At 70.3% G+C, this 57,133-nt stretch carries 50 protein-coding genes, 1 tRNA gene and 2 pseudogenes (2 of these 53 only partly in view); 27 read left to right on the top strand and 26 right to left on the bottom strand.

The features are described 5' to 3' along the window. Nucleotides 1-632: the 3' portion of an IclR family transcriptional regulator gene (locus tag I004_RS0107735; RefSeq protein ID WP_028435003.1), read on the top strand. It extends 133 nt beyond the left edge of the window; only the last 632 of its 765 coding nucleotides appear in the window; its start codon lies off the left edge, out of view; its stop codon occupies nt 630-632. A gap of 75 nt (nt 633-707) precedes the next feature. Further along, nucleotides 708-1,589: an SMP-30/gluconolactonase/LRE family protein gene (locus tag I004_RS0107730; RefSeq protein ID WP_028435002.1), complete on the top strand. Its 882-nt coding sequence runs from the start codon at nt 708-710 to the stop codon at nt 1,587-1,589. 34 nt (nt 1,590-1,623) lie between these two features. On the opposite strand, the gene I004_RS0107725 is transcribed toward I004_RS0107730, so the two are convergent. Next, nucleotides 1,624-2,091 (bottom strand): MarR family transcriptional regulator, encoded by a 468-nt coding sequence (locus I004_RS0107725; RefSeq protein WP_037975369.1) that lies wholly within the window; start codon nt 2,089-2,091, stop codon nt 1,624-1,626. A gap of 91 nt (nt 2,092-2,182) precedes the next feature. Between I004_RS0107725 and I004_RS0107720 the strand changes: the two genes are divergently transcribed. After that, nucleotides 2,183-3,211 (top strand): MDR family NADP-dependent oxidoreductase, encoded by a 1,029-nt coding sequence (locus I004_RS0107720; RefSeq protein WP_028435000.1) that lies wholly within the window; start codon nt 2,183-2,185, stop codon nt 3,209-3,211. Between the two features lie 161 nt (nt 3,212-3,372). Next, a complete protein-coding gene (locus I004_RS0107715; RefSeq protein ID WP_028434999.1) occupies nt 3,373-3,801 on the top strand; it encodes an organic hydroperoxide resistance protein in 429 nt (142 codons plus the stop codon). Nucleotides 3,802-3,956: 155 nt separating this feature from the next. Here the strand turns inward: I004_RS0107715 and mmsB are convergent, their stop codons facing one another. The 7 genes and pseudogenes from mmsB to I004_RS0107680 all read right to left on the bottom strand — a co-directional run bounded on the left by mmsB (nt 3,957) and on the right by I004_RS0107680 (nt 12,439). Next, nucleotides 3,957-5,213, bottom strand: coding sequence for a multiple monosaccharide ABC transporter permease (gene mmsB / locus I004_RS0107710; RefSeq protein ID WP_028434998.1), 1,257 nt, complete (start codon nt 5,211-5,213; stop codon nt 3,957-3,959). Between the two features lie 10 nt (nt 5,214-5,223). Beyond that, nucleotides 5,224-6,762 (bottom strand): annotated as a pseudogene (gene mmsA, locus I004_RS0107705) (multiple monosaccharide ABC transporter ATP-binding protein); the annotation flags it as partial. Nucleotides 6,763-6,866: 104 nt separating this feature from the next. Beyond that, a complete protein-coding gene (gene chvE / locus I004_RS0107700) occupies nt 6,867-8,012 on the bottom strand; it encodes a multiple monosaccharide ABC transporter substrate-binding protein (RefSeq protein ID WP_051344826.1) in 1,146 nt (381 codons plus the stop codon). 3 nt (nt 8,013-8,015) lie between these two features. Beyond that, entirely contained in the window at nt 8,016-8,927 is a 912-nt protein-coding gene (locus tag I004_RS0107695) for a hypothetical protein (RefSeq protein ID WP_486579871.1), read from the bottom strand. 183 nt (nt 8,928-9,110) lie between these two features. Then, nucleotides 9,111-10,157 (bottom strand): alcohol dehydrogenase catalytic domain-containing protein, encoded by a 1,047-nt coding sequence (locus I004_RS0107690; RefSeq protein ID WP_051344825.1) that lies wholly within the window; start codon nt 10,155-10,157, stop codon nt 9,111-9,113. 2 nt (nt 10,158-10,159) lie between these two features. Next, on the bottom strand, nt 10,160-11,326 hold the full coding sequence (locus I004_RS0107685; protein ID WP_028434993.1) for a mandelate racemase/muconate lactonizing enzyme family protein: 1,167 nt from the start codon (nt 11,324-11,326) through the stop codon (nt 10,160-10,162). Nucleotides 11,327-11,485: 159 nt separating this feature from the next. After that, nucleotides 11,486-12,439 carry an SGNH/GDSL hydrolase family protein gene (locus I004_RS0107680; protein ID WP_078510919.1) on the bottom strand — a complete coding sequence of 318 codons (954 nt, stop codon included), beginning with the start codon at nt 12,437-12,439 and terminating at the stop codon, nt 11,486-11,488. 323 nt (nt 12,440-12,762) lie between these two features. Here I004_RS0107680 and I004_RS0107675 point away from each other — a divergent pair, with 323 nt between their 5' ends. Then, complete coding sequence (locus I004_RS0107675; RefSeq protein ID WP_028434991.1) at nt 12,763-13,257, top strand: DUF3145 domain-containing protein; 495 nt, start codon at nt 12,763-12,765, stop codon at nt 13,255-13,257. 34 nt (nt 13,258-13,291) lie between these two features. Then, on the top strand, nt 13,292-14,194 hold the full coding sequence (locus I004_RS0107670) for an NAD(P)-dependent oxidoreductase (RefSeq protein ID WP_028434990.1): 903 nt from the start codon (nt 13,292-13,294) through the stop codon (nt 14,192-14,194). Nucleotides 14,195-14,289: 95 nt separating this feature from the next. On the opposite strand, the gene fabF is transcribed toward I004_RS0107670, so the two are convergent. The 5 genes from fabF to I004_RS0107645 all read right to left on the bottom strand — a co-directional run bounded on the left by fabF (nt 14,290) and on the right by I004_RS0107645 (nt 19,285). Beyond that, nucleotides 14,290-15,561 (bottom strand): beta-ketoacyl-ACP synthase II, encoded by a 1,272-nt coding sequence (gene fabF / locus I004_RS0107665; RefSeq protein ID WP_486579843.1) that lies wholly within the window; start codon nt 15,559-15,561, stop codon nt 14,290-14,292. 100 nt (nt 15,562-15,661) lie between these two features. Further along, nucleotides 15,662-15,910, bottom strand: coding sequence for an acyl carrier protein (locus I004_RS0107660; protein WP_028434988.1), 249 nt, complete (start codon nt 15,908-15,910; stop codon nt 15,662-15,664). A 95-nt stretch (nt 15,911-16,005) separates the two neighbouring features. Next, nucleotides 16,006-17,010 (bottom strand): ketoacyl-ACP synthase III, encoded by a 1,005-nt coding sequence (locus I004_RS0107655; RefSeq protein ID WP_028434987.1) that lies wholly within the window; start codon nt 17,008-17,010, stop codon nt 16,006-16,008. Between the two features lie 20 nt (nt 17,011-17,030). Continuing rightward, entirely contained in the window at nt 17,031-17,963 is a 933-nt protein-coding gene (locus tag I004_RS0107650) for an ACP S-malonyltransferase (protein ID WP_028434986.1), read from the bottom strand. 101 nt (nt 17,964-18,064) lie between these two features. After that, entirely contained in the window at nt 18,065-19,285 is a 1,221-nt protein-coding gene (locus I004_RS0107645) for a helix-turn-helix domain-containing protein (protein WP_028434985.1), read from the bottom strand. An 81-nt stretch (nt 19,286-19,366) separates the two neighbouring features. Between I004_RS0107645 and I004_RS0107640 the strand changes: the two genes are divergently transcribed. Beyond that, complete coding sequence (locus I004_RS0107640; RefSeq protein WP_028434984.1) at nt 19,367-20,113, top strand: pirin family protein; 747 nt, start codon at nt 19,367-19,369, stop codon at nt 20,111-20,113. Between the two features lie 63 nt (nt 20,114-20,176). Here I004_RS0107640 and I004_RS0107635 read toward each other — a convergent pair whose 3' ends face one another. Further along, entirely contained in the window at nt 20,177-21,040 is an 864-nt protein-coding gene (locus tag I004_RS0107635; protein WP_028434983.1) for a serine hydrolase domain-containing protein, read from the bottom strand. 80 nt (nt 21,041-21,120) lie between these two features. Between I004_RS0107635 and I004_RS0107630 the strand changes: the two genes are divergently transcribed. Together I004_RS0107630 and I004_RS0107625 are read left to right on the top strand one after the other, a co-directional pair. After that, a complete protein-coding gene (locus tag I004_RS0107630; RefSeq protein ID WP_028434982.1) occupies nt 21,121-21,591 on the top strand; it encodes a MerR family transcriptional regulator in 471 nt (156 codons plus the stop codon). A gap of 11 nt (nt 21,592-21,602) precedes the next feature. Further along, nucleotides 21,603-22,643, top strand: a complete 1,041-nt coding sequence (locus I004_RS0107625; RefSeq protein WP_028434981.1) for an aldo/keto reductase — start codon at nt 21,603-21,605, stop codon at nt 22,641-22,643. Between the two features lie 75 nt (nt 22,644-22,718). Here the strand turns inward: I004_RS0107625 and I004_RS32835 are convergent, their stop codons facing one another. From I004_RS32835 to I004_RS32825, 6 genes are all read right to left on the bottom strand, one after another. After that, nucleotides 22,719-23,927: an alpha/beta hydrolase gene (locus I004_RS32835; protein WP_037975368.1), complete on the bottom strand. Its 1,209-nt coding sequence runs from the start codon at nt 23,925-23,927 to the stop codon at nt 22,719-22,721. Between the two features lie 159 nt (nt 23,928-24,086). After that, entirely contained in the window at nt 24,087-24,794 is a 708-nt protein-coding gene (locus I004_RS0107615) for a response regulator transcription factor (RefSeq protein WP_028434980.1), read from the bottom strand. After that, on the bottom strand, nt 24,791-26,251 hold the full coding sequence (locus I004_RS32830; RefSeq protein ID WP_106965289.1) for a sensor histidine kinase: 1,461 nt from the start codon (nt 26,249-26,251) through the stop codon (nt 24,791-24,793). Before I004_RS32830 ends, I004_RS0107615 begins: the two co-directional genes overlap by 4 nt. A 122-nt stretch (nt 26,252-26,373) precedes the next feature. Next, a complete protein-coding gene (locus I004_RS0107605; protein ID WP_078510917.1) occupies nt 26,374-27,276 on the bottom strand; it encodes a DUF4429 domain-containing protein in 903 nt (300 codons plus the stop codon). A 103-nt stretch (nt 27,277-27,379) separates the two neighbouring features. Beyond that, the gene (locus I004_RS0107600; protein ID WP_037975367.1) at nt 27,380-28,624 is read right to left on the bottom strand and encodes an alpha/beta hydrolase; all 1,245 of its coding nucleotides are present in this window, start codon (nt 28,622-28,624) and stop codon (nt 27,380-27,382) included. Nucleotides 28,625-28,855: 231 nt separating this feature from the next. Then, nucleotides 28,856-29,512: a TetR family transcriptional regulator gene (locus I004_RS32825; RefSeq protein WP_051344824.1), complete on the bottom strand. Its 657-nt coding sequence runs from the start codon at nt 29,510-29,512 to the stop codon at nt 28,856-28,858. A 201-nt stretch (nt 29,513-29,713) separates the two neighbouring features. On the opposite strand from I004_RS32825, the gene I004_RS0107590 reads away from it, so the two are divergent. Both I004_RS0107590 and I004_RS0107585 read left to right on the top strand, forming a co-directional pair. Further along, nucleotides 29,714-31,351, top strand: coding sequence for an MFS transporter (locus I004_RS0107590; RefSeq protein WP_028434977.1), 1,638 nt, complete (start codon nt 29,714-29,716; stop codon nt 31,349-31,351). A gap of 226 nt (nt 31,352-31,577) precedes the next feature. Further along, nucleotides 31,578-32,024, top strand: coding sequence for a peptidase inhibitor family I36 protein (locus I004_RS0107585; RefSeq protein WP_486579842.1), 447 nt, complete (start codon nt 31,578-31,580; stop codon nt 32,022-32,024). A 248-nt stretch (nt 32,025-32,272) separates the two neighbouring features. On the opposite strand, the gene aceE is transcribed toward I004_RS0107585, so the two are convergent. Continuing rightward, entirely contained in the window at nt 32,273-35,020 is a 2,748-nt protein-coding gene (gene aceE, locus I004_RS0107580) for a pyruvate dehydrogenase (acetyl-transferring), homodimeric type (protein WP_028434975.1), read from the bottom strand. Between the two features lie 409 nt (nt 35,021-35,429). Here aceE and I004_RS0107575 point away from each other — a divergent pair, with 409 nt between their 5' ends. The 6 genes from I004_RS0107575 (at nt 35,430) to I004_RS0107550 (ending at nt 40,073) form a co-directional block, all read left to right on the top strand. Beyond that, the gene (locus I004_RS0107575; RefSeq protein WP_028434974.1) at nt 35,430-35,870 is read left to right on the top strand and encodes a DUF3052 domain-containing protein; all 441 of its coding nucleotides are present in this window, start codon (nt 35,430-35,432) and stop codon (nt 35,868-35,870) included. Between the two features lie 257 nt (nt 35,871-36,127). Next, nucleotides 36,128-36,586 (top strand): peroxiredoxin, encoded by a 459-nt coding sequence (locus I004_RS0107570; RefSeq protein WP_028434973.1) that lies wholly within the window; start codon nt 36,128-36,130, stop codon nt 36,584-36,586. Between the two features lie 129 nt (nt 36,587-36,715). Further along, complete coding sequence (locus tag I004_RS0107565) at nt 36,716-37,291, top strand: TerD family protein (protein ID WP_028434972.1); 576 nt, start codon at nt 36,716-36,718, stop codon at nt 37,289-37,291. A 108-nt stretch (nt 37,292-37,399) separates the two neighbouring features. After that, a complete protein-coding gene (locus tag I004_RS0107560) occupies nt 37,400-37,978 on the top strand; it encodes a TerD family protein (RefSeq protein WP_028434971.1) in 579 nt (192 codons plus the stop codon). A gap of 39 nt (nt 37,979-38,017) precedes the next feature. Further along, on the top strand, nt 38,018-39,172 hold the full coding sequence (locus I004_RS0107555) for a DUF475 domain-containing protein (RefSeq protein WP_028434970.1): 1,155 nt from the start codon (nt 38,018-38,020) through the stop codon (nt 39,170-39,172). Nucleotides 39,173-39,314: 142 nt separating this feature from the next. Beyond that, entirely contained in the window at nt 39,315-40,073 is a 759-nt protein-coding gene (locus tag I004_RS0107550) for a Tellurium resistance (protein WP_028434969.1), read from the top strand. A 31-nt stretch (nt 40,074-40,104) separates the two neighbouring features. Here the strand turns inward: I004_RS0107550 and I004_RS0107545 are convergent, their stop codons facing one another. Next, a complete protein-coding gene (locus I004_RS0107545; RefSeq protein WP_028434968.1) occupies nt 40,105-41,031 on the bottom strand; it encodes a TerD family protein in 927 nt (308 codons plus the stop codon). Between the two features lie 243 nt (nt 41,032-41,274). Here I004_RS0107545 and I004_RS32820 point away from each other — a divergent pair, with 243 nt between their 5' ends. The 3 genes from I004_RS32820 to I004_RS32815 are packed head-to-tail and all read left to right on the top strand — an operon-like array spanning nt 41,275 to nt 45,928. Beyond that, complete coding sequence (locus I004_RS32820; RefSeq protein ID WP_051344823.1) at nt 41,275-42,486, top strand: HpcH/HpaI aldolase/citrate lyase family protein; 1,212 nt, start codon at nt 41,275-41,277, stop codon at nt 42,484-42,486. Next, entirely contained in the window at nt 42,483-45,035 is a 2,553-nt protein-coding gene (locus I004_RS0107535) for a phosphoribosyltransferase (RefSeq protein WP_037975366.1), read from the top strand. Before I004_RS32820 ends, I004_RS0107535 begins: the two co-directional genes overlap by 4 nt. Next, the gene (locus tag I004_RS32815; protein WP_051344822.1) at nt 45,032-45,928 is read left to right on the top strand and encodes an HAD family hydrolase; all 897 of its coding nucleotides are present in this window, start codon (nt 45,032-45,034) and stop codon (nt 45,926-45,928) included. The genes I004_RS0107535 and I004_RS32815 overlap by 4 nt, the downstream gene beginning before the upstream one ends. A 19-nt stretch (nt 45,929-45,947) precedes the next feature. Here I004_RS32815 and I004_RS32810 read toward each other — a convergent pair whose 3' ends face one another. Further along, complete coding sequence (locus I004_RS32810) at nt 45,948-46,541, bottom strand: rhodanese-like domain-containing protein (protein ID WP_037975365.1); 594 nt, start codon at nt 46,539-46,541, stop codon at nt 45,948-45,950. Nucleotides 46,542-46,810: 269 nt separating this feature from the next. Here I004_RS32810 and I004_RS40205 point away from each other — a divergent pair, with 269 nt between their 5' ends. Continuing rightward, the gene (locus I004_RS40205) at nt 46,811-49,471 is read left to right on the top strand and encodes an SAM-dependent methyltransferase (protein WP_486579841.1); all 2,661 of its coding nucleotides are present in this window, start codon (nt 46,811-46,813) and stop codon (nt 49,469-49,471) included. A 119-nt stretch (nt 49,472-49,590) separates the two neighbouring features. Beyond that, nucleotides 49,591-50,439 (top strand): pentapeptide repeat-containing protein, encoded by an 849-nt coding sequence (locus tag I004_RS0107515; RefSeq protein ID WP_028434966.1) that lies wholly within the window; start codon nt 49,591-49,593, stop codon nt 50,437-50,439. Nucleotides 50,440-50,473: 34 nt separating this feature from the next. Here I004_RS0107515 and I004_RS0107510 read toward each other — a convergent pair whose 3' ends face one another. Both I004_RS0107510 and I004_RS0107505 read right to left on the bottom strand, forming a co-directional pair. Further along, nucleotides 50,474-50,695, bottom strand: a complete 222-nt coding sequence (locus I004_RS0107510; RefSeq protein ID WP_028434965.1) for an FmdB family zinc ribbon protein — start codon at nt 50,693-50,695, stop codon at nt 50,474-50,476. 91 nt (nt 50,696-50,786) lie between these two features. Continuing rightward, nucleotides 50,787-52,043 (bottom strand): coiled-coil domain-containing protein, encoded by a 1,257-nt coding sequence (locus I004_RS0107505; RefSeq protein ID WP_199779355.1) that lies wholly within the window; start codon nt 52,041-52,043, stop codon nt 50,787-50,789. Between the two features lie 282 nt (nt 52,044-52,325). Here I004_RS0107505 and I004_RS0107500 point away from each other — a divergent pair. Next, a tRNA-Val gene (locus tag I004_RS0107500) sits at nt 52,326-52,397 on the top strand. Between the two features lie 343 nt (nt 52,398-52,740). Here I004_RS0107500 and I004_RS38040 read toward each other — a convergent pair. After that, nucleotides 52,741-52,938, bottom strand: a pseudogene (locus I004_RS38040) (IS5-like element ISDge16 family transposase); the annotation flags it as partial. Nucleotides 52,939-53,198: 260 nt separating this feature from the next. Here I004_RS38040 and I004_RS0107495 point away from each other — a divergent pair. The 4 genes in view from I004_RS0107495 to I004_RS0107480 are tightly spaced (each overlapping or abutting the next) and all read left to right on the top strand, a layout consistent with a single transcriptional unit that may run on beyond the window. After that, nucleotides 53,199-54,209 (top strand): LacI family DNA-binding transcriptional regulator, encoded by a 1,011-nt coding sequence (locus I004_RS0107495; RefSeq protein ID WP_028434963.1) that lies wholly within the window; start codon nt 53,199-53,201, stop codon nt 54,207-54,209. Then, nucleotides 54,209-55,174, top strand: coding sequence for a ribokinase (locus I004_RS0107490; RefSeq protein ID WP_051344820.1), 966 nt, complete (start codon nt 54,209-54,211; stop codon nt 55,172-55,174). Before I004_RS0107495 ends, I004_RS0107490 begins: the two co-directional genes overlap by 1 nt. Continuing rightward, nucleotides 55,171-55,701, top strand: coding sequence for a ribose 5-phosphate isomerase B (rpiB, locus tag I004_RS32800; protein WP_486579840.1), 531 nt, complete (start codon nt 55,171-55,173; stop codon nt 55,699-55,701). Before I004_RS0107490 ends, rpiB begins: the two co-directional genes overlap by 4 nt. Then, on the top strand, nt 55,698-57,133 hold the 5' portion of the coding sequence (locus I004_RS0107480) for an Nramp family divalent metal transporter (protein ID WP_028434961.1). It continues 16 nt past the right edge of the window; only the first 1,436 of its 1,452 coding nucleotides appear in the window; the start codon lies at nt 55,698-55,700; its stop codon lies off the right edge, out of view. Before rpiB ends, I004_RS0107480 begins: the two co-directional genes overlap by 4 nt.

Here is a 57,133-nt window from a genome sequence, read left to right as displayed (position 1 = left end):
TGACCACGCTCACCGCGCGCAGCTACCTGGAACAGCCACCGGACCAGCCCGGACGCTACCGCCTCGGCGTGCGCGGCTATCAGCTCGGCAGCCGCTACGCGGAACAGCTGGACCTGGCCGCCGAGGGGCAGCGGGTGGCGCGCAGCGTCGCCGACACGTGCGACGAGACCGTGCACGTGGCCATCCTCGAGGGCAGCGACGTCATCTACATCGCCAAGGTCGACAGCACGCACGCGGTGCGCATGGTCTCGGCCGCGGGCCGCCGGCTGCCCGCCCATTGCACGTCCGTGGGGAAGATGCTGCTCGCTTCGCTGCCCGACGAGGAGCTGGAGGCGACCCTGGCCGGCGGAGGCCCGCTCGTCTCCATGACGCCCGCCTCCATCACGTCTCCGCAGGAGCTGCGGAAGGCGCTGGCGGAGATCCGCGAGCGGGGCGTGGCCGTGGAGCAGCAGGAGTCCAACCCCGACGTGAGCTGTGTGGCGGCGCCCGTACGGGACTCGGGCGGGAAGGTCGTCGCCGCGCTGAGCATCTCGGTGCCGACGGTCCGCTGGAGCGAGGAGCGGCGGGGCGAGCTGGAGGGCCTCGCGGCCAAGGGTGCGGCGGAACTGTCGGGCCGTCTCGGGCATCGGTGACGGGCGTACGGAGAAGACATCCCGTACAGACGACACGGGCGTACGGAAGGCCGTACGGAAGAGGGAGTGAGCGGCGTGCCTGAGAGGCCGACGGCAGCGGTGGCGGTGGCGGTACGGACGCAGGCCTGGCTCGGTGAGGGGCCGACCTGGGACGGCGCACGGCGGCGCCTGGTGTGGGTGGACATCCTCAACTCCCGTGTGCATACCTTCGATCCGTCCGACGGTGCCAGCACCGTCATGTCCACCGAACAGCATGTGGGGGCCGCGAAGCCGAGGGCGGGCGGCGGTCTCGTCGTCAACCTCCGTGACGGCATAGGCCTTTACGGCCCGGACGGTGCGTTCTCGTGGCTGCACCGCGAGGTGGTGCCCGGGCGGCGCGGCAACGACGCGGCCGTCGCCCCGGACGGTGCGCTGTGGGCGGGCACCATGACGTACGGCGAACAGACGGGCGGCGGCGACCTCAAGCGCGTGACCGGGGACGGGGCAGCCGTGACGGTGCTGCCGGAGGTCACGGTGAGCAACGGCATCGGCTGGAGCCCCGACGGCTCGCTGATGTACTACAACGACACCCCCACGCGCCGCATCGACGTCTTCGACGTGCCCGCGGAACCTGGCGCTGCCGGGTCGGACGTCTCGGGGAGGCGTGCGTTCGCGGAGATCGAGGAGGGCGCCGGCTATCCCGACGGGCTGACTGTCGACGCCGACGGCTGCGTCTGGGTGGCGCTCTGGGACGGCGGTGCCGTCCGCCGCTATACGCCGGACGGCAGGCTGGACCTCACGGTCGAGGTGCCCGTCCTGCGCCCCACGGCCTGCGCCTTCGGCGGACCGGACCTGCGGGATCTGTATGTGACGACCGCGAGTGCCGGAGCGAATCCAGCGGCGAACCCCCTCGCGGGCTCGCTGCTGGTGCTGCCGGGGGCCGGGCAGGGGCTGCCGCAGCCGGCCTTCGAGGGCTGACCCGCAGGGTGAGGAACGGGATCCCTCCGCCGCGTCACTCCTCCCCGGGCTTCCTGTCGCCGAGCATGCGCTGCAACAGGTCGCGCAGCACGGTGCGTTCGTCCGGGGTCAGCCCGGCCAGCGGCTCATTGGCGAAGTCGAGGGCGGCGCGGAGCCTGTCGGCCATGTCGATGCCTTCCTCGGTGGCCGCGGCGAGCTTCACGCGGCGGTCCGCCGGGTCCGGGCGGCGCACGGCGAGACCGCGTGACTCGAGACGGTCCACGATCCCGGTCACGTTCGACGGTTCGCACTTGAGCTGACGCGCCACCTTGCGCATCGCCGTCGGTTCGCGGGCGAGCAGGGCGAGGACGCGGGCCTGGGCGCCGGTCAGCGAGTGGCCGGCAGCGGCCAGCTCGTACTCCTCGTGGTAACGCGCTACGACGGTGCCGATCAGTTCGACGACCTCGCGTGTCACGGGGTCGGTGTCGAATCTGCGCGTACCGGCGGATGTGTGGGGGGTCATGGCGGCAGTCTAGCGCTTTACTTGACAACATGAAATATCAAGGTGTTAGGTTGTTTCAGTCACTGAAACATATTCGTCGAGAGGCCCCCACATGAGCTCGCCCGAATCCCTCCCCGCGACAGGCCGCGAATGGCACCTCGTCTCCCGGCCGCAGGGCTGGCCCGTGCCCGGTGACTTCGCGCTGCGTGAGGGTCCCGTCGCGGCGCCCGCCGAGGGAGAGGTCCTGGTCCGGAACCTGCATCTCTCCGTCGACCCGTACATGCGCGGCCGGATGAACGACGTGAAGTCCTACGTCCCGCCCTTCAAGCTCGACGAGCCGATGACCGGCGGGGCGGTCGGCATCGTCATCGCCTCGAAGGCAGAGGGATTCGCCCCCGGCGACCATGTGCTGCACGACCTGGGCTGGCGGGAGTTCGCCACGCTGCGGGCCAAGTACGCCACCAAGGTCTCGGCCGAACTCGCCCCGCTGACCACCTACTTGGGTGTGCTGGGCATGCCCGGTCTCACGGCGTACGCGGGACTGCTGGAGGTGGCGTCGATGAAGAAGGGCGACGCCGTCTTCGTCTCGGGCGCCGCCGGGGCGGTCGGCAGCCAGGTCGGGCAGATCGCGAAGCTCAAGGGCGCGTCGAAGGTGATCGGCAGCGCCGGGTCGGACGAGAAGGTGCGCGTGCTCACGGAGGAGTACGGGTTCGACGCGGCGTTCAACTACAAGTCCGGCCCGGTGGCGGCCCAGTTGAAGGAGGCGGCTCCCTCCGGGATCGATGTCTACTTCGACAACGTCGGCGGTGAGCACCTGGAAGCCGCCATCAGCTCGCTCAACGTGCACGGCCGCGCGGCGATCTGCGGCATGATCGCGCAGTACAACGCCACCGAGCCCCCTGCCGCGCCGCGGAACCTCGCCATGGTCATCGGCAAGCGGCTGCGTCTGCAGGGGCTGCTGGTGATGGACCACCAGGACCTGATGCCGCAGTTCTTCGAGGAGGTCTCGGGCTGGATCCGCTCCGGCGAGCTGAAGTACCGCGAGACCGTCGTCGAGGGCGTGGAGAACGCCGTGGACGCCTTCCTCGGTCTGCTCAAGGGCGAGAACACCGGCAAGATGATCGTCACTCTCGCCGACTGATCCACCGACCGACCTGAGTACATGCGGAGCTGCCGGCCCATCCGGCGCTCCGGACGCACACACCTGCGCCGACGCCCCGCCGTGGCGGTGGTTAGGCTCGGGAACGGCCGGACGGTCCCGGGCGCGAGACCTCCGGCCACGCCACCGAAACAGGAGGATCCATGTCCATCCAGCCCATCGACGTCAAGTACACCGCCGTGGCCACGGCAGAGAACGGCCGCGACGGTCGCGTCGCCAGCGACGACGGCAAGCTCGACGTCGTGGTCAACCCGCCCAAGGAGCTGGGCGGCAGCGGTGAGGGCACCAACCCGGAGCAGCTGTTCGCCGCCGGCTACAGCGCATGCTTCCAGGGCGCCCTCGGCGTCGTGGCCCGCAAGGCGAAGGCAGACATATCCGGGTCGACGGTGACGGCCAAGGTCGGCTTCGGAAGCCTGCCCGAGGGCGGTTTCGGGCTCAAGGTCGCGCTCGAGGCGCACATACCGAACGTCGACGAGGCCACCGCCAAGGAGTTGCTGGAGAAGGCCCACCAGGTGTGCCCCTACTCCCACGCCACCCGCGGCAACATCGAGGTCATCCTCGGCGTCGCCTGACGCACTGCACTGCACTGCACTGCACAGCAACTGCGGGGCGGTGCACGCGCGTTCCGGCGCCACCCGCACCGCGTCCGAGGGCCGCACGGCACAGCCGTGCGGCCCTCGCGCTTGTTCGTCGACCGGCAGCCTTGTCGCCCGGCGGGGCCGGGCGTCTAGGAGCCGACCCTGCGCTTGTTCCACACGTCGAATCCGACGGCCGCCAGCAGTACCAGTCCCTTGATCACCTGCTGGTAGTCGGTGCCGATGCCGACGAGCGACATGCCGTTGTTGAGGACGCCGAGCACCAGACCGCCGATCACCGCGCCGAGCACGGTGCCCACGCCGCCGCTCATCGAGGCGCCGCCGATGAACGCCGCCGCGATGGCCTCCAGTTCGAAGTTGATGCCTGCCTGCGGCGTGCCCGCGTTGAGCCGTGCCGCGTACACACATCCCGCCAGAGCCGCCAGCACGCCCATGTTCACGAAGACGAGGAACGTGACGCGCTTGTCCTTCACTCCGGAGAGCTTGGCCGCCGCCTTGTTGCCGCCCAGCGCGTAGACGTGACGGCCGATGACGGCGTTGCGCATCACGAAGCCCAGCCCGATCAGCAGCACGCACATGATCAGTAGGACCACCGGCACACCGTGGTAGCTGGCCAGGGTCAGCGTGAAGGCCACGACGGCCGCCACGATCGCCGTGCACTTCAGCACCCACAGATTGAACGGCAGCACCTCCAGCTCGTACGCCAACTGCCGCCTCCTGTCGCGCCATTCCTGCACGAGCACGAAGGCGATGACGACGAGACCGATGACCAGCGTGGGGTTGTGGTACTGGATGTACGGGCCCATCTCGGGGATGAAGCCCTGGGCGATGTCCTGGAAGCCCTTCGGGAAGGGGGCGATCGACTGGCCTTCCAGCAGGATCTGCGTGCCACCGCGGAAGAGCAGCATGCCCGCCAGGGTCACGATGAACGACGGGATGCCGATGTATGCGATCCAGAAGCCCTGCCAGGCGCCGGCAGCGGCACCGATCAGCAGCGACAGGACCAGGGCGAGCACCCATGGCATGTCGTGTTTGACCATCATCACCGCGGCGGCCGCCCCGACGAAGGCGGCGAGCGAGCCGACGGACAGGTCGATATGGCCGGCGATGATGACGATCATCATGCCCATGGCCAGGATGAGGATGTAGCTGTTCTGCTGGACGATGTTGGAGACGTTGTTCGGCAGCAGCAGCGAGCCGTCGGTCCATATCTGGAACAGCACGACGATGAGCGCGAGTGCGAAGAGCATGCCGTACTGGCGCATGTTGTTGCGTACGGCGTCCATGAGCAGCATCCCCGCGGACGCCCCGCCGGAGCCGGAACCAGAACCGGAGGGTGGCTGCGGACTTCCGTCCGGGTGGGCTTGCGTATCTGTCGGTGTCGTCATGGGTCGGCCCTCAGCTCTTCTCACTCGTGCCGTCGGCAGGGGTGGTGGTGCTCGTGGGTGTGCTGGTGTCGAGGGATTCGGTCATGTGCCGCATCAGGAGTTCCTGCGTCGCTTCCTCACGCCTGACCTCGCCGGTGAGCCGCCCCGCCGACATCGTGTAGATCCGGTCGCACATGCCCAGCAGTTCGGGCAGTTCGGAGGAGATGAAGACCACCGCCTTGCCGTCGGCGGCGAGCTTGTCGATGACCGTGTAGATCTCGTACTTGGCGCCGACGTCGATCCCGCGCGTCGGCTCGTCGAGGATGAGCACGTCCGGTTCGGCGTGGATCCACTTGCTCAGGACGACCTTCTGCTGGTTGCCGCCGCTGAGCCGCTGCACCTGCTCATGGACCGTGGGTGCCTTGATGTTCATCGACCGGCGGTAGCGCTCGGAGACCCGCCGCTCCTCGTGCTCGTCGACGACGCCCCGCCGCGTGAGTCCGCCCAGCGAGGCGAGCGAGATGTTGCGGTTGATGTCGTCGATGAGGTTGAGCCCGTAGGTCTTGCGGTCCTCCGTCACGTACGCGATGCCGTGCGAGATCGCCTCCGGCACGGTGCGCGTGAGGACTTCACGGCCCTCCACGGACACGGTGCCGCCCTCGTACACGCCGTACGAGCGCCCGAAGACGTTCATCGCCAGCTCCGTGCGCCCCGCGCCCATCAGCCCGGCGATGCCGAGGATCTCGCCGCGCCGCACCTCCAGCGAGACGTCGTCGACGACCTTGCGCTGCTGGTCGATCGGATGCCGCACCGTCCAGCCGGACACGGCCATCGCGACCCGTCCCGCGTCCTCGCCCGTGTACGGGGTGCGCGGCGGGAAGCGCTGGTCCAGGTCGCGGCCGACCATGCCGCGGATGATGCGATCCTCGGAGATCTCCGGCTCGTCGCCCGGGTGTTCGCGCACCGTGAGCGTCTCGATGGTGCGGCCGTCGCGCAGGATGGTGACGGAGTCGGCGATCTGGCGGATCTCGTTCAGCTTGTGGGAGATGACGATGCAGGCGATGCCCTGCCCGCGCAGCTCCCCGATGAGCTCGAGGAGTTTGCGGCTGTCCTCGTCGTTGAGGGCGGCGGTCGGCTCGTCGAGGATGAGCAGCTTCACCTCCTTGGAGAGCGCCTTGGCGATCTCCACGAGCTGCTGCTTGCCGACGCCGATGTCGGCGATGCGGGTCTGCGGCTTGTCCGGCAGGCCGACCCGCTTCAGCAGTGCGTCGGCACGCCGCAGCGTCTCGCCCCAGCTGATGATGCCCCGAGTGGCGTGCTCGTTGCCGAGGAAGATGTTCTCGGCGAGGGAGAGGAAGGGCACCAGGGCGAGTTCCTGGTGGATGATGACGATGCCGCGCTGCTCGCTCGCCCGGATGTCCTTGAACGCGCAGGGCTCGCCGCCGAAGAGGATCTCGCCCTCGTAACTCCCGTGCGGATGAACGCCGCTGAGCACCTTCACCAGCGTCGACTTGCCCGCGCCGTTCTCGCCGCAGACGGCGTGGATCTCACCGGCCCGCACCGTCAGATTGACGTCGGACAGCGCCTTGACCCCGGGGAAGGTCTTGGTGATTCCGCGCATCTCCAGGACGGTGCCGCCGGTCCCCGCCGGCGCCGACTGCTCTGCCGGGGCCGTCACTTGAGCTGTCCCGCCGTGTAGTAGCCGTCGTCGACGAGGCGCTGGGTGCTGTCCTTGTCGATGCTCACGGGCTTCAGCAGGTACGAGGGCACGACCTTCTTGCCGTTGTCGTACGTCTTGGTGTCGTTGACCTCGGGCTTCTTGCCTGTCAGCACGGCGTCGCCCATCTGAACGGCCTGCTTGGCGAGTTTGCGGGTGTCCTTGTAGACCGTCTGCGTCTGCTGCCCGCGGATGATCGACTTCACGGATGCCAGCTCCGCGTCCTGCCCGGTCACCACGGGGAGGGGCTTGTCCCCGCCGCCGTAGCCGGCGCTCTTGAGGGCGGAGAGGATGCCGATCGAGATGCCGTCGTAGGGGGAGAGGACCGCGTCGATCTCCTCCGAGCCGTAGTTCTTCGACAGCAGGTCGTCCATCCGCTTCTGCGCGGTGCCGCCGTCCCAGCGCAGCGTCGTCGCCTGGTTCATCTTCGTCTGCTTGCTGCGGACGTGGAGCTGCCCCTTGTCGATGTACGGACGCAGCACCTTCATCGCGCCGTCCCAGAAGAACTTGGTGTTGTTGTCGTCCGGGGAGCCCGCGAAGAGCTCGACGTTGAACTCCTCGTCCTTCTTCTCGTCCAGCTTCAGTTTGTCGACGATGTAGCCGCCCTGGAGCTCGCCCACGCGCTCGTTGTCGAAGGAGGCGTAGTAGTCGACGTTCGGTGTTCCCAGGATGAGCCGGTCGTAGGAGATCACCGGAACGCCGGCCTCCTTGGCCCGGCGCAGCACGTCCGTGAGCGCCGAACCGTCGATGGCGGCGACGACGAGCAGCCGGTGCCCCTTGGCGATCATGTTCTCGATCTGGGCGACCTGGTTCTCGACCTTGTCGTCGCCGAACTGCAGGTCCGCCTTGTAGCCGGCGGCCTTGAACTGCCGGGCCATGTTCTTGCCGTCGGCTATCCACCGCTCCGAGGACTTGGTCGGCATGGCCAGTCCGACCGTGCCCCCCTTGCCCTTGTCCGGCTTGTAGCGGCTGCCGCCCTTCGCCTCCTGGCCGCAGCCGGCCAGCGAGGCGGTGAGCAGCGCGGCGGCTGCGAGGGCGGCCACCGGGGCGGTTCGCCGGCGCTGTCGTGGTGCTGGAATCGGGGTGCGTGTGCGGGTGCCCATGTGTCAGTTCCTCTCGGGGAGGGGGAAACGCTGGAGCGTGCCGGGCAGTCGTGAGCCGAGCGGTGACATTCCGCCGTCGGCTCCGAGGCGTGCGAGCAGATCGAGGGCGAGCCTGCCCCGGCGTACGCGTTCGCGCGCGCCGCGGAGGGTCAGATCGCGCAGATGCGCGCCGTACGGGTAGATGCCCGGCGCCTTGCTGAGGCCGAACTTGAGGTAGATGGGTGCGCCGCGCCGGATCAGCTCGGCCGCCTCGTACATCCGGACGTAGCCGCCGAGGTCGTCGGGCGCCTCCAGATAGAAGTCCATCGGGGCGGCACTGACTCGGCGTATCTCGGTGATGTGCGCGAGCGTCAGATCGGACGGGATGTTGAGCGAGTCCGCACCGAGACGCTCGTGCACGCTGTACGCGGCGGGGTTCACCGGGCCGATGAGTGCGGAGACCTTGAGGGTGGTGTCGGCGGGCAGTTCACCGCGGGCACGCAGCTGGTGGAGCGTCCACAGCACGCCCTCGTCGGCGACCAGCAGGCAACGCACGCCCAGTTCGGTCGCCCGCAGGGCGTCCTCGACGCAGCCGGCCACGGCGTCGTGGCCGCGGGCGCGCAGGCCGCCGCCGCCGGAATCCGTGCGGGTCGACGCTCCGACGTCCCATGTGCCGCGCGGACCGGTGAAGAGGCACAGCTCGATGTTCCGCCCGGCGCACGCGTCCACCATCTCCGTGATCTCCGCGTCGGTCAGCATCCATACGCCGCTGCCCTGGCTGATGCGGTGCACGGGCACGTCGAGGGAGGAAGCCTCCTCCAGCACGGCGGCCAGCGCCTCCGGCCCCTCGCAGGAGGGGACTTCGGTGCGCCAGGTGCCGCCGTCCGGGAAGGCGTGCGGTGAGGCGTCGGCCGGGTCGGGTTCGGGGGCGCCCATGCCCAGGATGTCCAGGGCGTCGGCGCCGGGACGGCGGGGTCCGGGGGGTCGGGTGGGCACGGTGCTCCTGACGGTCGGAAACTGGAAATGACGGTCGGGGACGGGGAGTTCGCATCCATATGGGGTTGTGTGGCGGTGGCGCGGTGGGTGTGCCGGTCCGAGGCGGTGGGCGTCGGGCGACGGTCAGGGCCTCAGCAGCACTTTTCCGACGGCCGGGTCGCCGCTGCCGACGAGGCCGATGGCCTCGCCGAAGGCGGTCAGGGGGAGTTCGTGCGTGATGAGCGGTGCGGGGTCGAGCAGTCCCGTGCCGAAGGCCCGTACGGCGTACGACCAGGCCGCGGACGGCGCGCCGAAGACCGATCGGACGGTCAGCTGGCTGACGGAGAGATGGACCGGGTCGATGCCCTGCGCTCCCGGCTCGAACATGCCGGTGAGCACGACGCGTCCGCCGCGCCGGGCGAGCTTGCAGGCGTCGTGGGCGGTGGTCGCCGCGCCGGCCGTCTCCACGACCAGGTCGAAGCCTTCGGTGCCGGTGCCGTCCGCCGCCCCGGGGGTACGGGCGTGCGTCGCGCCCATCGTCAGGGCCTGCTCCGCACGTTGCGCGCGGGGATCGACGACCAGCAGCCCGGCGGGGGAGTGCGCCGCGAGCAGCTGTACCGCGAGCAGTCCGAGTGTTCCCGTCCCGAGCACGGCCACCCGCTCGCCCGCGCGGGGTTCGGCCGCCAGCACAGCCGCCGCGACGACCGCGGCGGGCTCCAGCAGCGCGGCGGCACGCAGATCGGAGTCGTCGGGTAGGAGATGCAGCAGCCGCGCGGGCAGTACGAGCGAGTCGGCGAAGGCGCCGGGTTGGGTGAAGCCCGTCTCGTCGTAGCCGCTCATGCACAGGCTGGTCGCTCCCTCCCGGCAGCGGTCGCAGCGCAGACAGGCGCGGAACCCCTCGGCGACGACCTTCCGCCCCAGGAGCTCGGGGGAGGCGCCCTCGCCGACGGCCTCGACCGTCCCCGCCCACTCGTGGCCGGGCGTCACCGGGTAGCGGACGTAGCCTTCGGCGCGGGTGCCGTCGTAGACCTCCCGGTCGCTGGCGCAGATCCCGGCGGCATGCACGGCGACGCTCACCTCGCCAGGACCCGGCTGCGGCTGCGGTCCGGTGGCCAGCCGGTGCTGGCCGGGCCCGTCGATGACGACGGACCGTACGGACGGCGTGCCGCCTTCCTGGGGGCGACCGCTCACGCTCACTCGCCTCCTCCGGCAGCGGCCGGGTCCCGCTTCTCCCAGCCCTCGGCCCACAGGTCGAACCGGGCCTGCTGCTGGGGGAATTCGGCTGCCGCGTCGATGTCCAGCTCCACGCCCAGACCGGGAGCGGTGGGCAGCTGGAAGTAGCCGTCGACGACCTGCGGCGCTCCCTTGACGACCTTCTTGATCTCCGCGTCGGCGAAGTCGTTGAAGTGTTCCAGGATCTTGAAGTTCGGTGTGCAGCCCGCGACCTGAAGGGACGCCGAGGTCAGTACGGGCCCGCCCACGTTGTGCGGCGCGATCAGCATGTAATGCGTCTCGGCGGTGGCGGCGAGCTTCCGGGTCTCCAGGATCCCGCCGACGTGGCCGACGTCGGGCTGGATGATGTCGGCGGCCTGCGACTCGAAGAGCTCCCTGAACTCGATGCGGTCGTGGATGCGTTCGCCCGTCGCCACGGGCAGCTCCACCTTCTCCGCGACCTTGGCCAGCGCCTTGAGGTTCTCCGGCGGCACCGGCTCCTCCAGCCACGCCGGACGGAAGGGCGCCATCTCGTGGGCCAGCCGCACGGCCGTCGAGGGGCTGAACCGGCCGTGCATCTCCAGCATCAGCTCGGTCCCCGGCCCGATCGCGTCCCTTACGGCCTCGATGAGTGAGACCGCATAATGGGTGGCATCGTTGTCAAGCTCGAAATGCCCGGTGCCGAACGGGTCGATCTTCAGGGCCCGGTAGCCCCTCTCGACCACCGCCCGTGCGGCCTTGTGGTAGGCGTCCGGGGTGCGCTCGGTCGTGTACCAGCCGTTCGCGTACGCCTTCACCCGGTCCGTGACCCGGCCGCCCAGCAGTTGCCAGACCGGTACGCCCAGGGCCTTGCCCTTGATGTCCCAGCAGGCCATCTCGACGCAGGCGATGCCGGACATCACGATCTCCCCGGCCCGCCCGTAGTCGCCGTACTTCATCCGCCGCACCAGATCCTCCGCCGCGAACGGGTCGGAGCCGGCGATGTGGTTGGCCTCCGCCTCACGCAGATAGCCGACGAGAGCGTCGGTGTGCCCGAGCATCCTTGTCTCGCCGATTCCCGTGAGGCCTTCGTCGGTGTGGACCTGGACGTAGGTGAGGTTGCGCCAGGGAGTGCCGACGACATGGGTGGTTATTCCGGTGATGCGCACAGCGATCGGTCCTTCATGGTGCTGGACGTCGTTCGAGATTTCGACTCATGTTCGAAATGCTGTCTGCGCGAATCTATTGATGCACCGTGAGCGGCGTCAATGGGTGGTTCGGAGGTTCTTGTGGAGAGAGCGGGGAGGTACTGCCGCGCGAGGCGCGCGCTACCGCGGACGCTCTCCGTGCCGTGCGGTGATGCCCCGGTAGGCGAGTTCGGCAAGCTTGCGCTGCCCGGCCTTGCTGGGGTGGAACCAGTCCCACCGGCTCAGTTCGGCCTTGGTGAAGCGGTAGCGGAAGACCGCGCCCCCGTCGTAGCGGCAGCGCAGCATCTTCTCGCACTCCTCCTTCAGCGCGGAGTTGTACGCCATCACCCGCTCGTGCACCTCTTGGCGCCGCTCCTGGGCGGCGGGGGTTGTCGACATCGGGTCGCGCAGCATCGACTGGCAGATCCCCAGGCTCCAGACCCGCTCGCCCCATGGATCGCCGCGCCCCTCGGACCACAGCCGCTTGAGGTTCGGCACGCTGGCGACGTACACGTGCGCCTTCGGGCGTGACTCGTGCAGAGTGCGCAGCCCCGCACGGAAGTCGGCGCGGAAGTCCTCAACGGGAGTCATCTGCTCGACGGTGGGCCGGCACGCGTCGTTCGCGCCCGCCAGTACCGTCACCAGGTCGGGCCGCTTCCGCGCGGCGCGCTCCATCTGCTGGGGAAGATCGGACATCAGGGAACCGCTGACGGCGAAGTTCCAGCTGCGCCGCTGCGGACCGCCGTCGATGAGCCGTTCGGCGAGGCTCCGCACGGACGCGTCCGTACCGGTGACCCAGGACGCGCGGCTGCAGTCCGCAAGCAGTGAACAGGCGTCGAATCCCTGGGTGATCGAGTCGCCGACCGCCGCGATGGACTCCGGGTGCCGGTCCCAGGGAGGGGCGGGAGAGGGGCGCGTGGCGCCGGGAGGGCGCTCCCCGGTTGTGTCCCCACTTCCGATGCCCCACGCGCCGGCGAGGGCGAGACCTCCGGTGAGCAGGAGAGCCGCCGAGGCGAGCGCGACGGTCCGTCCACGACGTGTTATCCGCGCGCCGGTGCCCGGACCGCTGCCCGTGGCCCCGCGTCTCTCCGGCATCTTCCCCCTCGTTCCGCGCTGTCCTTGCGACGGTACGTCACCACTCGTCCACGGGTGCGCGATAGCTTGGGCCCGTGCTCTTCTGCGAGTTTCGCATCGGGCCGACGGGCCGGAGAGCGTGTTCGGCGACAGCAAAATATTACACCGCGTCACCTCATGTCCCCTTCGGGGAGAATTGGCGCCAATGGTGTTTACTATTCGTCACCACGGCGCTGATTGAGAAGTGCCCGGTGATGCAGGAGGTCAGGCGCCGGCCCGGCGCGTGACAGGCAGTAGTCGAGGCAGTCCGGTGAAGACGCCCTCGAACCGCACTGGAGGTTCCGGTGACGACACGTGGAGTTCTGTACGTGCACTCCGCGCCCCGCGCGCTGTGCCCGCACGTCGAATGGGCTGTGGCCGGCGTCCTCGGCGCCCGCGTCAATCTCGACTGGATCAGACAGCCGGCCTCCCCGGGCACCTGGCGTGCGGAGTTCTCCTGGCAGGGCGAGCCGGGCACGGCCTCCAAGCTCGCCTCCGCGCTCCGCGGCTGGCACCTGCTGCGTTTCGAGGTCACCGCCGAGCCCTGCACCACCGCCGAGGGCGAGCGCTACAGCTCCACACCCGAACTGGGGATCTTCCACGCGGTCACAGGGATGCACGGAGACATCCTCATTCCGGAGGACCGCCTGCGTGCGGCGGTGGGCCGCGCCTCACGTGGTGAGAGTGAACTCGAGGCGGAGATCGCCAAGTTGCTCGGCAAGCCGTGGGACGACGAGCTGGAACCTTTCCGCTATGCGGGCGAAGGTGCCCCGGTTCGCTGGCTCCACCAAGTGGTCTGAGCCCTTTCCGCCCGCTTGGCACTAGCCTTCCCACATGTCTGATCGGCTTTCCGTAGCTGTCCTCGGCACCGGGATCATGGGTGCCCCGATGGCCCGCAACCTGCGCGGTGCCGGACTCGATGTCCGCGTTTGGAACCGCACCAGAGCCAAGGCGGAGCCCCTGGCCGAAGCCGGGGCCCGCGTCGCCGACAGCCCCCGCGACGCCGTGGAAGGCGCCGACGTCGTGCTGACCATGCTGCACGACGGGCCCGTCACCGCCGAGACCGTACGTGCCGCGGCGCCCGGTCTGCGCCCCGGCACGGTGTGGCTGCAGTGCACGACCGCCGGCGTCGACGGACTTCCCCCGCTGACCCGGCTTGCCGGCGAGTACGGGCTCACCTTCGTCGACGCCCCCGTCCTCGGTACGCGGGGGCCCGCCGAGGCCGGGCAGCTCCTCGTTCTCGCGGCCGGGCCCGACGAGGCGCGGCGGGGGATCGAGCCCGTTCTGGACGCGATCGGCTCCCGCACGGTCTGGGTCGGCGAGGAGCCCGGCGCCGCGACCCGTCTCAAGCTCGTCTGCAACTCCTGGGTCCTGGCGGTGACGCACGGGACCGTGGAGGCGATGGCCCTCGCCGACGGACTGGGCGTCGACCCGCAGGACTTCCTCGACGCCGTCGAAGGCGGCACCCTCGACATGGGCTATCTGCGGATCAAGGCCGGAGCGATCCGCTCGCGGGACTTCACGCCGAGCTTCGCCGTCGCCACCGCCGAGAAGGATGCACGGCTCATCGTCGAGGCGGGCGAGGAGGCGGGCGTGCGTATGGACGTGGCCGCGGCGGGCGCGGAGCGCTTCCGCCGCGCGGCCGAACTCGGTTACGGGGAGAAGGACATGGCGGCCTCGTACTACGCGAGCTTCCCCTCTTCCGACGACGAGGGCGATCGGCCGGCAGCCACCTGACCGGACAGGAACGCATGAGGGGCAGCTCGCTGGGAGCTGCCCCTCATTTGTTGCCCGGCCATTGTCTGCCCGGCCGTCGTGTGCCGCGTACGGGATCAGACCGTACGGAAGGCCAGCACGACGTTGTGGCCGCCGAAGCCGAAGGAGTTGTTCAGCGCGGCGATCGTTCCCCCGGGCAGGGGGCGGGCCTCGCCACCGACGATGTCGGCGTCCGCCTCCGGGTCCAGGTTCTTGAGGTTGATCGTCGGAGGTGCCGTGCGGTGGTGCAGGGCGAGGATGGAGGCGACAGTCTCGATGCCGCCCGCACCGCCCAGCAGATGACCCGTCATCGACTTGGTGCCCGAGATGGCCATGTGGTCGGTGTCGTCGCCGAAGACCTTGCGCAGCGCCTTGAGTTCGGCGATGTCACCGAGGGGTGTCGAGGTGGCATGCGCGTTGATGTGCATGACCTCGGCGGGCTTGAGATCGGTCTGCTCCAGAAGGTTCTGCAGCGCGAGCGCGATGCCGTTGCCGCTGGGCTCCGGCTGCGTGATGTGGTGGCTGTCGGCCGAGATGCCCTGGCCGATGGCCTCCGCGTAGATCCGCGCGCCGCGCTTCTTCGCGTGCTCCGCCGACTCCAGCACGATGACGCCCGCGCCCTCGCCCATGACGAACCCGTTGCGGTCGGCGTCGTACGGGCGTGAGGCGCCCTCGGGGTCGTCGTTGTCCTTCGACATCGCCATCATGTTGCCGAACGCGGCGATGGGAAGGGGATGTATGGCGGCTTCCGTGCCGCCGGCGACGACCACGTCGGCACGGCCCGTGCGGATCATCTCCACCGCGTAGCCGATCGCCTCGGAGCCGGAGGCGCAGGCGCTGACCGGAGTGTGCACACCGGCGCGCGCGTTGACCTCCAGACCGACGTTGGCGCTCGGGCTGTTCGGCATCAGCATCGGCACCGTGTGCGGTGAGACGCGGCGTGCGCCCTTCTCCCGCAGGATGTCGTACTGGCCGAGCAGCGTGGTGACACCGCCGATGCCGGAGGCGACGACCGTACCGAGCCGGTCCGGCGAGATGCTGGTGTCCTCACCGGCCCTGGAGGTGAAGCCCGCGTCCGCCCACGCCTCGCGGGCCGCGATCAGCGCGAACTGCGCCGAGCGGTCCAGCTTGCGCGCCTGGGGACGCGGAATGATCTCCGTGGGCTCCACCGCGATCTCGGCGGCGATGCGGACGGGCAGGTCGTCCGCCCAGTCGTGGGTGAGAAGGGCGACGCCGGAACGTCCGGCGACCAGACCTTCCCAGGTCGATGCGCTGTCGCCACCCAGCGGTGTGGTTGCGCCGATACCGGTGACGACCACGGAGTGTTGGGTCGTACTCACTGGATTCATGTCTCCACTGGTTGAGGGTGAGCCTTGCGAACCACCTCGCCCGCGCCCCGGTACGGGTCCCGGGGACGCGGCGGATGGCGACGAACGCGCGGGCGTCGTCTCAGCTCTGGTGCTTGAGGATGTACTCGGTCGCGTCGCCCACGGTCTTGAGGTTCTTCACGTCGTCGTCCGGGATCTTGACGCTGAAGCGCTCCTCGGCGGCGACGACGACCTCGACCATGGACAGCGAGTCGACATCCAGGTCGTCGGTGAAGGACTTGTCCGGCTGGACGTCCTCGGTGGGAATCCCGGCGATCTCGTTCACGATCTCCGCGAGACCAGCAACGATCTCTTCCTGCGTGGCGGCCATCTCGGCGCTCCTTCGGTCTTCTGTGCTTACGAGTTGTCTTTTGCGAGGTCGCCACACATTGCCGCACGGCGCTGTACGGGCTGTGTGGATCTTGCCTAGGGGAGGGTAACTACCGTTGCCGCGTAGACGAGCCCTGCCCCGAAGCCGATGACGAGTGCGGTGTCACCGCTCTTCGCCTGTCCGGTCGCCAGGAGCCGCTCCATCGCGAGCGGGATCGAGGCGGCCGAGGTGTTGCCTGTCGTCTCCACGTCACGGGCGACCGTGACGTGCTCCGGCAGCTTGAGGGTCTTCACCATCGAGTCGATGATCCGCATGTTGGCCTGGTGCGGGATGAAGACGTCCAGGTCCTCCGAGGAGACCCCGGCGGCGTCGAGGGCCTGCTCGGCGACCTTCGCCATCTCGTAGACGGCCCAGCGGAAGACGGCCTGGCCCTCCTGGCGGATGGCGGGGAACTTCTCCACCTCACCCGCGCGGTAGGCGTCCCAGGGAACCGTCTGGCTGATGACGTCCGCCTTGTCACCCTCCGAACCCCAGATGCAGGGGCCGATCCCCGGCTCCGCGGCCGGACCGACGATGACGGCGCCCGCGCCGTCGCCGAAGAGGAACGCCGTGGAGCGGTCCGTCAGGTCGGTCAGGTCCGAGAGCCGTTCGGCGCCGACGACGAGCACGTACTCGGCGCTGCCGTCGGTGATCACGCCCTTGGCGAGTGCGAGCCCGTAGCCGAAGCCCGCGCAGCCCGCGTTGATGTCGAACGCGGCGGCCTTGCCCGCGCCCATGCGGTCGGCGATCTCGGTGGCGATCGACGGCGTCTGCTTGAAGTGCGAGACGGTCGAGATGATCACGGCACCCACCTGCTCCGGCGTGATGCCCGCGTCGGCGACGGCCTTGCCGGCCGCCTCCAGCGTCATCTCGGCGACCGTCTCGTCCGGGCCGGCCCAGTGGCGGGTCGCGATGCCCGAGCGCGAACGGATCCACTCGTCGGACGAGTCGATGTGCTTGAGGATCTCCTCGTTCGGCACGACCCGGGTGGGGCGGTAGCCCCCCACGCCGAGGATGCGCGAGTACGGGGAACCCTTGGTGGGATTGATCTTCGCGGTCATGCTCTCGAGCTCCTTGAGGCTCAGGCGGTCTGCGTGTGCTCGGCGATCAGCTCGCGCGCCGCGTCGAGATCATCAGGGGTTTTCAGCGCCAGGGTCCGCACGCCGGGGAGGCCACGCTTGGCCAGACCGGTGAGGGTGCCGCCGGGGCACACCTCGATGAGTGCCGTGACGCCCATCTTCTGGAAGGTCTCCATGCACAGGTCCCAACGCACCGGCGCGGAGATCTGGTTGACCAGACGCTGCACGACCTGCGGGCCGCCTTCGACGGCGGATCCGTCCAGGTTGGACACGTAGGGGAGGACGGGGTCGGAGACCTGCGTCCCCTCGACCGCGGTGGCCAGTACGTCGACGGCCGGTGCCATGTGGTGTGTGTGGAAGGCACCCGCCACCTTCAGCGGGATGACACGCGCCTTCTCGGGCTTGCTCTCCACGAGCGCCGCCAGTTGCTCGGCGGTGCCCGCGGCGACGATCTGGCCGCCGCCGTTGATGTTCGCCGGGGTGAGGCCGAGCTTCTCCAAGTGGGCGACGACCGCGTCGGGTTCGCCGCCGAGCACCGCCGACATGCCGGTGTCCGTGACGGCGGCGGCCTCGGCCATCGCGCTGCCACGCGCCCGTACGAGCGTCATGGCGTCGGCGGGCCGAAGCACACCGGCCATGGCGGCGGCCGCCAGCTCGCCGACGCTGTGGCCGGCCACCGCACCTGCGGCCTCGCCCACCGGACGGCCTTCGAGCAGGGCGTCCGCCGAGAGGAGGCTGGCGGCGACGAGGAGCGGCTGCGCCACGGCGGTGTCGCGGATCTCCTCCTCGCCGGCCTCCGTGCCGTAGTGGGCGAGATCCATGCCGATGGCGGCCGACCACTCCGCGAGCCTGTCGGCCACGCCGGGGAGTTCGAGCCAGGGAGTCAAGAGGCCAGGCTTCTGCGCGCCTTGGCCGGGAGCTACGAGTACGAGCACTCTTTCACTCTCCCTTGTGAGGTGCCCTCCGCGCCGGTGCGCAGCGGTACGAAGAACCGGGAGGCAAATTGTCGAGCCTCGACAAAGACGCCCTCTCCCGGTCAGGCTCCGTTCCCGAAGTCGCTGAGACGCCCCAGAATCAGCGCGACACGTAGTGTGAAGGCCGAGCGGACATCGGAGGGCGACCATCCGGTGACGTCAGTCACACGTCGCAGCCGGTAGCGCACGGTGTTGGGGTGTACGAACAACATCCGCGCGGCGCCCTCGAGACTGCTCGCCTGTTCCAGATAGACGCTCAGCGTCTCCAGGAGCGCGGAGCCCGCCTCCTCCAGCGGTCTGTAGATCTCCTCCACCAACAGCTCCCGCGCGGTGGGGTCGCCGGCCATCGCGCGCTCCGGCAGCAGGTCGTCCGCGAGCACCGGCCGCGGGGCGTCCTGCCATGCCGCGCAGGCGCGCAGCCCGGCCGCGGCGGCCTGTGCGGAGCGGGTCGCCGAGAGGAGGTCGCCGACGATCGGACCGGCCACCACGGGGCCAGGCGCGAACGGCCCGATCAGGGACTTCGCGGCGCGCAGCGGATCGTCGCTGCCACCTGCGACGACGACCAGACGGCTGCCCAGCACACCCGTGAGCACCTGGAGTTTCGCGTGCCGGGCGGCCCGCCTTATGGCCTCGACCGTCAGCTCGCTGTCCCCGTCGGGTGCCGTGCCGAGGACCACGGCGACGTGCTCAGGGGCGTTCCAGCCGAGTGCCGCGGCACGGGAGACGGCGCCCTCGTCGGCCTCGCCGGACAGGACGGCGTTGACGACCAGCGACTCCAGCCGCGCGTCCCACGCCCCGCGTGCCTCGGCGGCCTGTGCGTAGACCTGGGCGGTGGCGAAGGCGATCTCGCGTGCGTACACCAGGAGCGCCTCGCGCAGCACCGACTCGTCACCCGGAGCGGCGACCTCGTCGATCGCGGCCTCGACGACTTCGATCGTGGTACGCACCAGTTCGACGGTCTGGCGCAGCGTGATGGCCCGCGTCAGTTCGCGTGGCGCGGTGCCGAAGACATCCGTGCTGATGGCCTGCGACGTCTCGGGGTGCCGGAACCACTCGGTGAAGGCCGCGATGCCGGCCTGGGCGACGAGCCCGATCCAGGATCGGTTCTCCGGTGGCATGGCCCGGTACCACGGCAGCTGCTCGTCCATGCGCGTGATGGCCGCCGCGGCGAGCTTGCCGGAGGACTGCTCCAAGCGCCGCAGGGTCGCGCCGTGCGGGTGCTCGGCGTGCTCCGGGCGCTTGTCGGAAGGCGGGTTCGCGGGAGGATCTGTGGATTCGGGCACGTGCCCAGCCTGCCTCATCGGACCGTGGGCAGGGGGCCGGGGGCACTGCTGCGCTTCCGCGGAGCGGATTACGGTGGGCTCATGCTTCAGGTGTGGCGGGGGCCCGACCGGTATCGGGGCGGTGACGAGGCTGCGGGGATCGACACCCGGCACGCCTTCTCGTTCTCGGGTTTCTACGACCCCGACAACGTCGGGTTCGGGCAGCTCGTGGCCTGCAACGAGGAGCGGCTGGAACCGGGCGCCGGCTTCCCCGAACACCCGCACCGGGACGTCGAGATCGTGACCTGGGTGGTCGAGGGGGAGCTGGAGCACATCGACTCGACGGGCCGGACCTCGCGGGTCCGTGCCGGCGACGTACAGCGGATGGGCGCGGGGAGCGGCGTGCGCCACATCGAACGCAACGCGGGCTCCGGGCCGCTGTGTTTCGTGCAGATGTGGCTGGTCCCGGGCTCCTTCGGCAGCGGCACGGACGGGCAGAGCGGGCGCCGCGAGCCGGAGTACGAGGTGGTGCACGGCATCGCCGACGGGACGCCGTTCGCGGTCCCGCACACGGAGGCCGTGATGCATGTGCGGCGCCTGGCGGACGGTGAGCGCACGGCGGTTCCGGACGCGGCGTGGGTGTACGTGCACGTGGTACGAGGCGTGGCGGAGATCGGCTGGGGACCGGCCGACGGGGACGAGGCGACCCCGGGCGCGGCCGAGCGGGAGAGGCTGGCCGCCGGCGACGCCGCGCGCATCACGGACGCCCGTGACCTGGAGGCACGCGGCGCCGGGGGTCCCGTGGAGATGCTGATGTGGGAGATGCACGCGGAGCCCGGTTACGGCTGACATCACTAGCCGGCGGACGGTCGCGCCTGCCGCTTTGGTCGGCCGAGGACGGCCTGCTCGGCCTCAGCCCTGCGCGGCGCCGGAGCGCAGTTCCTCCAGGACCGCGTCCGTGAACGGCGGCCACGCGTCGATGGCCCACTGCCCGAAGTCGCGGTCGGTGAGGGCGACGCAGGCCGCTCCCGCGTCCGGGTCGACCCAGAGGAACGTGCCGGACTGCCCGAAGTGCCCGTATGTGCGCGGCGAGGACGAAGCGCCAGTCCAGTGCGGGGACTTGGAGTCCTTGATCTCGAAGCCGAGGCCCCAGTCGTTGGGCGTCTGGTGTCCGTATCCCGGCAGCACACCCTTGAGGCCCGGGAAGACGACCGAGGTCGCTTCGTCCAGGGTGGTGCGGCTCAGGAGACGCGGCGCGAGGAGTTCTGCGGCGAACCGGGTGAGGTCGTCGGCGGTGGAGACGCCGTCCTTGGCGGGGGAGCCGGGAAGCTCCGTCGACGTCATGGCCAGCGGCTCCAGGACCGCCTCGTGCAGATACTGCGGGAACGGTATCTCGGTGACCTTCGCGAGGTGATCGCCGAGCGCCTCGAAACCCGCGTTGGAGTAGATGCGGCGCGTGCCCGGCGCGGCCATCGGCTTGTCCTCCTCGAAGGCCAGCCCCGAGGTGTGCGCGAGAAGGTGCCGGACCGTCGAGCCGTCCGGCCCGGCCGGTTCGTCCAGTTCCACGGCCCCTTCTTCCACGGCGATGAGAACCGCGTAGGCGGCGAGGGGCTTGGTCACGGACGCGAGCGCGAAACGGTGACCCGTGCTGCCGTGAGCGGCGGTGACGGTGGGGGTCCCGGAGCCGGAGGCGGCGTCCGCGCCGGGCGCCGAAGAGACGACGGCGGCGGCAGCGGTCGGCACGGGCCAATTGTCGATCATCCGCAGGCTGTTCATGTGGCCGAGCGTACGTGACGCGATCCGTCCGGAATTTTGCGCTTGCTTGGAGTGCACTCCAGCTCCGTAGCGTTTCACTTATGACCGTGACGGAGACGGAGACAGCGGACGAAGCAGTCGAACCGGAAGTGTGCGCCGAGCGGGGGCGGCTGCCCCATCCCAGGCCGGACGGCAAGGACCGGTACACCATCAGCGAGGTCGCCGGGATCTGCGGGCTGAGCGCGCACACGCTGCGCTGGTACGAGCGGATCGGGCTGATGCCGCACGTGGACAGGTCCCACACGGGGCAGCGGCGCTTCACCAACAAGGACCTCGATTGGCTCGACCTCGTCGCCAAGCTGCGGCTGACGGGCATGCCGGTCGCGGACATGGTGCGGTACGCCGAACTCGTACGGGCCGGAGAGCAGACCTTCCCCGAGCGCTACGAGCTGCTGGTGGCCACGCGTGAGGACGTGCTGCGCCGAGTCGCCGAGCTGCGCGAGACCCTCGCGGTCCTCGATTACAAGATCGGCATCTACTCCGACGCCCGGCGGGCGCCGGAATCCGCCTGAGAGGGGCTGCAGTGACTTCGAATCCGAGCAACGACCAGAAGATCGCGACGACACGGCTCGGCGCGAACGGTCCCGACGTGGGCGTGCAGGGCCTCGGCTGCATGGGCATGAGCTTCGCCTACGGGCCCACCGAGGATCCCGACGAGGCGAGGGCCACGCTGGAGCGCGCGCTCGAACTGGGCGTCACCCTCTTCGACACGGCAAACGTCTACGGCCACCAGGAAGGCGACAACGAGAAGTTCATCGCGCCCTTCATCCAGTCGCACCGGGACGAGGTCGTCCTCGCGACGAAATACTCGCTGACGCGCGACCCCGAGGAGCCCACCAAGCGGGGCATCCGCAACGACCCTCCGTACATCAGGCGTTGCGCCGAGGACAGCCTGCGGCGGCTCGGCATCGAGGCGATCGACCTGTACTACATGCACCGGCGCGATGTGAATGTCCCGCTGGAGGAGTCCGTCGGTGCCATGGCCGAACTCGTGCAGGAAGGCAAGGTCAGGTACCTCGGGCTGAGCGAGGTGACGGCCGCCGAGCTGCGCACGGCACACGGCGTGCACCCCATCGCGGCGGTGCAGTCCGAGTGGTCGCTCTTCAGCCGTGATGTCGAGGCCGGGGTGGTGGGGACGGCCCGTGAACTTGGCGTCGCCTTCGTGCCGTACTCGCCTCTCGGGCGGGGCTTCCTCACCGGGTCCTTCGTGAATGCCGAGACGGAACTCACGAGCGACGACTTCCGTAACACGCAGCCCCGTTTCACCGGCGGCAACGCCGGCGCCAACGCGGCGCTGCTCGAACCCGTGCGGAAGATCGCCGAGTCGCGGGGTGCCACGCCGGGACAGATCGCGCTGGCCTGGGTGCAGCAGCAGGCCGCCCTGCGCGGGATGACGGTCGTCCCCATCCCCGGTACCCGCAAGCGGAGCAGGATCGAGGAGAACGCCGCGGCCACCCGCATCGAACTCTCCGGGGACGAGCTGGCGTTGCTGGAGCCCATCGCGGGTCAGGTGGCGGGCGACCGCTACGCGGACATGTCGTTCACCTCCGCCGGACGGGAATGACGGACGACGGCGCGGAGTCGGCAGGCCCTTCCGGGGACCGGCCGTCTCCGCGCCGTCCCGCCGTCGTCCCGTCGCTCAGAACGGTGTGAGGCCGCGCGTGCACGAGCCGGGCGGCATTCCCTCAGGTGACGAGCACTCGACGGCTTCGTACGAACCGAGCGTTATCGCGGCGAAGTTGGCCAGCGAGTCGGTGCCCGGCACGAGGTAGCCGGTGTGGCCGTCGGCGCGCGCGGAGGAGACGACGCGGGCGCCGAAGCTCTCCGAGACCGGGTCGCTGCCGTGCCCGAGGCCGAGGACCTCCACGTTCGGCACCCTGCCGATCCAGTCACCGGCGTCGCGGGCGGCCCAGACCCGCAGGGGAGTGCCGAGTTCGCCGACGGAGTCCGCGTGCATGCCGGGCGAACCGAAGACGATCAGGTCGGAGGCGTCGCGCCGCGTCAGTTCCCCGGCCGCCCTGCCGCACACGACGGAGCCGTAGCTGTGGCAGAGCACCGTGGGGACGGGCGCGCCCGTACGGGCGAGGCCCTGCAGGAAGCGCTCCAGCCGGGGTGCACCGGCGGTGGCGAGACGCGTGGTGGCCGCGTCCGGCCCCAGCCCGACGGGCGTCGTGTAGCCGGACCAGGCGATGACGGCCGTGCGCGTGCCGGGTTCCACGGACGCCATCCGGGCACGCAGGGACGCGGCCATGCCGGCCGGAGTCCCGTATCTGTTCGGGCCCTTGCTGTCGAACGTGGCCAGGTCGATGTCGGAGCCCGGCACGATCACCGCTGTGCGCTCGGCGCTGCCCAGATCGCCGTACACCTCGGCGACCTGGCCGCGCCCGCGCGGGTCGAAGGCGAGGATCTGGCGCCCGTGCCCGAGGAGCCGGGCGTAGCGGTCGGCCTTCGCCCGCGCCAGCCGGCGGTCCTGCGGCGTACGGGCGGAGTCGGCGGCACGTGCACGCTCACGCGCGGCCTCGGCACCGAGCGCGCGGCGGTTGGCCGCGTACCGCAGCTCCGCCGGTGCGCCGTCGAGATTGCCGGTCACGAGCGGGTGCCGCTGCAGGAGGGCCGCACGCTCCCGCGTTGCGAGATCTTCGAAGAAGGAGGCGATCCGCGCCGGCCGCGCCGCCGGGTCGGGGAGCGGGCGGCCGAGGGTCTCCTCGTCCGCGCGCCAGGAGGCCGTTCCCGGCGGCGGACCGGTGACGGCCTTCTGCGTCGACCCGGCGGCCCAGCCGGCGGTGGCCGCGACGACTGTCGCGGTGAGTGCGGCAGCTGTCAGGGCCCGCTTCAGGCGGCGCTTCATCCCCGTACCCCCTCCGGCGGCCGCCGGAGGGACCGGGGGCCTGTCGGGAGGAGAGTCGGACGAGGGTGTGCGGCCTCACGTCACACCGGGGAGCCAACTCCCGGGTGGTACCGGGGTATCGGCATGCCCTCCGCGAGGAGGAGACGGACCGCCGGAGCGTCAGCCCTCGCCCGGGGAGATCAGGCCCGACTCGTACGCGAAGATCACGGCCTGAGCCCGGTCGCGCAGCTGGAGCTTGGTGAAGATGCGGCTCACGTGTGTCTTGACGGTCTGTTCGGCGAGCACGAGGGCGTCGGCGATCTCGGTGTTGGACCGGCCACGTGCCAGCAGCTCCAGCACCTCCGTCTCACGGTCCGTCAATCCGTTGAGCCGCAGGCCGCGCGACGCGGACGGCGCCGGGCGCTGCCTGGCGAAGTCGGCGATGAGCCGCCGGGTGACCGAGGGGGCGAGCAGCGCCTCGCCCTCCGCCACGATCCGCACGGCCGCGATGAGATCGGCGGGCGGAGCGTCCTTGAGCAGGAATCCGCTGGCTCCCGCGCGCAGCGCCTCGTAGACGTAGTCGTCCACGTCGAAGGTGGTCAGCATCAGGACCTTGGGACGGTGGGCCTTTCCGTCCGCCGTGCAGGTGCCGCCCTTGGCGCCGTTGCCGGTGCCGAGCAGCTTCCTCGCGGCCTCCAGCCCGTCCATCTCCGGCATGCGCACATCCATGAGAACCACGTCGGGATGCGTGCGCCGGCACAGTTCGACGCCCTGCGCCCCGTCCGCGGCCTCGCCCACGACGTCGATGTCGGACTGCGCGGCGAGGAGCGCGGCGAAGCCCGCACGCACCATGGCCTGGTCGTCGACGATGATCACGCGGGTCGTCATGAGGGGTCGGGGTCCTTCCCGGTCGGTTGTGCCGGCAGCAGCGGTATGCGGGCGGCGACGCGGAACCCGCCGTCGGGAAGCGGCCCGGTGTCGAGCGAGCCGCCGATGAGCCGGACGCGTTCGCGCATGCCCACCAGGCCGTGTCCGGTGCCGGAGGTCTCCAGGGGCGGCGCTGGGGGGCCGGGTGCCGGGCCGTTGACGACCAGGACCGTCAGATGGGCGTGCGCGGAGTCCGGGGTGCGTTCGGTGCGCTTGCCGCCGCTGCCACCCCGGCCGTCCTCGACCGGTTCGCCGCGACCGCCGCTCGCTTCCGCCTCGCCACCGGTCACCGAGACGCGGGAGGTGGCCCCGGGCGCATGCCGTACGACGTTGGCGAGCGCTTCCTGCACGATCCGGTAGGCGGACAGCTGCACGGCCTGCGGCAGCCCGGACAGCCCTTCCTCCACGGACAGTTCGGTGGGCACGCCCGCCCGGACGGTCGCCTCCACGAGCTGACCCAGCCGGTCCAGGCCCGGCTGCGGTGCCCGCTCTCCCTGCGCCTCCTCGCTGCGCAGCACACCGAGCAGCCGCCGCATCTCCGACAGCGACTCGCGCGCGGTCTCGGCGATGGAGCCGAACTCCTCCCGCGCCTGCGGCGGCAGCCCGCTCAGCCGGTAGGGCGCGCTGTCGGCCTGCACGGTGATGACCGACATGTGGTGCGCGACGACGTCGTGCAGCTCACGCGCGATACGGGCCCGCTCCTCCAGCAGCGTGCGCCGGGCGCGTTCGGCCTCGCTGATCGTCTCCTGCTCCGCCAGACGCCGCTGCGCGTCCCCCCGCTCGCGCAGTGCCCCGCCGAGCAGCAGCACGATGCCGCTGAGCACCGTCATCAGGACGTTCGTGCCGTCGCTGCGCCCCTGCGCGAGGAAGCCGAGCGCGAGCGAGATCACGAGGGTGACGGTCCAGACGGCGATGAGCGTGCGGCGTCTCTCGCGCAGCGACAGCGCGAGGCACAGCACCAGATAGCCGATGATCTCCATGGGAGGCCATGGCCACGAGTTCTGCCCGGGCGGGGTGAAGAGCAGCAGCAGAGCCCCGGCCGTGTCCGCGACGATCACGACCCACCAGGCCTGGAGCGGCCGCGTGACGGCCAGGAGCAGGGGCCCGGCCTGCGCGAAGGCCAGCGAGACCGCCACAGCGCCCGGCAGTCCGTGGTCCTGCGAGAGCACGTTGGACGTGACCGGGATCAGCAGGGCGACCAGACCGATGAGGACCACGTACGCCCAGCGCCGCCCCCGCCCCTTGGATCCCGGAACGGGCGGACGCGCATCGGGGCCGGCCGGTGTCGTGAGGGCCGCCCAGAAATCGTGCAGCCCGCGCACGGCTGCCTGCGCGGGCAGGGAGAGCGGCTTCGCAGGCCCGCGTGACGGCTCGGTGGGCGAGGAGCCCGGTTGTCCCGGAGCGTCGGAGGCGTTCATCGCGCGATCAGAGTATGCGGTGGTCATGGGCCCGCACGTCATACGTGAGTACCGGGTGCACCCCGTACGTCAGTAGGGCGTGGCCCCCGGCGGCCGCGGAGCCACAACCGGCCGCCGCAGGCTCACAGTTCGGAGAGCAGGTCGGCCTTCTTCTTGGCGAACTCGTCCTCGGTCACGAGGCCGGCCTCGTGCAGCTCCCCGAGGTGACGTATGCGTTCGGCGATGTCCGCCGGATCGGCGCGGCCTGCGGAGCGCCCGGACCGGGACGGACGTGACGGCGGTGAGGTCTCGGGAAGGGGCGCCGGCTGGGCCGCCCGCACCGCCTCCAGCACCGAGGCCGCGAATGGCAGCGACTCGTGCACCAGCCCGTAGCCGATGCCGAAGACCACGGACGCCGGGTCCTTGTCGGGTTCCCGGTACTCCGGGGGCCGCCCGCCGCGCGGCGTCACGCGCAGATGGCCGCTCGCGATCTCCGGCGAACGCCATTCGACGCCCTCCAGCTCGCTCACCGGGAAGCTCTGGTCGCCCGCCTTCCACTTGCTGGACGAGGCACCGGTCCAGAACCAGCGGAAGAAGACCGTGCTGCCGTCGAAGGACGCCTTGCCGTCGTAGGCCTTGAAGCTGTGCGGAGGCGCGGGGGCGGCGACGAGATGGTGCTCGGAGGGCTTGTCGGCGTCCGCGCCCAGGACCGCGCGCAGCTCCGTGGCGTAGTAGTCGGCGAGCGTCTCGCGCTCGGCGGGCAGCACCAGCCGATACGGATCGCAGCCGTCCTTCAGCTGGCCGGCCGCGGCCTCGATCAGCGGGTCGGCGCCTGTGCGGGGCTCGGCACGCAGCACCACGGTGCCGCGCTTGCCACCCGGGGCGAGCTCGACGCTGCTCAGTGCCTCGTACGGGACGCGCCGCTCTCCGAGCACGTGGAAGAGCTTCGGTGTGCGGATCCCCCGTTCGAAGCGGATGAGCACGGAGTCGGCTTCGAACTCCCAGGCGGAGTGAATTCCAGCCAGTACGTCACCCATGCGGCCCATCGTATGCGCGAGGCGCCCGCTCGTCCCCCCACTCGACGCTACGCGCGTAATCGCCTTCATTTACGGGGCATATGCGCGCCTGTGCCGGGAATGCACCCCGCCGCTATGCGGTCTTGGTGGGGGCCCCGACGCAGCCGGGGTCACTGGTCGCACAGCTGACGGTGTCGTACGAACCTGTCGCGATCTCCGCGAAATTGTCGAGGCTCCCGGTGCCCGGCACGTAGTAGCCGGTGTGCCCGAAGGCACCGTTCGAGGAGAGCCTGCGGGCACCGAATCCGGGGGAGACGGGGTCGGCGCCGTGACCGAGGCCGCCGACCTCCATGTGGGGCACGTCGGCGATCCAGTCGTCCTTGTCGCGCACGGCCCAGACGTTGGCGTCGGTGCCGAGATCGTCGGCGTGGTCCACGCGCATTCCGGGGCTGCCGGAGACCGCGATGTCGGTGACGCGCGGTGGCAGCCCGTCCGCCGCGTCACCGCACACGACCGAGCCGTAGCTGTGGCAGAACAGCGCGATGTGCGGGCTGTGCAAGCTCTGCACGAAGTCGGTGAGCCGCTGCGCGCCCTCTTCGGCGAGGTTGCCGGAGGCGGCCTCGACGCCGAGACCCGTCGGTGCCGTGTAGTCGGCCCAGGCGATGGTCGCCGTGGATGCGCCCGGCGAGGCGGTGCGCTGCCGCTCCTGGAGCGCACGTGCCATGCCGGCGGGTGCGGAGTACGGGCGGTCGGACTTCTCGAACGTCAGGAGGTTGGTGTCCACGCCCGGAACGACGACCGACACCCGCTGCGCCCGGTCCAGATCGCCGAAGACCTCCGCCGCGCGGCCGCGTCCCGTCGGGTCGAAGGCGAGGATCTGGCGCGCCGGGTCGAGCATGGACTCGAAGCGCTCCATGCGGTGGCTCGCGGTCTGGCGCCCGTCGTCGGTCAGCCGCTGGTCGTTCATACGTTTGCGCTCGATGTCCCGCGCCTCGACCAGCGCCTTGTGGTTCGCGTCGTAGCGCAGCTGGACGGGGGCGCCGCCCAGGTTTCCCACGACGAGCGGGTAGCGGTCGGCCAAGCGCTCCTGCTGGCTTGTGCTCAGCGAACGGAAGAACCGGGCGACCGCTCCGGGCTTCTCGTCCGGGTCGGGCAGCTGGCGGCCGGCGATGGAGCCCTTCTTCCAGGCGAGCAGGCTCGCGGCGTAGGGGCCCGGCGTCCCGTCGTGCTCGCGGATCGCCGTCCACCCCGTTGTCGCCAGCAGGACCAGCACCACGGCCAGTGCGAGCACCGTGCGCCAGAAAGCAGTGCCCGGGGCTCCCGCGGACGGGAGGCCTGATCCGGACAGGGGGTTGCTGAGGGCCGGGAAGGAATTCACTGGACAGCAACCCTAGGAGACGGGGTCGAGTGCTCGTGTGCGCCGTGACCCATCTCACGTTTCGGCATGCCTGATTGGGTCAGTTTCGGACGGGCCTGTGGCTGTCGTGGTGTTGCGAGGTGTACGAGGTGGTTCTCGCCGGTGCGTTGCCGTCGGGCCGGGCCGCGAACCGGCCCGTGGCGCACATCAGTTGGATGTGGTCTCCCAGGCGCCTCGCGAGGTGACCCGGAGTCAGGACGACTCGGGGCGGACGGGGTCGCCGACGGGGTCGCCCCAATCATCCGAAAGGGCAGGTCCCAGCTGGTCGACGTACGACTCGACCATGTGCTGCGCCGCGGCCACCGTGAGGTCCCCGCCGAAGCTCCAGCGGCGGAAGGCGGCACGCATCACACCGGAGAACGCCGCCACGAGGACCCGCGGCCGGGGGTCGGTGTCCGGATCCACGCCCTCGCGCCGGGCGATCTCGGCGGCCAGCCGTTCCTCCATCTCCACGGCGTGGCGGAGTTCGACGGCCACGAGAGAGGGCGTGGTCTCGATGATCTGCCACATCCTCATGTACAGCGTGAGGGGGACGATCTCCTCGATGGCCTCGCCGATGCTTTCCCACGTCTCGTCGAGCGTGCTGCGCAGCACCTCGACGGGGGCGTCCCCGGGCGGCCGCGTGCGTACGGCCTCCACGTACCGCTCCGAGACGAGCGCCTGGAGGGAGAAGGCCACTTCCTCCTTGCTGGTGAAGTAGCGGAAGAAGGTGCGCTGGGAGACGTCCACGGCGGCCACGATCTCGTCGACGGTGGTCTCCTCGTAGCCCTGCTCGACGAAGAGCTCGCAGGCGGCACGGACGAGCGAGTCCCGGGTGCGCTGCTTCTTCCGCTCACGCAGACCGGTCACTTCGGCCACCTCCCAGTGGTTCGCCGTTGGTTCTCCAACGGCACAGCATGCACGGACCGGACGCTGTCGCGGCCGGGGTCGCGGACGTGGCTCTGCGGAATCCGCCGGGCCGCGGGTGGCCTGCCGGATGTGAGCAGCCTGACATCTACCGACGAATAATTTTGTTTGTCAATTGTCAGCGACTGTCATTAGCCTCGCATCATGAGCTCCCAGACCAGCACGCCCACGGGCCGGACCCCGGATCCGCCCGGCCCGCGTGAACCAGGCATACCAGGCGTATCAGGCGCACCGGAACCTCGCTCGGGTGTCCGCGGCCACCCGTGGCTGACCCTCGTGACCGTGGCGATCGGCATCACGATGGTCGCCCTCGACGGGACCATCGTCGCGATCGCCAACCCGGCCATCCAGAAGGACCTCGGCGCATCGCTCGCCGACGTCCAGTGGATCACCAACGGATATCTGCTCGCCCTCGCCGTCGCCCTGATCACCGCGGGCAAGCTCGGTGACAGGTTCGGTCACAGGCAGACCTTCCTGCTCGGAGTCGTCGGCTTCGCCGCGGCGTCCGGAGCGATCGGGCTGGGCGGCAGCGTCTCGCTGGTCGTCGCCTTCCGCGTGCTGCAGGGGCTCTTCGGAGCGCTGCTGATGCCCGCGGCGCTCGGCCTGCTGCGCGCCTCCTTCCCCGCCGAGAAGCTCAACGCGGCCATCGGGGTCTGGGGCGCGGTCATCGGCGCCTCGACCGCGGCCGGGCCCATCGTCGGCGGGCTCCTCGTCGAGAAGGTCAGCTGGGAATCGGTCTTCTTCATCAACATCCCGGTCGGTCTGGCCGCACTGCTGATGGGTCTGTTCATCCTCCGGGACCACCGGGCGGAGAAGGCCCCCCGTTCCTTCGACGTCCCGGGCATCGTGCTGCTGTCCGGCGCGATGTTCTGCCTGATCTGGGCACTGATCAAGGCGCCGACGTGGGGCTGGAGCGATGCGTCCACGCTGGGCTTCCTCGGCGGTTCGCTCGCCGCGTTCCTGATCTTCGGGCTCTGGGAGTCGAAGGCGAAGGAACCGCTGGTTCCGCTGAGCATGTTCCGCTCGATCCCGCTGACGGCCGGCACGGTGCTGATGGTGCTGATGGCCTTCGGATTCATGGGCGGCATCTTCTTCGTCACCTTCTACCTGCAGAACGTGCACGGCATGTCGCCCGTGGACAGCGGGATCCGGCTGCTGCCGCTCACGGCGATGATGATCATCGCCTCGCCCGTGGCCGGCGGGCTGATCTCCAAGGTCGGGCCGCGTGGTCCGCTCGTCGGCGCCATGCTGATCACCGCGGTCGCGATGTTCGGGCTCTCGACGCTGGACGCGGACAGCGGTGCCGCCGTCACCTCCCTGTGGTTCTCGCTGCTGGGCCTCGGCCTCGCGCCGGTGATGGTCGGCGCCACCGACGTCATCGTCGGGAACGCGCCGCTGGAGCACTCGGGCGTCGCGGGCGGACTCCAGCAGGCGGCGATGCAGGTGGGCGGAAGCCTCGGCACCGCGGTGCTGGGAGTCGTCATGGCCACCCGGGTCGACGACGCGCTGCCGGAGAAGTGGGCGGACGCCAAGCTGCCGCCCCTGCCGCCCGGCCAGGAGGACAAGCTCAAGGGCGCCGCCGAGGTCGGCGTCGCGCCTCCGGCACCGGCGGGCACCCCCGCGCAGATCGCCGAGGCGATGAAGGATGTCGTGCACGACTCGTTCATCTCGGGGATGGGGCTGGCCTTCATGTGCGCCGGCGTCGTGGCGGTGTTCGCCTCCGGGGTCGCCTTCTTCACCAAGCGCGGCACGAACGACGCGGGGCCGTCCGTGCACGTCTGACGGCGACAGGGCTGCGAACCTCGGGGCGGACGGTCGTGACCGTCCGCCCCGAGGTGTCTCCACGTCGCACGCACCGCGCTTGTGGATAACTCCACCACCGGTCCTGGTGAACCGGACGGGTTTCTCTTGGCCTTGCCCTGGCCCCCGTTCATGCTGGTCACGACGCCGGGTGCTCTGGCCCGGCCGGTACGGGGGAGTGGTCGGAATGCGCAGATACTGGCGAGGCATGTCCGGACGGGGCGAGCCCGCGATGCGGGGCGCGTACGGCAGGGGCCGGGGGGCGGGCCCTGGCCCCTGGATGGCGGCGCGAGGCGTGGCGGCCGGCGCGCTGGCACTGGGCGCCGTGGCCGCGGGGGCTGTGGCGGCGCCACCGCAGGCGCAGGCAGGGCCGAGGCTGGGTGACTGCGCGGCAGGTGAGCTCTGCCTGTGGCCGGATGCGCAGTTCCGGGGCGAGCGGCGTGAGTACGTGCTGAGGGAGATCTCCATCGGGAGCTGTCAGCGGCTTCCCGGGCATGCGGGGGCGGAGTCGTTCGCCAACCGCATGGGCCGCCCGGTCACCGTCTACGAGAGCGGTGAGTGCGCGGAGACGCGCGACTTCCACACCCATCCTTCGGGCTCATGGACGCCCGAAGGCGCTTACAGGGTGCGGGCGTTCAAGGTCTGGGAGCGCTGATGCGCCGCTGTCACAGCGCGGCGGTGCGAGCCGTGCGCGTGGTGCGGGTGCGGCGGTCGTTGTGGCGCGCACTGCGTACGAGCGTGGGGTGTCCGGGCCGAGTCGGCACGCCCCTCGGTGGCTGGTCCTTGTGCCGCGGCGCCGGACGCGCACAGCGCGACGGCCCGGTACAGCTGTGCCGTACCGAGCCGTCGCGCTCCGTTGCCGTACGTCCGGGGGCGATGACCCGGCCCGCAGACCCCGGGAAGCTAGGCGTCGCCGCCCGCCGCGCCCGGGTCCGCGGCCGCCACGTCCAGCAGCTGGTACCGGTCGAGGGCCTGCTTCAGGGCCGAGCGGTCGATCTTCCCCTCCCGTGCCAGCTCCGTCAGCACGGCCAGCACGATCGACTGCGCGTCGATGTGGAAGAAGCGCCTGGCCGCTCCCCGGGTGTCGGCGAAGCCGAAGCCGTCGGCGCCCAGGGACTGGTAGGTGCCGGGCACCCAGCGGGCGATCTGGTCCGGCACGGACCGCATCCAGTCCGAGACGGCCACCTTGGGTCCGTCGGCGCTCTGGAGCTTCCGCGTCACGTACGGGACGCGCTGTTCCTCCTCGGGGTGGAGCAGGTTGTGCTCCTCGGCATCCACCGCTTCACGGCGCAGCTCGTTCCAGGAGGTCGCCGACCAGACGTCCGCCTTGACGTTCCACTCCTCGGCCAGGATCTTCTGAGCCTCGAGGGCCCACGGCATGGCGACGCCCGAGGCGAGGATCTGCGCGGGGATCGTGCCCTTCGCACCCACGCTGTAGCGGTAGAGGCCCCGGATGATGCCCTCGGCGTCCACGTCCGCAGGCTCGGCGGGCTGCTTGATGGGCTCGTTGTAGACGGTGAGGTAGTAGAAGACGTCCTCGCCCTGCGGGTGCTCCGGCGTGGAGCCGTACATCCGCTGCAGCCCGTCCCTGACGATGTGCGCGATCTCGAAGCCGAAGGCCGGGTCGTAGGAGACGGCGGCCGGGTTGGTCGACGCCAGCAGCTGGGAATGGCCGTCCGCGTGCTGCAGGCCTTCGCCGGTCAGGGTCGTACGGCCCGCGGTCGCGCCCAATACGAAGCCCCGCGACATCTGGTCGGCCATCTGCCAGAACTGGTCGCCGGTCCGCTGGAACCCGAACATCGAGTAGAAGACGTAGATCGGGATCAGAGGCTCGCCGTGCGTCGCGTAGGCCGACCCCGCAGCGGTCGCGGCCGCCGTACAGCCGGCCTCCGTGATGCCGTCGTGCAGCATCTGGCCGCTCGGCGACTCCTTGTACGCCAGCAGCAGTTCGCGGTCGACGGACTCGTAGCTCTGCCCCAGCGGGTTGTAGATCTTGGCCGAGGGAAAGAAGGAGTCCATTCCGAAGGTGCGGTACTCGTCAGGCGCGATCGGAACGAACCGCTTCCCGATCTCCTTGTCCCGCATCAGGTCCTTCAGCAGCCGCACGAAGGCCATGGTGGTGGCGATCTGCTGCTGGCCGGATCCCTTCTTCACCGCCGCGTAGGCCTTGTCGCCGGGGAGCTTCAGCGGCTTGGAGCGGTTCACGCGCGTGGGCACGTACCCGCCCAGTTCCCTGCGGCGGTCGTGCATGTACTGGATCTCTTCCGAGTCCCTGCCCGGGTGGTAGTACGGCGGGGCGCCGGACTCCAGCTCCTTGTCGGGGATCGGCAGGCGCAGCCGGTCGCGGAAGCCCTTGAGATCGTCGATCGTCAGCTTCTTCATCTGGTGCGTGGCGTTGCGGCCCTCGAAGTTCGGCCCCAGCGTCCAGCCCTTGATGGTCTGCGCAAGGATCACCGTCGGCTGGCCCTGGTGCTCCTTGGCCGCCTTGTACGTCGCATACACCTTGCGGTGGTCATGGCCGCCGCGTCCCAGGTGCAGGAGCTGGTCGTCGGTCATGTTCTCGGCCATCGCCCGCAGCCGCTGGTCACCACCGAAGAAGTGATCACGGATGTAGGCGCCGCTCTCGGTGGCGTACGTCTGGAACTGGCCGTCGGGCGTGGTGTTGAGCTTGTTGACCAGCACACCGTCGCGGTCCTGGGCGAGCAGCGGGTCCCACGAGCGGTCCCAGACCAGCTTGATCACGTTCCAGCCGGCGCCGCGGAAGTACGACTCCAGCTCCTGGATAATCTTCCCGTTGCCGCGCACGGGGCCGTCGAGCCGCTGAAGGTTGCAGTTGATGACGAAGGTGAGATTGTCCAGCCCCTCGCGCGCGGCCAGAGAGAGCTGCCCCAGCGACTCGGGCTCGTCCATCTCCCCGTCGCCGAGGAACGCCCACACATGCGACTTGGAGGTGTCGGCGATGCCGCGCGCCTCCATGTAGCGGTTGATCCGGGCCTGATAGATCGCGCCGATGGGCCCGAGCCCCATCGAGACCGTGGGGAACTCCCAGAAGTCCGGCATGGACCGCGGGTGCGGATAGCTGGAGAGTCCGTTGGGCGCCTTGCTCTTCTCCTGCCGGAAGCCGTCCAGCTGCGCCTCGGAGAGCCGGTCGAGCAGGAACGCGCGCGCATAGATGCCGGGGGAGGCGTGGCCCTGGAAGAAGACCTGGTCGCCGCCGTCCCCCTCGTCCTTGCCGCGGAAGAAGTGGTTGAAGCCCACGTCGTAGAGGGAGGCGGAAGAGGCGAAGGTCGCGATGTGCCCGCCCACCCCGATGCCGGGGCGCTGCGCGCGGGAGACCATCACCGCGGCGTTCCAGCGGGTCGCGTTGAGGACCTTGCGCTCGATCTCCTCGTTACCCGGGAAGAAGGGCTCGTCCCGCGTGGCGATCGTGTTCACGTAGTCGGTGCTGCGCATCTCCGGTACGGCGACGCGCTTTTCGCGCGCCCGCTCGATCAGCCGGAGCATGAGATAGCGGGCCCGTCCCCGTCCGCGCTCGTCGACGGCGGCGTCGAGCGAGTCGAGCCATTCCTGGGTCTCCTCGGGATCGAAGTCCGGGACCTGGCTGGGAAGGCCGCCAATGATGATCGGGTTGCGATCGGATCCGGAAGCCACGCTGTTCCTTCGCTGGTCGTGATCTGTCTGCCTTGGTGTCGCGCCGACTCCATCGTCCACTGCCGCTGCGTCCGCGTCACCTCTACTGCGGGGTAACCCGGTTCCGTCTCATCAGCGCGCGAAGGGAAGGGTCAAATGGGGCGGCCGAATTGCCACCCTACGCCCGGCGTCGAAGAGTCGTGCGGCCGCTGGTGCACTCGGTGCGGAAGGTGGGAAACCGGTGTATATCTCTCCGGTCGATGTGGCGCGAATCACTGCTCATCGGGCATTGTGGGAGGACACGTAGGCGTTTGGGCGGGATGGATGGTGGGGTACTTGCGCGATCCGCCCTGCCCGTGTGGACTACGGCCATTGCCTCGCGTGCGCGCGGGGCGCAAGGCAGATTCCAGCAAGAGACAGGAGGCAATCCGTGAGCGCGACCGCGGACCACGCGGAGGAGCGGACCAACCCCGCCGCAAGGCTGGGTTTCCAGCCCGGACAGGTGGTCCAGGAGCTCGGGTACGACGACGACGCCGAGCAGGCACTCCGTGAGGGCATCGAGGCCATCACGGGTACGGAGCTCGTCGACGAGGACCACGACGACGTGGCCGATGCCGTGATGCTGTGGTTCCGCGAGGATGACGGCGACCTGACGGACGCGCTGGTGGATGCCACCACGATGATCGACGCGGGTTCTCCTGTCTGGCTGCTGACCCCCAAGACCGGCCGCGAAGGCTACGTCGAGCCGAGTGAGATCGGTGAGGCGGCGCAGACCGCCGGGCTCGCCCAGACCAGCACCGTCAACGCGGGCAAGGACTGGAGCGGAAGCCGTCTGGTCACGCCCAAGGCGGCTCGCACCGGCAAGCGGTAGCCCGGGGCCGCCTCGGACGCAGACCGAGGAAGCTGTCCCAGCAGCGAACCAGACACGATCGGGCCCCCGGCAGCTTCGCTGCCGGGGGCCCGACTCGCTCCAGGGGCGGAAGTGAAAGACTGCGCCGGCGTCCCGTGACGGCGAACCGCCGTTCCGTCAGGCGCTCCGCGGACGCCGCGGGAAGGCGCCGCCGTCTGCGGGTCCGCGACCACAGAACGTCTCCATCGACCGTCAGCACGGAAGGGGATCTTCATCCCATGGCAATCGAGGTCGGCACCAAGGCACCGGACTTCACACTGAAGAGTCAGCACGGCGAAGCGGTCTCGCTGTCCGACTTCCGGGGCAAGAAGAACGTCGTTCTGCTCTTCTACCCCTTCGCGTTCACGGGGGTGTGCACGGGCGAGCTGTGCGCGCTGCGTGACGAGCTCCCGTCGTTCGTCAACGACGACGTGCAGCTGCTCGCCGTCTCCAACGATTCGCCCTTCGCGCTGCGCGTCTTCGCCGACCAGGAGGGGCTGGAGTACCCGCTCCTGTCGGACTTCTGGCCGCACGGGGAGGCCTCCCGCGCCTACGGTGTCTTCGACGAGGAGAAGGGCTGCGCCGTGCGCGGAACCTTCGTGATCGACACCGAGGGCGTCGTCCGCTGGAACGTCGTCAACGCCATTCCCGAGGCGCGTGACCTGAACGAGTACGTCAAGGCGCTCAAAGCCCTCTGACCGAGGCCCTGGGAGCGTGGGGAACCGCTCACTAGGATCGATTCGTTGATCCGACAGCAACAGGAGCAAACCGCAACAGGAACGGGGGCACGTACACGGTGCTCCTTCGAACAGACACCTGGAGGACTCGTGGGAGTCAGCCTCAGCAAAGGCGGCAACGTCTCGCTGACCAAGGAGGCCCCGAATCTGACGGCCGTGATCGTAGGTCTGGGCTGGGACGCCCGTACGACCACGGGCTCGGACTTCGACCTCGATGCCAGCGCCCTGCTTGCGAACGGCGAGGGCAAGGTCGGCAACGACAAGAACTTCGTATTCTTCAACAACCTCAAGAGCCCCGACGGCTCCGTCGAGCACACCGGCGACAACCTCACCGGTGAGGGCGAGGGCGACGACGAGGTCATCAAGGTCAATCTGGCGGGTGTGCCGGCCGACGTGGAGAAGATCGTCTTCCCTGTCTCCATCTACGAGGCCGAGAGCCGCCAGCAGAGCTTCGGCCAGGTCCGCAACGCCTTCATCCGCGTCGTCAACCAGGCCGACAACAACGAGCTGGCGCGCTACGACCTGAGCGAGGACGCCTCCACGGAGACGGCCATGGTCTTCGGCGAGCTCTACAGGCACGGCGCGGAGTGGAAGTTCCGTGCCATCGGCCAGGGCTATGCGTCGGGACTGCGCGGCATCGCGCAGGACTTCGGGGTCAACGTCTGACGGATCCCGGCAGCCACCGGCGCCGCAGACTTCCGTGAACCGGAGGTGTGCGGCGCCTGGTGATGTCGGGACACTGGGGTGCATCAACACCGGGGAGAGGATCAGAACATGGGCGTGACGCTCGCCAAGGGGGGAAATGTCTCCCTCTCGAAGGCCGCACCGAACCTGACCCAGGTCCGGATCGGGCTCGGCTGGAAGGCCCGTTCCACCACCGGCGCCGCCTTCGACCTGGACGCCAGTGCTCTGCTGTGCGCGAACGGCCGGGTCCTCGGCGACGAGTACTTCGTCTTCTACAACAACCTCAAGAGCCCCGATGGCTCCGTCGAACACACAGGCGACGAGCTCGTCGGCGGCACCGACGGCGAGGACGACGAGACGGTTCTGGTGGACCTGCCGCTCGTTCCCGCCCATGTGGAGAAGATCGTCTTCCCTGTCTCCATCTACGACGCCGAGCCCCGCCAGCAGACGTTCGGGCAGGTCACCGACGCCTACATCCGCGTCCTGAACCAGGAGGACGGGCAGGAGCTGGCGCGTTACGACCTCACTGAGGACGCCTCCTCGGAAACCGCGATGATCTTCGGGGAGTTGTACCGGCGCGGGGGCGAGTGGAAGTTCCGGGCCGTTGGACAGGGGTACGCCTCAGGCTTGCGAGGCATCGCCCTAGACTTCGGGGTCAATGTTTCGTAAGCAAAGGTCATGTGTTCGTAAAGCGGATTGGGTAGCCCAGTGCTCTTGAAAACCTTCGGCTGGTCCTTCGGCGTCACGGCCGCGGGATTCGCCCTCGCCGCGTTGCTCTGGGGGTGGCAGGGTTTCGCCGTCGTGGCGATCCTCTCCGTCCTGGAGATCTCGCTGTCCTTCGACAACGCGGTCGTCAACGCCGGTGTGCTGAAAAAGCTCAACGCCTTCTGGCAGCGCATCTTCCTGACCATCGGCATCCTCATCGCCGTGTTCGGGATGAGGCTGGTCTTCCCGGTTGTCATCGTGGCCATCAGCGCCAAGATCGGGCCCATCGAGGCCGTCGATCTCGCGCTGGCGGACCCGGACAAGTACCAGCAGCTCGTGACGGACGCGCACCCGGCCATCGCGGCCTTCGGTGGCATGTTCCTCCTGATGATCTTCCTCGACTTCATCTTCGAGGAGCGGGAGTACAAGTGGCTCGCCTGGCTCGAGCGGCCCCTGGCCAAGCTCGGCAAGGTCGACATGCTCTCCGTGTGCATCGCCCTGATCGTGCTGCTGGTCTCCGCCATGACCTTCGCCGTCGAGGCGCACCAGCACGGCGGGGCTCACGCGGACAAGTCCGCCACGGTGCTGCTGTCCGGCGTCGCCGGTCTCATCACGTACCTGATCGTCGGCGGTCTCTCCAGCCACTTCGAGAACAGGCTGGAGGAAGAGGAGGAACGCGAGCACGAGGCCGAGGAGGAGGCCAAGAAGGAAGGCAAGGATCCGTCCCTCGTCGGAATAGCCGGCAAGGCAGCCTTCTTCATGTTCCTCTACCTCGAGGTGCTCGACGCCTCCTTCTCCTTCGACGGCGTCATCGGTGCCTTCGCGATCACCAACCACATCTTCTGGATGGCGCTCGGTCTCGGCATCGGCGCGATGTACGTACGGTCACTCACGGTCTATCTCGTCCGGCAGGGCACGCTCGACGACTACGTCTACCTGGAGCACGGCGCCCACTACGCGATCGGTGCGCTCGCGGCCATCCTGCTCGTCACGATCAAGTACGAGATCAACGAGGTGGTCACCGGCCTGATCGGTGTCGCGCTGATCGGCGCGTCCTTCTGGTCCTCGGTCCGGCGCAACCAGCGGGTCGCTCAGTCGAACGAGAGCGGCGGCGAGAAGGGCGAGGCCTCGGACGAGGAGGTCAGCTCCAAGGCGTGAGCCCCCTGTGATCCCGGAAGATGCGGCAGCTCGTACGCTCCGGGTGTCACGGTGGCCTGTTTGCGGAACGCTCTAACGGGGCGGCTCCGAGTCCCGACTCGGAGCCGCCCCGAGGCAGTTGGAGTTCGAGTGGGGGTGCGGGATGGTCTCCCTTTGGGAGAACTGGCGCAGCGGCGCCGGGATGCGTCGGCGCAGTGCGAAGTTCGACATGATGGGTGGCGGTTCGAGCTACGCGACCGAGCTGACCAAGCGTCACTCGTCGGTATCGCTCACCGAGCAGGGCGCCGACAACGGCAGCCTGCGGGTCAATCTGTCCTGGCGCATGCGGACTTCGGACTTCGACGGGAGAACCGGACGCCGCGGCTCGCTCCGGCATCCGTTCCAGGCACTGAAGCCGCAGGTCGTTCAGGCGCACACGCAGGGCGTCGTCAACGTCGACCTCGACCTCGCGTGCATGTACGAACTGGCCGACGGCAGCAAGGGAGTTGTGCAGCCGCTCGGCAACTTCCTCGGCGACTGGAACTCCCCGCCGTATGTGAAGCTCACGGGTGACGACCGCTTCGGCTCACCGTCCGGCGAGACGATCTATGTGAATCTCGACCACAAGGACGACATCAAGCGGCTGCTGTTCTTCGTCTACATCTACGACGGCACCCCCGCGTTCGACCGTACGCACGCGGTCCTCACGCTCTTCCCGAGCAACGGCCCGCGCGTCGAGGTGAGCCTCGACCAACGGGCCCCGCAGGCACGCTCGTGTGCCGTCCTGCTCATGGAGCACGAGAAGGACCAGCTGATGGTCCGCCGCCAAGTGCGCTACGTCTACGGCTTCCAGTCCGAGCTGGACCGGCTCTACGGCTGGGGCCTGCAGTGGGGCCGCGGATACAAGGCCGGCAGGACCTGACTCCGGCCCGGGCCGAGGGCGGCCGCCCCTCTCAGTTGTTCTGGAACTGGGGGCCCTGGGGCGGCAGCGTGAAGTCCGGGTCCGGCTGCGGGTAGCCGTAGGCGGGCTGCGGATATCCGTACGCGGGCCGGGTGGCGGGCGGCTGCTGGGGCTGCTGCGGGTAGGCGTAGCCCTGCGTGGGCGCCGCGGGCCCCGGCCCGGCCGCCGCGATGGGCGACGGCGCGGTGGGTGCGTGACCGGCGGCCGCCGGCCCCGGGGAGGGAGCAGCGAGGGGGAAGTCCTCGGGCTCCTGACGCTGCGGGGTCGCGAAGGCCGGCACGGTCGCGTCGTCCGTGGGAGCGGACGTCTGGGGCGGGACCGACGGTGCGGGCGGCGCGGCGGCAGCCGGCTCCGGCCGGGAACCGGGCTCCGGCTCCTCGACGGTGATCCCGTACTCGGTGGCCAGTCCGACCAGCCCCGTGTCGTAACCCTGGCCCAGCGCACGGAACTTCCAGTCCGTGCCGCGTCTGTACAGCTCGCCGCAGATCATCGCCGTCTCGGCGCCCGTCTCCGGCTCGATGTCGAACTGCAGCACCGGCTCGCCCTCGGCGGCCTGCCCGGTGCCTGCGTACACCAGCAGCCGCAGCTGCCGTACGTCGCGGAAGGTACCGCCGTCCGTCGAGGCGGCCAGCAGAACCCGGTCAACCCGGGGAGCGAGGGCACCCAGGTCGGCCTCGACCGAGTCGCGCATCCCGCCGTGCTCCTGCGTCTTGGCCACGTGGCTGACAGCGCCGGACGGGTGCCGCGGCTGGTTGTAGAACACGAAGTCCTCGTCGGAGTCGACGCGCCCGCTCTCGTCCAGCAGCAGCGCCGACACATCCACGTCGGGCACACCGGACCCGGCGAACCAGCACAGGACGGCGCGCACCGCCACAGTCTCCAGCTGAACGTTTGAGCCCTTCACCATGGCGTGCGTCATGGGCTCATCCTGCCTTCCGTCCGTGCGTCAGGACAACGCGGGAGGCCGGTGGTGGGCCGGTGTGTACCGGGTGGTAACACATTTTTCATCATCGATTGGAACCAATGGGCCCCTCCCATACGTACGATGAGCGGCTGCTTCTCGCCGCCGGACGGCACATGCGGTGGCGGGACGGGCTGCGCACGATCGACAGCGACCGCGTCGGCCCTGCCGGATGCCGCGCGAAGGAAATCGGGGTCATGCATGCGGCATTTCGGTCAACTCCCACCTGAGGTGCGGGGCGCGCTGTTCCAGCACGAACCCGCCGAGTTCACGGCGGAATCATCGGGGCGCAGGCTCGCCGCCGCGCTCGGCGGCACCCTCTACTGTCCGGCCACGCGCACGAGCCTCGCCGCCGACGTGGTCAAGCAGGCCCGGCGCGGCGTGGTGTCCATGGTGCTGTGCCTGGAGGACTCCATCAGCGACGCGGAGGTCGCGGCGGCCGAGGACAACCTGGTGCGGCAGTTCGAGCAACTCGCGGACGGGGACGCCGGTCTGCGGGAGCGGGACGTCCCGCTGCTGTTCATACGGGTCCGGGAGCCGGAGCAGATCATCGATCTCGTGGCGCGCATGGGCGCCGCGGCCGGACTGCTCTCGGGGTTCGTGCTGCCCAAGTTCACCGAGGAGCGCGGCATCCCGTTCCTGGAGGCGCTGGTGGAGGCCGAAGCCGCGGTGGGCCGGAGGCTGTTCGCGATGCCCGTACTGGAGTCCCCGGGCCTCATGCACCTGGAGTCCCGTGGCGGGACGCTCGCCGGCATCGCCCGGGCCGTCGACAAGTACCGGGAGCGGGTGCTCGCGCTGCGACTGGGCGTGACCGACTTCTGCTCCGCGTACGGGCTGCGCCGCACGCCGGAGATGACCGCCTACGACGTGCAGCTCGTCGCCTCCGTCATCGGTGACGTGGTCAACGTGCTGGGTCGTGTGGACGGCAGCGGCTACACGGTCACGGGACCGGTGTGGGAGTACTTCCGCCTCCAGGAGAGGATGTTCAAGCCCCAGCTGAGGCAGAGCATCTTCACCGGGCGCGCGGAGGAGCTGCGTACCGCGCTCATCGATCACGACATGGACGGACTGCTGCGCGAGATCGAACTGGACCGGGCCAACGGCCTGCTCGGCAAGACCTGCATCCACCCCTCGCATGTGCTGCCGGTGCACGCGCTGTCCGTGGTGAGCCTGGAGGAGTACAGCGACGCCACCGACATCCTGCGGCCGGAACGCAGCGGCGGTGGTGTCGTGCGGTCCGCCTACACGAACAAGATGAACGAGGTGAAGCCGCACCGGGCGTGGGCCGAGCGGACGCTCCTGCGCGCGGAGTTGTTCGGGGTGGCGCGCGAGGGCGTCGGCTTCGTCGACCTCCTCGTGGCGGGCGCGCGGGCCGACGGCGAGCCGGCGGAAGAGGGACGGGCGAAGGGATGAGCGAGGCTGTGAGCGGTGCGGTGTGGTCCGGCGAATGGGTCGCCGAGCGGCTGGAGGTGAGGCTGAGCGGCGAGGGCCTGCGGGACCTGATGGGCCTGGCACTGCGCCGCAACCCCAAGCGCGCGCACCTCCTCGTCTCGCGCGTCCTGGGCAAGCACGTGCCGGAGCGGCCCGGAACCGTGCGCGGGGTCGGCCTGCGGCTGGGACGGGACGTACGGACGCTGCTGGGCGACGCCCTCGCCGACCGTGCCGTGGTGCTCGGCTACGCGGAGACGGCCACGGGCCTCGGGCACTGCGTCGCCGACGGCATCGGTGGCGTCACGTACCTGCACTCGACGCGGCGGGCCGTGAGGGGAGTGGCCACCGCCGGCGGGTTCGAGGAGGAGCACAGCCACGCCACGTCCCATCTGCTGCTCCCGGAGGACCCCGGGCTGCTCGGCGGGGACGGGCCGCTCGTGCTCGTCGACGACGAGTTCTCCACGGGCCGCACCATTCGCAACACCGTCGCCGCGCTGCACAGGCGTCATCCGCGGGAGCGGTACGTCGTCGTGGCGCTGACCGATATGCGCTCCGCCGACGACGCGGCCGCACTGGAGAAGTTCGCGGCCGAACTCGGCGCGCGTGTGGACGTGGTCGCGCTGGCACGTGGGCGGGTCTCGCTCCCGCACGACGTGCTGGAGCGCGGGCAGCGGCTGGTGGCGGAGGCCGAAGCGCAGGCAGAGGCAACGGCCGTGTCGGTGGAGCCGCGGGCCGGGGCGGACGCCTCTGCCGCGCGCGTGCCGGGGCCGCGCCGTGTGAGCCCGGCGACCCCGGTGGACCTCGGCTGGCCGCTGCGCCTGCCCGACGGCGGACGGCACGGCTTCACGGCCGCCCACAGCGCACGCCTGGACGCGGCACTGCCCGGCATGGCCGCACGGCTGGCCTCCGCACTGGCGGAGACGGGCACCGTCGACGCCGTGCAGGACGCGGCCCGGGACGACCGGCCGGCCCCGCGCGTACTGGTGCTGGGCTGCGAAGAGTTGATGTACGCGCCGCTGCGCCTCGCCGTCGCCCTGGAGGAGCGGCTGGAAGGGAAGGCGGAGGTGCGCTTCTCCACCACGACGCGTTCGCCCGTGCTCGCCGTGGACGACCCGGCCTACGCGGTCCGCACGTGCCTCTCCTTCCCGGAACACGAAGAGACCGACGGGGACAAGGGCGAGGGGGCCGGTGAGCCCGGCGCCGCGACGCGCTATGCGTACAACGTCGCGCCCGGAGGCGACCCCGGGCGCCGCTTCGACGCCGTCGTCGTCGTGACGGACTCGGCCTCCGACACCGCGGCCCTGCACGCGCCCGGCGGACTGCTGAACCGGCTGCGCGAGCACACGGACAGCGTGCTGCTCACGGTCGTCCCGGCCTACCGTCCGCTGCCCGCACCGCTGCGCGGCCCGCACTTCTCCTCGTACGCACCCGACGAGGTCGGCTGGCTGCTGCAGGACCTGTCCGAGACGCAGCTGGAAGCCCCGACCGAGGAGCGCGAGGAGGCGATCCAGAGCGGCGGGGCGCACTACGCGGAGTCGCTGCCCGTCGAATACCAGCCGAGCCCGGAGTACGAGCGGCTCTTCCACAGCGCGCTGGAGGCATCCGCGGGCCGCGTCGCGCGCGCGGTCGGCACCGTCACGGAGACCGTGCTCGCCGAACGGGCGCCGCGAGGAACCGGCCGCCCGGTGCTGGTCTCGCTCGCCCGCGCGGGCACGCCCGTCGGCGTACTGATGCGGCGCTGGGCACAGCGGGCCCACGGCCTGGACCTGCCGCACTACGCGGTGTCCATCGTTCGCGGGCGCGGCATCGACGCCAACGCCCTGCGCTGGATCGCCTCGCACCACGACCCCGCCGACGTCGTCTTCGTCGACGGCTGGACGGGCAAGGGCGCGATCACCCGCGAACTCGCCGAAGCTGTCGCGCAGTTCGAGGAGTTCGACCCGGAGATCGCCGTGCTCGCCGACCCCGGGGGCTGTGTGCGCACCTACGGCACGCGCGAGGACTTCCTCATACCGTCCGCCTGCCTCAACTCCACCGTCTCCGGGCTGATATCGCGCACGGTGCTCCGCGCGGACCTGGTCGGCGCGGACGACTACCACGGCGCCAAGTGCTACCGGGAACTTGCCGGTTCGGACGTCTCCGGCCTCTTCCTGGACACGGTCACTGCCCGCTTCGACGACGTCGCCGAAGCGGCGGCCGAGGACGCGGCGGCGATGCGGTCCGCCGAGCGGGCCCCGACGTGGGCCGGCTGGAGCGCGGTCGAGCGGATCAGCCGGGAGTACGGCATCGACGACGTCAACCTCGTCAAGCCGGGGGTCGGCGAGACGACGCGCGTGCTGCTGCGCCGCGTCCCGTGGCGGGTTCTGACGCGACGCGGCGCGGGCTCCGACCTGGACCATGTGCGTCTGCTCGCCGAGCAGCGGGGCGTTCCCGTCGAGGAGACGGACGGACTGCCCTACAGCTGCGTGGGCCTGATCCACCCGCGCTACACGCGCGGGGCCACCGGCTCGGACGGGAGGGCCGCCGGATGACCGCCCCCACCCCACCCGGGACGGCGCGGGATCTCCCGCTCGTCGCCGGCGACCTCGACCGCACGCTGATCTACTCGGCGGCGGCCCTCGGCCTGACCGTGCCGGACAGCGAGGCTCCGCGGCTGCTGTGCGTCGAGGTGTACGAGGGCAAGCCCCTGTCGTACATGACCGAGACGGCCGCCGGACTGCTGGCGGAGCTGATGGACCGGTGCGTCTTCGTGCCCGCCACCACCAGGACCCGCGAACAGTACCGGCGTGTGCGGCTTCCCGGCGGACCCGCGCGCTACGCGGTGTGCGCCAACGGCGGTCATCTGCTCGTCGACGGCGAGGCGGACCCGGAGTGGAACGCTCAGGTGCGCCGCAGCCTCGCCGCCTGTGCCCCGCTGGACGAGGTGCGCGCGCACCTTCGCGAGACGTCCGCCGGCGGCGACTGGGTGCTCAAGCACCGTGTCGCGGACGACTTGTTCGCGTACCTCGTCGTCGACCGCCGACGGCTGCCGCAGACATGGGTGAAGGAGCTGGCCGCCTGGGCGGAGCCCCGCGGATGGACGGTGTCCCTTCAGGGCCGCAAGATCTACGCCGTGCCGGGACCGCTGACGAAGAGCGCGGCCGTCGCCGAGGTCGCACGGCGCACCGCGGCGACGCGTACCTGCGCCGCGGGCGACTCACTGCTCGACGCCGACCTGCTCCTCGCCGCCGGCCGGGGCTGGTTCCCGGGACACGGTGAACTGGCCGACAGCGGCTGGAGCGCCCCCCACGTCACGGCGCTGGACGAGCGCGGCGTCGCGGCTGGGGAGCGGATCGTCCGTGAGATGCACGAGGCGGCCGGTGCGGCGCGGGGGCACGGCGAAACCGGGCGGCGAGCGCACAGGCGTGGCAGCCGCGCAGGCTGAGTCCGTACCGGTGCCCCGGTCAGCTCGTGCCGGCGGTCCGCGCGGTCAGCCTGCTGAGCGTGGCATCCAGGCCCCCGTCGCCGGACTGGCGGCGGTTGAACGGGAGCTTCGAGAGCACCGCGGCCATGCCGCACGTGTTGCTCAGCGCGGAGAAGACCAGGCCGCCCCCGATCAGGAACGAAAGGATCCGGGCACCGGGAACCGCCAGGTCGAGCAGGATGCCGAGCACCACCAGCGAACCGGCGACCAGCCTGACCTGACGTTCCATCGGCCACACGGCGCGGGCGCCCGCAGGACGGTCCAGCGCGTGACCGCCACCGGACCAGGCCTGGGTCCCGCCCTCGAGCGACGCTGCCGTGATCCCCTCGTCCGCGAGGCGGCCGGACGCGACCCCGGACCGGGTTCCGGAAGCGCAGACGACGACGAGTTCGCCCTTCTCGGACGCTGTGCGCAGCGAGGGCAGCGCCTCGCCGAGACGGTCCAGCGGGATGTTGAACGCACCGGGGATGTGCCCGGAGCCGTACTCGCCGGGGGTGCGGACGTCGATGACGGTGGCGCTGTTCAGTCGCGGAGCGAACTCGTCGATGGTGAGGGGAGCGGTCGGCGTGGTCACAGTGGATCCTTCCGGTTCGGCCTTGATCGTGACCCTTCAGATCTGATCGCCTCAGCAGCACTGGGGAGCGGTCTATTCCGGATACGGCGGCCGAACCGCATCGCCTCCGGGTGATAATTCACCCATTTGTGGCATAGGTCGCGTATCGCAGGGTGGGGGCCTGCCCGTCGGAGGGGACGGAGCCCCCCTGGCCCACCGTCCCCGCTCCCGCCCGCCGCGCCGCATCACCCCGAGGTGCGCCGGACGGTGCCCGGGTCGACGCTGGAGCCATGTTGACGCTGGGCCGTCTGACCGCGGGTGCACCGCCGCTGCTGCAGTGGGCCAGCAGGGGAGACGCGCCCGGTGACCCCGGCAGGGCGGTGGAGAGGATCACGCGCTGCGGGCCCGACGGCCCCCCGGTCGGTGAGCGCACGGAGCGGGTGCTGCTCGTGACGTCCGCGGACAGCACCCTGGAGTGGGTGCGGCTCCGCGCGGAGAACGCGGCCGGAGTGGTGGTCTGCGGCGAGTTCGACGACCTCGACGAGGTGCCTGACTGCGGACTCGTTCCCGTCCTGACCCCGCTGGTCCCCGGCGGACCGGTGCGGGTCGCCGAGGCGCTCATGGGCGCCCAGATCGCGGCCCTCCAGGCCGAGGTCCGGCAGGTGGAGACCTACACCGATGTGGCCGCTCACGCGATGGCCGAGGGCAGAGGGCCTCAGGCGGTGCTCGACTGGGTCTCGCGGGAGGCCCGCGCGCAGGTGGAGGTGGTCGACGGCTACCGGGAGCAGGACTGGCCCGCGGAAGTCTCCAGGCAGACGGCCCTGCTGCGCGAGCTCGTACGGGGCCGGGAGCACGGCCCGGTGCGCGGGGTCGGGGACGGGCGGTACGTCGAGGTGTGGCCGGTCGGAGTCGGGCCGCCGCACAGGCTGCTGATCGCCTCCCGCGACGAACCTTGGGGAGGACGCGGCCTGTTCGGCCTGGAACAGGTGGCCGTGATGGTGGCCGGGCTGCTGCGCGAGGAGGAGGTGACGGAGCGCGAGCACCGCCTGCACGCGGCCGTGCAAGCGGCACGGACCTCTGCCTTCCAGTACCTGATGGTCGGCGACGTGACGTCAGCGGGCCGGGCGGTGGAGCCGCTGGCCCCCGGCCTGATGGCCGCCGGCGTGGTGCAGGTCGCGGTGGTGGAGAAGGCGCCGGGGGAGGAGCGGGAAGCGGTCGCGGAGGAGGTCGAGGAGGCTCTGCAGTGGGGACGTGCGCTGACCGTGCTCTGCCCCGTCGACGAGACCCAGCTCATCGTCATCTGGGACGGCGCCCAGGCCCCGGTGCAGACCGTGCTGGAGCCGGTCGCTGAAGCCGAACCCGACCGTGCCGTGGGAGTCAGCGGCCGCGGACCGCTGGAGCACGCCGCGCGCCTGTACGGAGCGGCGGCGGTCAGCGTGGAGGCGGCCCGGCGCACCCCCGGCGGGGTGGCCGTGCACGACGGACGGCCGCCCCTCGCGGAGCTGCTGGACAGCTCCGCCCGCGCCTGGGCCCGGGAGCTGCTCGCGCCGCTCGAGTGGAATCTCGCCGCGGCGGAACGGCAGCGGCTGCTGGAGGTGTGCAGCGCCGGAATCGCCATGGGGGCGCACGGCGCCGGGCGGCTCCTCGGCCTGCACCGCGAGACCGTGACCGCGCGGCTGGACGAGCTGACGGCACGCGTGAACCTGGACCGCTCACTGCTCGGGGACCGGGCGAAGCTGGACCTGGCGATGCGGCTGGCGGACCTGCCGCCGCCGGTGCCGGGCGTCGCGCCCGCAGGCGGCGTCCGCCGAGTGCTCGACCACGAGGGTGCCTCGAACTGGGGCCACGGCGTGCTGTCCGGACTGCCGCCACGGTTGCTCTCCGCGCTGGTGGCCTGGGTCGAGCACGAACTTGACCCCGAGGCGACGGCAGAGGAACTGGGCATCTCCAGCAGCACACTCGGCGGGTGGCTGCGTGAGGCCGGGACGTTCACTCATCTCCCGCTGCGCAAGGACAGGCCCGGCGCCGTACACGAACTGCTCTGGGCCCTGTACACGACGGGACGCATCCCCCCGTCCACCGTCACCGGCAGCGAGGGGGAGGCACGGCCGGCCGGTCCCGACGGGAGAGGGCAAGGCGCCGTCGCCGGCGTCGGCCAGCCCCGCACCGACACGCCCCATCCCGCCCGTCTCTACGACTACTTCCTGGGCGGCCGCACCAACTACGCCGCCGACCGGATCGCCGCCCAGCAGACCGTGGAAGCCACTCCCACCATTGCCGTCATGGCCCGCGAGAACCGCGCCTTCATGCTCCGTGCCGTGCGTCATCTCGCCGGGCAGGAGGGCATGCGTCAGTTCCTCGACCTGGGCGCCGGCATCCCGACGGAGCCGAACCTGCACCAGGTCGCCCAGGCCGAGGCCCCCAGCGCGCGCATCGTCTACGTGGACGACGATCCCGTCGTCCACGCCCACGCCCAGGCCCTGCTGGCGGGCAGCCCGCTCGGCCGCACCGCGTTCCTGCGAGCCGACGCCGCGGACCCGTCCGGCATCCTCGCGTCCTCCGAGGTCCTCGAAAGCCTCGACCTGGACCAGCCGGTCGCGCTCTCCCTCGTGGCGCTGCTGCCCTTCGTCACCGACGACGAGGCCGCGCACGAGATGATCCGCGGCTTCACCGGTGCGCTGGTTCCGGGGAGCTTTCTGACGCTCTCCCACCTCACCGGGGATTTCGATCCCGAGGGGATGGAGGTGGTGTGCCGGCAGCACGAGAAGCTGGCCGGCATCCGCATCAAGGCCCGCTCGCACGGCGAAGTGGCGGCGCTCCTGGACGGGTTGGAGCTCGTGAACCCCGGAATCGTCCTGGTCCACCGGTGGCGCTCGGACCGCTCCGAGGAAGACCTGGCCGGCGACGACGTACGGATCGGCTCGTACGGCGCGGTCGCCCGCATTCCGTAGAACGACGGACGCGGGCGCAACCTCGGAGGGGCGGTCACCGAACGGGCGGAAAAACCGATACCTCCGGTGGAAGGGTGAATGGCAGGATCGAACGCCCGCACCCAGCGCAGGAGGCTGCAGTGACTCCAGCCCGGCCCCGGCATCTGCGGGCCGACTGCGCGAACTGCTTCGGCCTGTGCTGCGTCGCGCTGCCCTTCGCCGCGTCCGCGGACTTCGCGTTCGACAAGGACGCCGGCCGGCCCTGTCCCAACCTTCGCCGCGACTTCCGCTGCGGCATTCACGACCGGCTGCGTGAGCGGGGCTTCTCCGGCTGCACCGTCTACGACTGCTTCGGCGCGGGCCAGCAGGTCTCGCAGTACACCTTCGGCGGACGGGACTGGCGGCGCGAACCCGCCACGGCACAGCGGATGTTCGAGGTGTTCCCGGTGATGCGGCAGCTGCACGAGCTGCTGCTGTATCTGACGGAGGCCGTCGCGCACCCCGCCGCCCGGCCCCTCCGCGGCGAACTGCGCCGAGCCCTGGACGACATGACACGTCTGACCGGTGGCACAGCGGACGAACTCGCTGCCACGGACGTGCATTTGCACCGGGAACGGGTCAACCAACTGCTGCTGCGCGCCAGCGAACTCGTAAGATCCGGGCCGCACGGCCTCGGCAGCAGTCACATGAGGGACCACAGGGGCGCCGACCTCACCGGAGCCCGGCTCGCCGGCGCGGATCTCCGAGGGGCGTCACTGCGAGGAGCCCGGCTGATCGCCGCAGACCTCCGTCGGGCCGACCTGCGTACGGCAGATCTGACGGGAGCCGATCTGAGGGACGCCGACCTGAGCCGAGCGGACCTCACCGGAGCCCTGTTCCTCACCCAGCAGCAGCTCGACGCGGCGAAGGGCAGCCCGGCGACGCGGATTCCGGAGGGATTCGACAGGCCCGCGCACTGGAAGCAGCGTTCTCCCAGACGGAGGGCCTGAGCCCTCCTGCGCGGACCTGCTTTGCCGTCGGGTGTCAGCCGCAGCAACCGCCGCCGCAGCAGCCGCCGCCCGCAGGCGCGGCGCTCGCGGCGGGCGCCGACGCGGCGGACGTGCCGGCCACGGCGACCGTCGACAGGAGCTTCACGGTGTCCCCGTGCCCCTGAGGGCAGGCGGCCGGGGCACCGGATTCCGTCATGGGCCGGGCCAGTTCGAACTGCGTGTCGCACTCGCGGCAGCGGTACTCGTATCGGGGCATGCAGGAATGCTATCCGGCACACGGCAGTGGCGGCGCGCCCCCCGGAGGCGCAGCGGCGGACCTCACATGGGAAGCCGGCCGACCGCAGGCGTCAGTGCCCGGCCGCTCTCTGTTCCCGGATCTGTTCGACGACCCGCTGCACTGTCTCCTTCACGGCGTCCAGCTCGGTGAGGAGGTGCCAGTAGTCGGGATGGCGTCCCGTCAGCGCGGCCACGGCACGGTCGACGCGTGCGACGGCATCGTCCAGAGGCCCCGCGTGGGACGGATCCGGGGTGCTGCGGCCGGCCATCGCCAGCCGCTGGGCGTCGCGGATCGCGAAACGCGTGCGCTCGACCTCCTTCGTGTGGTCGAAGGAGACTTCGTTGAGCCGCTGCAGACGGTCCCCGGCTGCCTTGATCGATTCGTCGGCCGAGTTCAGCAGCGCCCGCACTGTCGACAGCTGCGACGTCGCGTCCGCCCAGCGCTGCTCGTCCCGCGCCTTGCGGCCCTCCGCCAGCTTCTCCTCCGCCTGCCGCACGGAGCGGGCCGCCTGGTCGGGGACCTGCTGCAGGTCCTGCCAGCACGCCGCGCTGAAGCGCCGCCGCAGCTCGCTGAGAACCGGCTCCACCTGGCCCGCGCGGGTGTGCAGGGCCTGCGCGCGCGTACGGAGCGAGGCGAGTCGCTTGTCGATCTCCGCCGCACGCTCAGGCAGACGAGCCGCCTCGCCGCGTACGGCCTCGGCCTCGCGCAGGACCCGGTCGGCACGCCGCAGCGTCTCCTGCACACCGTGCTGACCAGCGCCTTCGTTGAGTTTGGTCAGATCGGGCGAGAGCGCCGCGAGCCGGCCCGCGAGGTCGTCGGCCTTGAGCCCGGAGTCGCGGGTCGCGTCCAGCGCGTTCGACGCGGCGAGCAGGCCCTGCTTGGCTCGCTCGACGGCGGGAGCGAGGCGCGCCAGCTGCGTCTCGGCCTGCGACAGCAGCGGCCCCAGGCTCTCCCCGAACCGCTGCAGTTCACCCCTGACGCGCTCCAGGTCCTGCCGCACCTTGCCCAGCTCGGCCCGCGCGCGGGCGGCGGCGCCCGAATCGAGGTCGTCCCGGTCCAGGTCGTGAGCGTCCACGACGGAGATGTACTCCTGGCTGACCTGATCGATCCGGGAGCCGAAGTCCGCGAAGTCCGCCACCGCCTTGCGGGCAGCCGGGGAGTCGTCGACGGCGTTCAGCGTCTCGATGGAGATCCGCAGATCACGCTGTGCGGTGTCCAGCTCGTAGAAGGCCGCCGCGGCGTCGTCCTTGGCGGCTTGCGCATCGGCACGCTGGTGCTCCGCACGGGCGCCGCCCCAGCCCCAGCGGCGTGTACCGCCGCCGTTCATAGCCGCCACCGAACCTCTCCCCGCGTCCCCACGTGCCGCATCAGTGATCGCCGGTCATTCTCCCACCCTGTGCCAACGAACACACGAGCCAGTTCGTTCAACGATACGTGCAAAAGGCACCGAACAGATCGCGGACGGACCGCGCTCCCGACGCGAACCGGACCGCGCTCCCGACGCGAACCGGACCGTGCTCCCGGCGGAAGGCCGTGCGGCCGAGGGGGCAGCGTCAACAAGGGTTTGCGCCCTCGGGCGCGGGACAAGGTAGTCTGTGGCCTCGTTCTCGGGCGCATAGCTCAGCGGTAGAGCGCTTGCCTTACAAGCAAGATGTCACTGGTTCGATCCCAGTTGTGCCCACCGGGTAGACACCCCCTCTGATCAGCATTCGAAGGGCCGTCCACGTCGTTGCGTGGACGGCCCTTCGAGCGCTTGTCGCCGGTCGGGGAACCGAACAGGGAGCCAGTGCCGCTCGGTGCTACGTCACGGCGGCTCCCCTCGCCGTCTCCTTCGGCGAAGATGGCGTCCAGGACTTCGGCCCCCTCGGTTATCACAGGACGCACCTCCTCCGTACGAACTCCCACCGAGAGGGAGAGCACGACATACGTGTGTGTACGGGTTCCCTTGTCGGAGCCGAGAATGGCCTTCGCCTGTTCCAACGTGAGGGACTTACTCGGACGACCGGAGCGACCCTCCGGTGTGGTCACCAACTGCGCCACGTTGCGCAGCACCTTGTGCCTGCGATGCGGAGTCCGGCGAGGTAGATGGTTGCGGTCTTCTCGTAGCGGGTGGCGATGCCGCGCCACTGTTTCAAGCGGGTGATGGTCCGTTCCACGGCGGTGCGCTGTTTTTCTCGGTCGAAGGCCGGTGGTCTTCCGCCTTTGCTGCCACGTCGAAGTCGGTGTGCGCATCCACTGCTTTGATGCGCCGGCTATTCCCAGCCACCACCGCTTAGGTGCGTCGACGGCATGCCCGACGTTCATCGGGCCGTTACGTCGCGAATGCGCTGCCGGCTGCGGTGACGTGGCAGCTCACAGCCGGTCCGCGGATACGTACCGAAGTCTTGACGCCCCTTCGTACCCGGGCCTAGTTTCAGCCCATGCAAACGTTTGACCATGATTACCGGCATTCCCGTGCAAACGATTGTCCGGGGTGTGGCGCATGGTGACCATCCGGGACGTGGCCGCCGAAGCCGGCGTCTCCATCACCACCGTGTCCCGCGCGCTCAACGAGAGCGAACGCGTCGGCCCGGCGACCCGGGACCGGGTGCGCAGCGCGGCGCGGAAGCTGGGCTACGAGCCGAACGATCTCGCGCGCAGCCTGCACGGCAAGGCGACGGGCACGATCGCGGTGCTGGTGCCCGACATCACGAACCCGTTCTTCCCGGAGCTGGTCAACGGGATACAGGAGACCGCCACGGAGCACGGTCGGCTCCTGCTGCTGTGCCAGACCTCGGAGGACACGGACGTCGCCGTGCAGGAGCTGCTGCACCTGCGCCGGAAGCGGGTGGACGGAGTGGTGCTGGTCGGCGGTCTCGCCAGGGGCGAGGAGATCTCGGCGGCGCTGGCGGGGATGCCGGTGGTGACCGTGGACCGGGACACCAGCATCGACGGGGCGTGGGTGGTGCGCAGCAACCACCGGCTCGGCGGCCGCCTGGCGACCGAGCACCTGATCGAACTCGGGCATGAACAGATCGCCCACATCCGGGGCCCGGCGCATCTGTCGGTGGCCGAGGACCGGCACGACGGGTACCGGGACGCCCTGCACGATGCCGAACTCGCCTACGACGCCTCTCTGGTGGTCGAGGGCGGCTTCCTGGAGCAGGGCGGGTACGACGGGCTGCGCGCTCTGCGGCGGCGTCGGCGGCCGTTCAGCGCCGTGTTCTGCGGAAACGACCTGATGGCGATCGGCGCGCTGCGGGCGCTGGAGGACGTGGGGCTCGCCGTGCCGGAGGAGGTCAGCATCGTGGGGTTCGACGACATCCACCTGGCTTCGTACCTGCGTCCGGGCCTGACGACGGTCCACCAGCCGATCCAGGCACTCGGCCGCCGCGCCGCCGCTTTGCTGATCGACCGGGCGATGGACGGTCACGAGCCGGCCGTGGAGATGTTCGACGTGCACATCGTGCGGCGCCAGACGACCGCACGGAACCGCGGGCGGGCGGTGCGGTGATGGGCGGCGTGACTGTGCTGGGGAGCCTCAACGTCGACCTCGTCACCACCGTTCCGCGGTTGCCGCGCCGGGGCGAGACCGTCGCGGGCGGGAGCCTGAGCCGGCTTCCCGGCGGTAAGGGCGCCAACCAGGCCGTGGCGTGTGCCCGTGCCGGAGCGTCGGTGCGCATGGCCGGCGCGTGCGGAGAGGACGACGGGGGCGAGCTTCTCCTCGGCGCGCTCGAACGCGAGGGGGTCGACACCTCGTTCGTACGCCGCAGGCAGGACGTGCCGACCGGGACGGCCACCATCCTGGTCGAGAGCTGCGGCGAGAACGTGATCGCCCTGACCCGGGGTGCCAACGGCCACATCGACGACGGCGACGTCACGGCCGCCTGCGAAGCGCTCGGTGCCGGGGACGTGTTGCTGATGCAGTGGGAGATCCCGCTCCCCGTCGTACGCCGTGCCGCCTCGCTGGCCGCCGTGCGCGGGGCCACCGTCGTGGTGAACGCGGCACCGGTGCCGCAGGACCCGGACCAGCCGCAGGACCCCGACCTGCTGCTGGCGCAGGTCGACGTACTCCTCGTCAACGAGCACGAGGTGCGCCAGCTCGCGGCGGCCGACGGAACCCCGGCGGCCGACGGAACCCCGGCGGGGGACCGCACGGCCGAGGACTGCGCCCGCTCGCTCGCGGCCCGGCACGGTTGCCTCGTGGTCGCGACCCTGGGCGCCCGCGGGGCGATCGCCACCCGCGGCGAGCAGCCGCTCTTCTTCCCCGCACCGCGCGTTCAGGCAACGGACACCGTGGGAGCGGGGGACGCCTTCGCGGGCTACCTCGCCGCGGGGCTGAGCCGCGGAGTGGACGAGGAGGCGGCCATCGGGACGGCCGTCCTCGCCGCCTCGACGGCCGTGACCCGGCCGGGAGCCCAGGAGGCCATGCCCCGGCACACCGAACTCGGCAACCCACGCTCCACCGGAGGAACATGATGCGCCTGGCACTCGGCAACGACCACTGCGGTCTCGGAATCAAGGACCACATCAAGGGCGTCCTCGACGAGTTGGGCGTCGAGGTGACGGACGTGGGCACGCACACGACGGAGCCGGTCGACTTCCCCGACATCACGCGGCTGGTCTGTGAACCGGTCCGTAACGGAGAGGCCGACCGCGGAGTGCTCCTGTGCGGTACGGGGGTCGGCGCGTGCATCGCCGCCAACAAGATCCCCGGCATCCGCGCGGCCCTGTGCCACGACACCTTCTGTGCTCATCAGTCCGTGGAGCACGACGACGTCAACGTGCTGTGCATGGGTGCCTGGATCATCGGCCCCGTCACAGCCGAAGACGTGCTCCGCACCTTCCTGGGCGCCTCCTTCCACACCGACGAACACTTCCGCAGGCGCGTGGCCAAGCTGCACGAGATGGAACTGGCCGCCGCCCGCGAGCTGGCCCTGGGAGCGGAGCACCAGGCCACAGGCACCGAGTTCGAGCACCGAGCACCACGGAGTGATGCGTCATGACAGATCAGAACCAGGCGAGGGCGACGGGCGAGCACCTCACCTATCCGGAACCACCACACAGACTGCGACGGCGCCTCACCCTCGTGGGAGCCGCGACCGTTCTCGGCCCCGGCGCCATCATCGCGTCGGCCAACATAGGCAGCGGCGAGATGATCTTCGCCTCGCGAGGCGGTTCGATCTTCGGCTACGCGCTGATATGGGCGTTCGTCGTGGCGGCGATCACGAAGGCGGCGCTGGCGTACTCCATGAACCGCTACACCGTGGTGGCCGGGGAGCACCCGATGACCCGGTGGGCCACGGTCTTCCCCGGCCCGAAGGGCTGGTTCCCGATCGTCTTCGGAGCGACGTCGATCGCCGTCGTGCCGTCGTGGATGAGCGGCCTGGGCCTCGGCATCGGCGATCTGATCGGCGAATCCACGGTCGGCACCGGAGCGATGTGGGCCTCTCTTCTCATCGTCCTGTCGGCGGTGCTCTCCTGGGTGGGCGGCTACGACCGGCTGGAGACGGCGCAGACCGTCATCGTCGGGTTCATGCTGCTCGCCATCGCAGCCAGCGTCATCGTCCTGGAACCCGACTGGCTCGGTGCGCTGCGCGGATTCGTCCCCTCGGTCCCCGAGTACGCGACGTGGCTGGAGGCCGACTACCCGGACATCGCCGAGCGTTCGGTCTGGCTGGAGGTCGGCGCCTACCTCGGAGCGGTCGGCGGCGGCACGTACGACTACATCGCCTACGCCGGGATGCTCCGCGAGAAGAAGTGGGGCCTGCTCGCGCACCGTGACGTGAAGACGTTCAGCGAGCGGTTCGCCGACGCCGGCCGCGGTTCGTACCTGCCCCTGTCTCCGGACCCGGAGGAGGCCGAGAAGGCACGGGCATGGTCCCGGGTGCCGCTCGGGGACGCGGTCCTCTCCTTCTCCGCGATCGCGGTCTTCTCCATCATGTTCATGGTGAACGGCGCGTCGTTGCTGTCGGAGGAACGGCTGGTTCCTTCGGAGGACCAGACCCTGACCCACCAGGCCGGATTCCTCACAGCCGTCCATCCGACCTTCGAGTACCTCTACTTCGTGGCCGTCTTCTTCGCCTTCTTCGGCTCCCTCTACGCCTTCTGGGAGATGTACAGCTACACGGCCTACGAGAGCCTGGGCGCGGTCTCCGACCGAGTACGCCTGGCGGGCCAGCGGTCCGTACGTCCCTACCTCTATGGCTACATGCTGGTGACGTCGCTGATCCTGGTGTGGACGGTGGGCGAGCTCGTGGTCATCGTGACGCCGGCGTCCGTACTCGGCGGCCTGCTGATGAGTGGGGTCTTCTGCCTGGCCATCGTGTGGACGGAGAAGAAGGTGCTTCCGCCGCAGTACCGGCTGAACACCGCGGCCCGCTGGTGGGTGATCATCTCGGGGATCGTGCTGTTCCTGCTGGGCGTGGTCTCCACCTG

This window comes from Streptomyces sp. TAA486 (genome assembly GCF_000426165.1).
Note: the sequence above shows the minus strand (reverse complement) of the source record. Positions and strands in the feature narration are given on the sequence as shown.

Excerpts from the sequence above, each read along its gene's own strand:
- I004_RS0107725 (WP_037975369.1), bottom strand. The coding sequence starts at position 2,091 with ATGACCCCCCACACATCCGCCGGTACGCGCAGATTCGACACCGACCCC.
- I004_RS0107720 (WP_028435000.1), top strand. The coding sequence starts at position 2,183 with ATGAGCTCGCCCGAATCCCTCCCCGCGACAGGCCGCGAATGGCACCTC.
- I004_RS0107715 (WP_028434999.1), top strand. The coding sequence starts at position 3,373 with ATGTCCATCCAGCCCATCGACGTCAAGTACACCGCCGTGGCCACGGCA.
- mmsB (WP_028434998.1), bottom strand. The coding sequence starts at position 5,213 with ATGACGACACCGACAGATACGCAAGCCCACCCGGACGGAAGTCCGCAG.
- chvE (WP_051344826.1), bottom strand. The coding sequence starts at position 8,012 with ATGGGCACCCGCACACGCACCCCGATTCCAGCACCACGACAGCGCCGG.
- I004_RS0107695 (WP_486579871.1), bottom strand. The coding sequence starts at position 8,927 with ATGGGCGCCCCCGAACCCGACCCGGCCGACGCCTCACCGCACGCCTTC.
- I004_RS0107680 (WP_078510919.1), bottom strand. The coding sequence starts at position 12,439 with ATGCCGGAGAGACGCGGGGCCACGGGCAGCGGTCCGGGCACCGGCGCG.
- I004_RS0107670 (WP_028434990.1), top strand. The coding sequence starts at position 13,292 with ATGTCTGATCGGCTTTCCGTAGCTGTCCTCGGCACCGGGATCATGGGT.
- fabF (WP_486579843.1), bottom strand. The coding sequence starts at position 15,561 with ATGAATCCAGTGAGTACGACCCAACACTCCGTGGTCGTCACCGGTATC.
- I004_RS0107660 (WP_028434988.1), bottom strand. The coding sequence starts at position 15,910 with ATGGCCGCCACGCAGGAAGAGATCGTTGCTGGTCTCGCGGAGATCGTG.
- I004_RS0107655 (WP_028434987.1), bottom strand. The coding sequence starts at position 17,010 with ATGACCGCGAAGATCAATCCCACCAAGGGTTCCCCGTACTCGCGCATC.
- I004_RS0107640 (WP_028434984.1), top strand. The coding sequence starts at position 19,367 with ATGCTTCAGGTGTGGCGGGGGCCCGACCGGTATCGGGGCGGTGACGAG.
- I004_RS0107635 (WP_028434983.1), bottom strand. The coding sequence starts at position 21,040 with ATGAACAGCCTGCGGATGATCGACAATTGGCCCGTGCCGACCGCTGCC.
- I004_RS0107630 (WP_028434982.1), top strand. The coding sequence starts at position 21,121 with ATGACCGTGACGGAGACGGAGACAGCGGACGAAGCAGTCGAACCGGAA.
- I004_RS32835 (WP_037975368.1), bottom strand. The coding sequence starts at position 23,927 with ATGAAGCGCCGCCTGAAGCGGGCCCTGACAGCTGCCGCACTCACCGCG.
- I004_RS0107615 (WP_028434980.1), bottom strand. The coding sequence starts at position 24,794 with ATGACGACCCGCGTGATCATCGTCGACGACCAGGCCATGGTGCGTGCG.
- I004_RS32830 (WP_106965289.1), bottom strand. The coding sequence starts at position 26,251 with ATGAACGCCTCCGACGCTCCGGGACAACCGGGCTCCTCGCCCACCGAG.
- I004_RS0107605 (WP_078510917.1), bottom strand. The coding sequence starts at position 27,276 with ATGGGCCGCATGGGTGACGTACTGGCTGGAATTCACTCCGCCTGGGAG.
- I004_RS0107590 (WP_028434977.1), top strand. The coding sequence starts at position 29,714 with ATGAGCTCCCAGACCAGCACGCCCACGGGCCGGACCCCGGATCCGCCC.
- I004_RS0107585 (WP_486579842.1), top strand. The coding sequence starts at position 31,578 with ATGTCCGGACGGGGCGAGCCCGCGATGCGGGGCGCGTACGGCAGGGGC.
- I004_RS0107570 (WP_028434973.1), top strand. The coding sequence starts at position 36,128 with ATGGCAATCGAGGTCGGCACCAAGGCACCGGACTTCACACTGAAGAGT.
- I004_RS0107560 (WP_028434971.1), top strand. The coding sequence starts at position 37,400 with ATGGGCGTGACGCTCGCCAAGGGGGGAAATGTCTCCCTCTCGAAGGCC.
- I004_RS0107550 (WP_028434969.1), top strand. The coding sequence starts at position 39,315 with ATGGTCTCCCTTTGGGAGAACTGGCGCAGCGGCGCCGGGATGCGTCGG.
- I004_RS0107545 (WP_028434968.1), bottom strand. The coding sequence starts at position 41,031 with ATGACGCACGCCATGGTGAAGGGCTCAAACGTTCAGCTGGAGACTGTG.
- I004_RS32820 (WP_051344823.1), top strand. The coding sequence starts at position 41,275 with ATGCGGCATTTCGGTCAACTCCCACCTGAGGTGCGGGGCGCGCTGTTC.
- I004_RS0107535 (WP_037975366.1), top strand. The coding sequence starts at position 42,483 with ATGAGCGAGGCTGTGAGCGGTGCGGTGTGGTCCGGCGAATGGGTCGCC.
- I004_RS32815 (WP_051344822.1), top strand. The coding sequence starts at position 45,032 with ATGACCGCCCCCACCCCACCCGGGACGGCGCGGGATCTCCCGCTCGTC.
- I004_RS40205 (WP_486579841.1), top strand. The coding sequence starts at position 46,811 with ATGTTGACGCTGGGCCGTCTGACCGCGGGTGCACCGCCGCTGCTGCAG.
- I004_RS0107510 (WP_028434965.1), bottom strand. The coding sequence starts at position 50,695 with ATGCCCCGATACGAGTACCGCTGCCGCGAGTGCGACACGCAGTTCGAA.
- I004_RS0107505 (WP_199779355.1), bottom strand. The coding sequence starts at position 52,043 with ATGAACGGCGGCGGTACACGCCGCTGGGGCTGGGGCGGCGCCCGTGCG.
- I004_RS0107495 (WP_028434963.1), top strand. The coding sequence starts at position 53,199 with ATGGTGACCATCCGGGACGTGGCCGCCGAAGCCGGCGTCTCCATCACC.
- I004_RS0107490 (WP_051344820.1), top strand. The coding sequence starts at position 54,209 with ATGGGCGGCGTGACTGTGCTGGGGAGCCTCAACGTCGACCTCGTCACC.
- rpiB (WP_486579840.1), top strand. The coding sequence starts at position 55,171 with ATGATGCGCCTGGCACTCGGCAACGACCACTGCGGTCTCGGAATCAAG.